The 57671-nt window shown below is 48.3% G+C and carries 33 protein-coding genes (1 of these 33 only partly in view); 13 read left to right on the forward strand and 20 right to left on the reverse strand.

Going from position 1 to position 57671, the window contains the following annotated elements:
* The first annotated feature begins 278 nt into the window (after positions 1–278).
* Positions 279–425, forward strand: coding sequence for a hypothetical protein (locus tag KWJ01_RS06070; protein ID WP_224995536.1), 147 nt, complete (start codon positions 279–281; stop codon positions 423–425).
* Positions 426–676: 251 nt separating this feature from the next.
* Here the strand turns inward: KWJ01_RS06070 and KWJ01_RS06075 are convergent, their stop codons facing one another.
* Entirely contained in the window at positions 677–1189 is a 513-nt protein-coding gene (locus KWJ01_RS06075; RefSeq protein WP_224995537.1) for a DUF4168 domain-containing protein, read from the reverse strand.
* 316 nt (positions 1190–1505) lie between these two features.
* On the opposite strand from KWJ01_RS06075, the gene KWJ01_RS06080 reads away from it, so the two are divergent.
* Both KWJ01_RS06080 and KWJ01_RS06085 read left to right on the forward strand, forming a co-directional pair.
* Entirely contained in the window at positions 1506–2144 is a 639-nt protein-coding gene (locus tag KWJ01_RS06080; RefSeq protein WP_224995538.1) for a hypothetical protein, read from the forward strand.
* Positions 2145–2369: 225 nt separating this feature from the next.
* Complete coding sequence (locus KWJ01_RS06085; RefSeq protein WP_224995539.1) at positions 2370–3260, forward strand: hypothetical protein; 891 nt, start codon at positions 2370–2372, stop codon at positions 3258–3260.
* 122 nt (positions 3261–3382) lie between these two features.
* On the opposite strand, the gene KWJ01_RS06090 is transcribed toward KWJ01_RS06085, so the two are convergent.
* Positions 3383–4627, reverse strand: coding sequence for a serine hydrolase (locus tag KWJ01_RS06090; RefSeq protein ID WP_224995540.1), 1245 nt, complete (start codon positions 4625–4627; stop codon positions 3383–3385).
* 503 nt (positions 4628–5130) lie between these two features.
* On the opposite strand from KWJ01_RS06090, the gene KWJ01_RS06095 reads away from it, so the two are divergent.
* Positions 5131–8253 (forward strand): FG-GAP-like repeat-containing protein, encoded by a 3123-nt coding sequence (locus KWJ01_RS06095; protein ID WP_224995541.1) that lies wholly within the window; start codon positions 5131–5133, stop codon positions 8251–8253.
* Positions 8254–8569: 316 nt separating this feature from the next.
* Here the strand turns inward: KWJ01_RS06095 and KWJ01_RS06100 are convergent, their stop codons facing one another.
* Together KWJ01_RS06100 and KWJ01_RS06105 are read right to left on the reverse strand one after the other, a co-directional pair.
* Positions 8570–9484 (reverse strand): type IX secretion system membrane protein PorP/SprF, encoded by a 915-nt coding sequence (locus KWJ01_RS06100; protein WP_224995542.1) that lies wholly within the window; start codon positions 9482–9484, stop codon positions 8570–8572.
* A gap of 3 nt (positions 9485–9487) precedes the next feature.
* Positions 9488–16987, reverse strand: a complete 7500-nt coding sequence (locus KWJ01_RS06105) for a gliding motility-associated C-terminal domain-containing protein (RefSeq protein ID WP_224995543.1) — start codon at positions 16985–16987, stop codon at positions 9488–9490.
* 526 nt (positions 16988–17513) lie between these two features.
* Here KWJ01_RS06105 and KWJ01_RS06110 point away from each other — a divergent pair.
* The gene (locus KWJ01_RS06110; RefSeq protein ID WP_224995544.1) at positions 17514–18305 is read left to right on the forward strand and encodes an outer membrane beta-barrel protein; all 792 of its coding nucleotides are present in this window, start codon (positions 17514–17516) and stop codon (positions 18303–18305) included.
* 185 nt (positions 18306–18490) lie between these two features.
* Here KWJ01_RS06110 and clpB read toward each other — a convergent pair whose 3' ends face one another.
* Positions 18491–21112: an ATP-dependent chaperone ClpB gene (gene clpB / locus KWJ01_RS06115; RefSeq protein ID WP_224995545.1), complete on the reverse strand. Its 2622-nt coding sequence runs from the start codon at positions 21110–21112 to the stop codon at positions 18491–18493.
* Between the two features lie 823 nt (positions 21113–21935).
* Here clpB and KWJ01_RS06120 point away from each other — a divergent pair.
* The 4 genes from KWJ01_RS06120 (at position 21936) to KWJ01_RS06135 (ending at position 29824) form a co-directional block, all read left to right on the forward strand.
* Complete coding sequence (locus tag KWJ01_RS06120; protein WP_224995546.1) at positions 21936–26129, forward strand: SprB repeat-containing protein; 4194 nt, start codon at positions 21936–21938, stop codon at positions 26127–26129.
* Positions 26130–26377: 248 nt separating this feature from the next.
* Positions 26378–26911, forward strand: a complete 534-nt coding sequence (locus tag KWJ01_RS06125) for a 3-hydroxyanthranilate 3,4-dioxygenase (protein WP_224995547.1) — start codon at positions 26378–26380, stop codon at positions 26909–26911.
* Positions 26912–27099: 188 nt separating this feature from the next.
* The gene (gene kynU, locus KWJ01_RS06130) at positions 27100–28401 is read left to right on the forward strand and encodes a kynureninase (protein WP_224995548.1); all 1302 of its coding nucleotides are present in this window, start codon (positions 27100–27102) and stop codon (positions 28399–28401) included.
* 43 nt (positions 28402–28444) lie between these two features.
* Positions 28445–29824 carry an NAD(P)/FAD-dependent oxidoreductase gene (locus KWJ01_RS06135; protein ID WP_224995549.1) on the forward strand — a complete coding sequence of 460 codons (1380 nt, stop codon included), beginning with the start codon at positions 28445–28447 and terminating at the stop codon, positions 29822–29824.
* Positions 29825–29858: 34 nt separating this feature from the next.
* Here the strand turns inward: KWJ01_RS06135 and KWJ01_RS06140 are convergent, their stop codons facing one another.
* Entirely contained in the window at positions 29859–30338 is a 480-nt protein-coding gene (locus tag KWJ01_RS06140; RefSeq protein WP_224995550.1) for a hypothetical protein, read from the reverse strand.
* 117 nt (positions 30339–30455) lie between these two features.
* Here KWJ01_RS06140 and crtD point away from each other — a divergent pair, with 117 nt between their 5' ends.
* Positions 30456–31928: a 1-hydroxycarotenoid 3,4-desaturase CrtD gene (crtD, locus tag KWJ01_RS06145; protein ID WP_224995551.1), complete on the forward strand. Its 1473-nt coding sequence runs from the start codon at positions 30456–30458 to the stop codon at positions 31926–31928.
* A gap of 42 nt (positions 31929–31970) precedes the next feature.
* Here crtD and KWJ01_RS06150 read toward each other — a convergent pair whose 3' ends face one another.
* From KWJ01_RS06150 to KWJ01_RS06185, 8 genes are all read right to left on the reverse strand, one after another.
* Positions 31971–32462 (reverse strand): GNAT family N-acetyltransferase, encoded by a 492-nt coding sequence (locus KWJ01_RS06150; protein ID WP_224995552.1) that lies wholly within the window; start codon positions 32460–32462, stop codon positions 31971–31973.
* A gap of 41 nt (positions 32463–32503) precedes the next feature.
* On the reverse strand, positions 32504–33019 hold the full coding sequence (locus KWJ01_RS06155; RefSeq protein ID WP_224995553.1) for a YdeI/OmpD-associated family protein: 516 nt from the start codon (positions 33017–33019) through the stop codon (positions 32504–32506).
* 173 nt (positions 33020–33192) lie between these two features.
* Positions 33193–34677 carry a transporter substrate-binding domain-containing protein gene (locus KWJ01_RS06160; protein WP_224995605.1) on the reverse strand — a complete coding sequence of 495 codons (1485 nt, stop codon included), beginning with the start codon at positions 34675–34677 and terminating at the stop codon, positions 33193–33195.
* 751 nt (positions 34678–35428) lie between these two features.
* Complete coding sequence (locus tag KWJ01_RS06165) at positions 35429–36748, reverse strand: TolC family protein (RefSeq protein ID WP_224995554.1); 1320 nt, start codon at positions 36746–36748, stop codon at positions 35429–35431.
* Between the two features lie 18 nt (positions 36749–36766).
* A complete protein-coding gene (locus KWJ01_RS06170; protein WP_224995555.1) occupies positions 36767–39865 on the reverse strand; it encodes an efflux RND transporter permease subunit in 3099 nt (1032 codons plus the stop codon).
* 14 nt (positions 39866–39879) lie between these two features.
* Positions 39880–40953, reverse strand: a complete 1074-nt coding sequence (locus KWJ01_RS06175; protein WP_224995556.1) for an efflux RND transporter periplasmic adaptor subunit — start codon at positions 40951–40953, stop codon at positions 39880–39882.
* 299 nt (positions 40954–41252) lie between these two features.
* Positions 41253–44447: a carboxypeptidase regulatory-like domain-containing protein gene (locus KWJ01_RS06180; RefSeq protein WP_224995557.1), complete on the reverse strand. Its 3195-nt coding sequence runs from the start codon at positions 44445–44447 to the stop codon at positions 41253–41255.
* 443 nt (positions 44448–44890) lie between these two features.
* Positions 44891–46006, reverse strand: coding sequence for an AI-2E family transporter (locus tag KWJ01_RS06185; protein WP_224995558.1), 1116 nt, complete (start codon positions 46004–46006; stop codon positions 44891–44893).
* A gap of 56 nt (positions 46007–46062) precedes the next feature.
* Here KWJ01_RS06185 and KWJ01_RS06190 point away from each other — a divergent pair, with 56 nt between their 5' ends.
* Positions 46063–48642 (forward strand): M14 metallopeptidase family protein, encoded by a 2580-nt coding sequence (locus tag KWJ01_RS06190; protein WP_224995559.1) that lies wholly within the window; start codon positions 46063–46065, stop codon positions 48640–48642.
* Between the two features lie 116 nt (positions 48643–48758).
* On the opposite strand, the gene KWJ01_RS06195 is transcribed toward KWJ01_RS06190, so the two are convergent.
* Both KWJ01_RS06195 and KWJ01_RS06200 read right to left on the reverse strand, forming a co-directional pair.
* Entirely contained in the window at positions 48759–49355 is a 597-nt protein-coding gene (locus KWJ01_RS06195; protein ID WP_224995560.1) for a porin family protein, read from the reverse strand.
* A 55-nt stretch (positions 49356–49410) separates the two neighbouring features.
* On the reverse strand, positions 49411–50208 hold the full coding sequence (locus tag KWJ01_RS06200) for an RNA methyltransferase (RefSeq protein WP_224995561.1): 798 nt from the start codon (positions 50206–50208) through the stop codon (positions 49411–49413).
* Between the two features lie 244 nt (positions 50209–50452).
* Here KWJ01_RS06200 and KWJ01_RS06205 point away from each other — a divergent pair, with 244 nt between their 5' ends.
* Both KWJ01_RS06205 and KWJ01_RS06210 read left to right on the forward strand, forming a co-directional pair.
* The gene (locus tag KWJ01_RS06205) at positions 50453–51367 is read left to right on the forward strand and encodes a class I SAM-dependent methyltransferase (RefSeq protein WP_224995562.1); all 915 of its coding nucleotides are present in this window, start codon (positions 50453–50455) and stop codon (positions 51365–51367) included.
* 3 nt (positions 51368–51370) lie between these two features.
* On the forward strand, positions 51371–52237 hold the full coding sequence (locus KWJ01_RS06210; protein ID WP_224995563.1) for an RluA family pseudouridine synthase: 867 nt from the start codon (positions 51371–51373) through the stop codon (positions 52235–52237).
* 64 nt (positions 52238–52301) lie between these two features.
* On the opposite strand, the gene KWJ01_RS06215 is transcribed toward KWJ01_RS06210, so the two are convergent.
* The 4 genes in view from KWJ01_RS06215 to KWJ01_RS06230 are tightly spaced (at most 56 nt apart) and all read right to left on the reverse strand, a layout consistent with a single transcriptional unit that may run on beyond the window.
* Positions 52302–53450, reverse strand: a complete 1149-nt coding sequence (locus KWJ01_RS06215; RefSeq protein WP_224995564.1) for a Gfo/Idh/MocA family oxidoreductase — start codon at positions 53448–53450, stop codon at positions 52302–52304.
* A 44-nt stretch (positions 53451–53494) separates the two neighbouring features.
* Complete coding sequence (locus KWJ01_RS06220; protein WP_224995565.1) at positions 53495–54382, reverse strand: sugar phosphate isomerase/epimerase; 888 nt, start codon at positions 54380–54382, stop codon at positions 53495–53497.
* A 44-nt stretch (positions 54383–54426) separates the two neighbouring features.
* The gene (locus KWJ01_RS06225) at positions 54427–56016 is read right to left on the reverse strand and encodes a sugar MFS transporter (protein WP_224995566.1); all 1590 of its coding nucleotides are present in this window, start codon (positions 56014–56016) and stop codon (positions 54427–54429) included.
* Between the two features lie 56 nt (positions 56017–56072).
* Positions 56073–57671: the final stretch of a PVC-type heme-binding CxxCH protein gene (locus KWJ01_RS06230; protein ID WP_224995567.1), read on the reverse strand. 1941 nt of this gene lie beyond the right edge of the window; the window shows 1599 of its 3540 coding nt (coding positions 1942–3540); its start codon lies off the right edge, out of view — the gene reads right to left on this strand; it ends in the stop codon at positions 56073–56075.

Consider the following 57671-nt stretch of genomic DNA (forward strand, 5'->3'; position numbering starts at 1 on the left):
GCTACATGTTGTATAAATCTCATTTATTCCCGCTGGCAAGGCTGAGCCGTTTTTTACTGCACCGCAATCTGCAACTCTCTTTTTCCGGGCAATTCATGATAGCATAGATATCTTTTACAGCTTTCCTTTATATTATTACTGACCAGCCTTCTGCCCCATAGCATAGGCATTGACTTGTGTCTGACCGGTTTGAAATTTCTTTTGGCTCCTGTAAAGGCAACTGGTGCAATAAGCCAAAACAGAATACCCATACCTGTAACCACTAAGTAATCCACACAGTGTATAAAATTGCTCAACTGTTCTTTTGGTTGGTGCTATGTGCACTTACGGCTTTTGCCCAAAAAGCCAGCACCCTGCAAAAGGCTTTTGAAGTACCGGAGAAGGACCTTATTCCCGAAGGCATTGCCTGTGATGAGATATCATAAAAATAAAGACCTGATTGTAATGTTTTGCAACGTTAAGGCTGCCATGTTTAAGCATGTACACAGCCCCTGCCAGCGCTGTTGGTACAGCACGCAGTAAAAACTGCCCTTCCTTCAGGTTGAAATCTGCCCGCAACACCCAAAGTTTAGGTGGAGCCTGTCCAGCATGCCGCGATTAGCAACTGCATTTTATTAGTAACACAAAAAAAGGAGACCACTAAGGCCTCCTTTATCTGGTAAACAGGGTAAATGGTCTATTCTACCCTATTCTGGAGTAGTTCGTTCACTTTCTGCTGTACATCCGGGCTTTGCTGGTAAGCAACAATAATCTGCTGATAGGTATCAACACCTAAATCCTGCTCGATTACCTGCTTCATCTCAGTTTCAGTTTCCTGCTGAACCCCCATTATTTTCTGGGCTGCATTGTTGAAAGAAGCCATTTCATCTGCGGTTGCATCTATTTCGCCAGCATCCTGTCTTTGTTGCTGCGCCTGCAGTATTTCGTTGAAACGATTAATATCCAGGTTTTCATCTTCAATTGCTTTGAGCATTTCTGCCTCACTCTGCTGCTGAATTTCTACCACCTGCACATACACATCTGCAAACTTTTCTAATTCAGCATCGCTAAAGTCTTCACGAACAGGCTGCTGCTGCTGTGGTTGTGTCTGCGGCACTTGTGCCAGGGCAGCACCGGCCATCAATAAGAGTAAGCATAAAACTGATATAAACTTCCTCCCTGCAAAACTTCCCATTACTTGATAATTCATAAAAAAAAAATTTGAATAAAAAATAGGCAATCCACCTAGCAAAAGGTGTTAGTTGCTTTTACTCAAGTATTTAAAAAAGGTTTGGTTATGGTAAAGCCGGCTTATGCCACATAAAGGAGCAGCAAAAGAAGAAGTTGTTCACAGATATCTGTCTATACCAATGCCACTGGTGCATACTGCGGCTGTTCCTGATAGCGCTCAACCAGCCAGCTGGGGCCGCAAAATGTAAATGAACGGGGATAATCTGCAACACTATTCAAGAGAAACGTATATATAATTATATTAAAGCAATATTGTTGAAAATAAAGGAACAACCATGAAAACAACTAATAAAGCCACTTCACTTAAGCTGATAGGAAGTTTCCTGACAGCCTCTTTTATTATGTTTGGCGCAGCATCCTGTGGCTCAGATTCGGCACAGACAGAAGAAACAGCCCTTGAAGAGGATTATGCCGCTACAGAAACGGTAACTAATCGCGACACTGACTATTTTTCTGAATTTGACGGAGATGCAGATGACAGATGGGACAGAGATGAATTTAATAACAGCCTGGCAAATTCTGGTTACCATGAAGAATGGGATGCAGATGGCGACAGCTATTTTAACAGTAATGAGCTGAACACCGGATACTTCAATGAGTTTGATGAAGACCGCGATGGCTTTTTGAGTGAAGATGAATACAATGAGCTAAATGGTGACTGGGAAAGAGAGTATGGCAATAACTTTCAGGCCTGGGACATGAACAAGGATAACGTACTGGACACCAATGAGTTCACCACAGGAACAGATCAGGAAGGCATTTTTAACAACTGGGATACCGATGGTGACGCCCGCTTTAGCAGAGACGAAGTAAACAATGGCATGTTTGATCGCTGGGATGCAGACAGCGATGGCTACCTAAGCAATAATGAGTACAATGCCATTGGCATGAACAGAGAGACTGTTGACGAATAGAAAACTCGCCTTAAGAAGGAGAAAGCATTTTGAGCGAAAGCTTGGGATGCTTTTTTTATTTGTCCCTAAACTAAACTCCTTATAGAACTGCCCGGGGCATAGGCTCTGCAGCGGGAACTATTTAATTTCAGCATACCACTAAAAATATAACATAAAACTGTAACACATTCTGTTACAGCCGTATACTTAGTGAAACATAAATGTTGAATAAAACATAACACAACTATGAAATCGATAAATAATAATATAAAGAAGAACAACTTACAGACTCCTAAAAATTTATTAGGTAGCGTAATGGCTGCTTCTCTGCTGGTATTTGGCGCAGCATCCTGTGCAGAAAGACCTATGGCTGATACCTCAGGCACCACTCCTACTACAGGCACCACTACTGGCACAGTTGGTACAACTGGTACTACAGGCACAGTTGGAACAACAGGTACTGTTGAAACTACGGGTACCACTGGAACTACAGGTACGACCGGAACTACGGGTACCACTGGGACTACAGGTACGGCCGGAACCACCGGAACTACGGGTACAGTTGGCACAACCGGCACAGCCAATGATGGATACAATACTACCACCACAGACCGCATATCTAATACAGATATGGGATACGAGAGCTGGGATGCCAACGCCGACAGCAGAATTGACCGTAATGAGTTTGATACCCGCATGAGGGATGATGCAACCTACCAGAACTGGCAAAACAGCCAGGGACAGTTAACCCAAAACGAATTTAACCAGGGTATCTATGATCGCTGGGATACTGACCGTGATGGTTATATAAGCAGCGATGAGTACAACACTGGCAATGCCTACTGGGAAACCCAGTACGGTAACAACTTTTCTACCTGGGATCAGAACCGCGACAACAGGTTAGACACAAACGAATTTAACAGCGGCATTAGCGAAACAGGTGTTTACAATGAATGGGACCGCGACAGGGATGGTACGATCAATGATACCGAATTCAATGAAGGTACCTTTAATACCTGGGATACGAACCGCGATGGTTACCTCGATAACAACGAGTATGACAATGCCGGTTACGACAACTGGTCAGGTAACGGAATAAACAATAACACCGGTACTGGAATAAATAATGAGTACTAGAAAGTAATCTGATTATCATTGATACTCAGACAGGACAATACAGAGGCCCCGGCACTTTACGAGCCGGGGCCTCTGTTTTATTTAAATGTAAATAATGGATACAGGCACTGTACGAAACCAGTCTACTTGGCTATGCTTTCCAGCACTCGTGCAACCAGGCCATCAAGTGCTTTATTTTCTATCCAGCGGGCTACAATGATCAGGTCATGCTCACTATCTACATACACCATGTTGGTACCCGCACCAAGATGGGCAAAGGCAGTTTCAGGAGCACTTGGAAAAAGCTTTTTATCTGTATTCAGAAAGTAATTCATAAAGCCATAGCCGGTGTTTGCAGCAGTAGGTGTAAGTGCCTGCCTGATCCAGTCTTCTGACAGGATCTGCTTATCCTTCCACCTACCGCTGCGCAGGGTAAGGTAGCCAAAACGTGCCTGATCCAACGCACTGATGAACATGCCACCGCCCCAGTGTGCTCCGCCACTTACCACCTGCACAGGCTGGCCATCCAGAATGATCCAGGAATTTTCATAGCCCAGCCAGCGCCAGCTGCGGGAGGCGCCAATAGGATCCATCACCTGCTCTTTTAACACCAGTGGCAGGGGCCTGCGCCAGAGATTGGTAGCAGCAAGCGCCAGCACATTTACCCGCACATCGTTGTACTTGTAAACACTACCGGGCTCATGCCGCTCCCGGCTACGCCAGGTGCTGGCTTCACCTTCCGGCCGGTCGGCCCAGTCGGGCTTGCCCCAGAGGGTTCCTTCCCAGTCGCTCGTCTGGCGCAGCAGGTGATTCCAGCTAATTTTTCTGTTATGTGCTGTGGCAAAAAGCTCCAGCACCTCTGATTGCTCCAGCTGATCGGCTTTGTTACCGTTATAAACCGGAGTGTAGGGAATAATGGGTGCCATGTAGGGATGCACAGCATCATTAAGCTGCCGGATAAGCCCCTGGTCCCAGGCCAGCCCAACAACTGTAGACAAAAAGCTTTTACTCACACTGTAGGTCATGTTTACCTCTTCGGGATTACCCCACTGCGCTACAATGTACCCGCCTTTGATAACAAGCCCTGCCGGCTCTCCCCTTTCTTTAAATGGGCCAATGGCATCGCCAAAGGGCTCCTTACCAAAGCTCTGGTAATGCGCATCCTTGAGATTTCGGGGAGCCTTTGCTTCATTTTCTTTGGCAAACTGTATAGCAGACTGCAGCCTGGCCTCATCCATACCCATGGCTGCGGGGGTTCTTACCTCCCAATTGCCCGGCTCGGGGTAGTAAATCTTATCCCTCTTTCGCTGCGCGTAGCTCTCACTCTGAAAAAGCAGGCTAACAAGCAGGAACAGCCCTAGCAGGGTCTTGTATTCTCTTAAATCCATCCTTGGTACAATTAATCAGCCAACAAGATAAAAAGTTTAGACACGTATGTTTCATCACCTTGTTTACATTTACCAAGCTTAAGTATTATTAATTCTATAGTATGGTAGTATGGCGGGTATCAAACTAACCCTTGCTGCATTTGTGCCTTCACTTTATTCAGGTTTGAAAAAACATAAATACTGCTTTTCAAGATGTTTGGTGAGAAGAATGAAGCTAAACTCATGCTTTAGAGTAAGCATTGTTGCATTGGCTTCTTAGTAAAAGAAACAAACTAAAACAGCGATCATCAAGAGGTAAGGTTTAAAATTAAAACTCATGCTTATTTTCTGTTTTAAGCTATTTAAGACGTCCAAGCTATGTAACATATAATTTTTTATTACTTTATTAACATGTAACAATTTGAGATTATTCCTCCTAAAAATTATAATTTTATTACTGTACTTTACATCTACGCTTCTCCCCATCCAGTTTAGGAGGGTTAGAACTCCGCAGCAGCCAATTTATGCGAAGCACGTATCTAAAAATTACTTTCAGTACTGTCTGTTATTTTACTGTTATTTGGTGCTGGGCACAAAAACCAACTGTTCTGTCTTTCTCACCTTCTTCTGCATCTTATGGTGAGACCGTTACTATTCAGGGCAGTAATTTTGCTCCACAGGCAAATCTTCAGGTAAGGTTTGGTGCTGTAAATGCCCCTGTGATTTTTGCTACAGAATCTAGTATACAGGTAAGTGTTCCTGCCGCAGCTACATACGCACCGATCTCTGTCACAAACTTGAATGTTGGTCTTACCGCCTACTCAAGTAATAAGTTTATTGTTTCCTATCAGGGGCAAAGCTTTGATCCGGCCCGTCTGATTGCCCAGCCGCCCATGGCAGGTAAATCAGGTTTAAAACAATTAGTAGTTGCTGATCTGGATAACGATGGGAAAAGCGATATTGCCTACAGTGCAACTGCCTCGCCAGGCATTACAGTTTATCGCAGCACCAGTGCAGAGGGCTCCTACACTTTCAGTCCATCTAATATTAATCTTGCAGCCGCATCAAGAGGACTAGCTGCAGCAGATTTGAATGGTGATGGCCGCCCTGAGCTTATTTATACCGGTGTTGAGGGTGGAGGCAACCTGCTGTTTATACTAAAAAATAATAGCACCCCCGGATCCTTTTCCTTTAGCGCTCCCGCTTTCGTTACTACTCCGACTAATGGTGCAACACGACTGGAGGTTTTAGACTTAAATGGAGATGGCAAGCCAGAAATTGTAGTGTCTGACGAGACTACAGCCAAATTATATGTATTTATCAATCAAAGTGTCAGCACCAATGTATCGTTTGGGGCCACCCCGGTACAACTAAGCATGCCCGGTGCAAACCTTTATGGACTTCAGATACAGGATCTCAACCAGGATAGCAAACCAGACCTGATTGCAGCAAATTATTTGATTGGTAAGGTCTTTTATCTGATAAATGAAAGTACTCCAGGAAATGTTTTGTTTACGGAGCCAATGGCAATAGTGAATGGAATAACAGGGGTTCTGGAAATGAAAGTCGGCGATTTCAATAAAGATAACAGGCCAGACATAGCACTAACAGATAATTTTTCAAATCAGCTTGTCGTAAGTCTTAACAAAAGTAACGGAACTGATATACAGTTTTCTGCCCCCCACAAGGTTAACCTGCAAAATACAGGAGCCTGGGATCTTGCACTTGGAGATATAGACGGAGACGGGCTGCTTGATATTACTGTTAGCCACCAAAACACCTCAAAATGTACCATTCTGCGAAACCTGGGTTTTAATGAAACACCCTCTTTTCAGGAAATAAGCATTGGCACAAGCGGTAACAGCACCGCCATAAAGATTGGAGATTTAAATGGTGATTCCCGGCCAGATATTATTTACAACAACATAGAGAATAATAATATTTACATTCTGGGCAACACCAACTGCCCCTTAGCCACCATCAGGCAGAAATGCACAGAGGCAGGCATACGACTTTCAACTTCTAAGTTTCCTTTTGCCACTTATGCCTGGTACAGAAACGGTACTTTAATAAACAACAGCAACAGCGAATCTCTGGCCATTACACAAACTGGTGATTATACCGTTGCGCTCAATACATCGGGCTGCGTTGATTTATCATCTACTTTTGCAGTTAACGCCACCACCGGTTTTCCAGGCACACCCGCACTTGCCTCAATAAATTCTATTTGTGCCGGCGATGATATGGTGTTACTGGTAAACAACCCGGTAAGTGGTGCCACTTATACCTGGTATCATTCCAATGGCTACAGCACCACCACTACTACCAACACCCTAACCATTCCAGCTGCCGACCTAAGTTTTAATGGTAATGTTTGGGTAAACATCAGCATTGGCGACTGCGAAACAACGGTTTATTCTCCCGGGCCTGCCAGTGTGGTTTCTCCTACAGTTCCTACTATAAGCTTTTCAGGAGCCGGCACTGTTTGTACCGGAGATGGGGTTACCCTAAGCATCCCCAACAGCTACGCTTCTTATCAGTGGAAAAAAGATGGCAAAGTGCTGCCAGGTAAAACCAACAATACAATCACTGTTTCAGAAGCAGGTTCTTACACTGCAGTAGCAGGCATAACCGGCAGTTGCACCAGCGAAAGCCTGCCCTTTATCTTTCAGCCTGCAGCTCTACCGGAACCATCATTTACCTCGGCTGCCGTTGCATGTTTAGGGCAGGCAGTAGCTTTTTCCAATACATCAACCTATGCAGCAGATCAGGATGTTCGATTTTTGTGGGATTTTGGTGATGGTACTACCTCTACTGAAATAAACCCGCAGCATACCTACAATGGCACCCCCGGTACTGTATATACAGTAAACCTGCAGATTGGCTATGGCAGTGCATTTAGCTGCCCTAAAAGCTTTAACCGTAGCATTAAATTAGTTGAAGCAGAGCCTGTAAGCCTGGAGGCTTCCTTAACAGAATTCTGCGAGGGAGAAGAAGTAAGTGTAAGGGTGCTGGGAGATGTGCTGGCTGTGCAGTGGTCTGACGGGCAGCAGGGAAATAACATTAGGGTGCGCGAAGGTGGTAATCTCCAGGCAAATATAGTCACTGTATCAGGCTGTACAGTAAGCAGCTCAATTAATCTGCAACGTTTACCGCTTCCGGAACTGCAGCTTGCCACAGACAGACCTGTATTGAACATGGGTGAATCGGCCACTCTTAGTGCAAGCGGTGGCACTAATTACCTGTGGTCGCCAGCCGAGAGCCTTGATGATCCAGCAAGCAGCTCCCCGGTTGCAAGCCCCAAAACCACTACCACTTATACTGTAACTAGCACTAGTAGTGGGGGCTGCACAGCTACTGCAGAAATCACCATTGAGGTGTCTTCAGAATTCAGGGTAAATATTCCTAAAATATTTGTACCCCAGGCAGATGGCGTTTGGTATATACCGAACATCGAAGCATATCCTGATCTAAACCTCCAGATCGTGAATAGCCTGGGGCAATCCGTTCTGGAAGCAAAGCCTTATCTCAACAACTGGGATGGCAATGTGCGCGGAATGGTCCTACCTGCCGGAGTATATTATTATATCTTTAAAGATCAGTACAAAAAAGTTGTGCGTACCGGCAGCATTACATTACTTAGATAACAAGCCTGTGTAGTTACTCTGCCTTGTTCCTCCCTTATATGTGCATCATCAGGCAAAGCGGCCTATAGTGTGCTTTACTGCTAAAGCCTGCAATAATAACGCCCATCATCTTACTTAGAACTGCCAGGTATGCCTGCGCTAAATTGTGAGCAGAAGATTGCAGCAGGTGCCACGCGGCCGCAGCCTGCATTGAACCATTTTGGCAGAAGATAAAATCATCTCACAACAGATCTAGTAAGCATACTATAAATAGAAAAGCAGCTCCGGAATATCTTCCAGAGCTGCTTTTTCTGTATAGCCATCCTCGCCTATCTTCTTAGAAGTAAGAGTGGCAGGGCTGCGGGCTTAATTGAATGCGGTAATTTAAGATTAACTCGTGTGAGCCGCGGGTATAGCGGTGCAGACTGGAGGTAACCATGTCGTAGGAGTACCCAAAGCTGAAATTCTCATTCAGGTGAAGCTCGAACAGAAAGATTACTGCATCTCCTGTGCGCCAGGAGGTGCCCACATTGATCAGGTTATGCAAAAAGAAGTTAACGTTAAGGTCGGCACCAAGGGGTGCCCCTTCCTGCATACGCACAAGTACAGAAGGCTTCACCTTTACGTCAGGATGCACATCAAATACCTTCCCCATGTTAAAGAAGTAATACCTTGCTTCTCTTCCGTCGGTGGTAAGGCTCTCCTGAATGGCATCCTGCAATTTATTATTGATCATATAAGGCACTGATAAACCCGCATAAAAGCTGGGAGTACTATAATATACACCGGTTCCGAAATTGGGATTGAAGTTGCGGATGTGCTGGAGCAAAGGGTCGTCCAGATGCTTGCTATTCAACTTACCAAAATCTGAAATCAGGTTATTGAAACCTGCCTGCAAGCCCAGGGCCAGCTGCCTGCCACGCTTAAATTTAATCTGGTAGGCATAGCTGGCATAGAGGCCCATATCGGCGTGTACACCAATCTGCTCCCGGTACAGCATTAGCCCAAGGCCAATATTTTTTTTATCAATACTGCTGTGGGCACTAAGGGTTTGTGTTTTGGGCGCTCCTTCCATATTTACCCATTGATTGCGGATAAGCATGGTAGCATTAAACTGCTTCTGGCTACCTGCGTAAGCAGGATTTATTGCCAGCCCGTTAAACATATATTGCGAAAACACCGGCCTTTGCTGGGCATAAACCGACATGCTTAACAGTAAACAAGCGAATATATATACTGATCTTATTTTCATGTGTTAGCGAATAAGCTCCAGGTATCCTGATGATGGTTTATGTCCGGGTACATTCTTATTAACAATGTAGAAGTAAGTACCAACCGGCAGCTCATTTCCGGTTACATAGATACCCCTGTTACCAAGGCCTGTGAATGTATTTTCAAAGTTGTTATAGCCATTCATTTCAAAAACCAGGGTACCGGCACGATTAAATATCTTCACATTATTGGTAGGAAAATCTTCTATACAATCAATAATAAAGTAATCATTGCGTCCGTCACCATTCGGGGTTACTGAGTTGAAAATATTAATATCCGTCTGTATGCTAAAGTCTTGGGAGCTTGAGCAATCATCCATGTTGTAGGCTACAACAGTATAGTTTCCTGGCTGCAACTCAACGATACTGCCACCATCCTGTACCAGCCCACCTCTTTCATTGTACCACTCCACCCGGGCTACTGTTGGGCCAGAGAGTAGTACTGATCCTGGTCTGCTGCCATCGCAAAGGCCGGGGGTAATATCCAGCACAAATTCAGGGTAGGTAAACTGCGTGGTAACCTCAATAGCCACTGGCTCAGATTCACAACCTGTTTCGATGTTCCTGGCCTGCACCTGGTACCTGCCCGAAGCCAGCCCGCCAAGTACAGGGCCTGTTACCGATGCATATTCGGTGCCTGAGCTACCTGGAAGCAGAGATTTCCAGATAAAGCTATAGCCAGCTGTTTCGCCACCAACCGATGCCATTAGCATACCATTTCCCACTCCACAATTGGTTTGCGGAAGCATTTGTACATCTGTAGGCAGTAGCACAAGCGGCGCTACCTCCCGTGGCACACGATGAATACTGCTTGTGCTGCAGCCTGATTGTATGTTGGTTACAACTAATCTATAATCCACATCTGCCAGCAGGTAACTGGCTACATTACCATTGCTGATCAGCTGACCGCTGGAGCTCTCAAACCAGGCAAAGCTATAACCGGCAATGCCTCCGTTTACAAATGCTGCCAGCTGACCATTAGGCCTGTTATCGTCGCAACGTGACATGACGGCCTGCACCTGCACTTCTGCAGTTGGGACTACACTCTTATCGTCGAGCATCAGCAATACAGGAGCTGGCGTACAGCCTAAGCTCGGAGAGAAAGCCTCTACAGCAAACAGCGTATATTTCACATTGGCTTCCAGGCCATCTAAGATTTGCCCTGGCTGTGTATTAGCTACAAAATCCTGATGATTCAGGCCTGCGATAGGATAGACAGTATGCTCACCACGGAACCAGTGGAAACGATATGGTCTGCTGGCATCGGGGTTTTCAATACGGGCCAGGGCCTGGCCGTTTGGTAAAAATCCACGGGCAGGATCTGGGCACACAGTTACATCGCTTTTTGATACTGATACTACCGGAAAGTAAGGATCTGCTGTTACATTATATGTTTCAGTAGCTGTACAGCCCGTTGCAGGGTTGAACACTGAAACAGTATAAGTGCCTGCATCAAGCCCAGACAGGCTGGCAAGGTTGCCGATTGATGTTCCTGTTGCTGTACGGCCCGTATACCAGGCAAAGGTATAGCCCGATGTAGCACCATCTGCAGTTACTGAAAGTACTCCATTATTAGCAACACAGCTGGTTTTCATGCTGTGGTTTTGTAGTACTATGAATGGATCTGTAGCTGTGTATTCAACCCTGGCACCCGTGGCTGCACTGAAGCAGCCTATGCCTCCTCCTGTAGCTGTAGAAATACGTGTTGCTACAACAAAATATTCGCCGGCTACTAAGTTATCCTGGCGGTAGGTATTGCCGGGCATTATATTCCCCAGGGCTGGATCTCCCTGGTACCAGGTAAAGGTGTAGTTACTGAAGTCGGTACCATCTGGATCGACTTGTGTTACCCATACAGCACCTACGGGATTACATTCATCCTGTGGTGAGCTGGCCAGCTGCAGTTGTGGCGCTACAGGAGCATCCATTAACACCACTTCCTCTACAGACTTACAGCCGGTATCGTTGTTGGTAATATAAATCCTGTAAGTACCGGCTCCCAAACCGGAAAGTTCTTCGGTTTGTGCATCAATAGTATTTACAGTTCCGCCGGCTGCCACTTCTGCACCGCTTGCATCCAGCTTAAACCAACTGAAGCTATAGCCAGCAGCAGGTACAGTAGCAGGTGCAGGCATACTTACCTTCGCTGTTACTTTACCGTCAGGAGTAGCCTGATTGCAGCTGGTATTGGCTACAGCGGTTGTTGTTATTTCGGGTATGCTGGTATCATCAATAATGGTAGCAGTGGCTGGGTTAGAATCACAACCCAGGCCCTGGCCTATATTATTAATAAGTGTGGCAACCACATAGTAGGTACCAGGTGCAAGGTCGCTGATTACAGCAGCGGTTTGTCCGCTGATTGGGGTTCCGCTGGCATAGCCTGCTTCGGTATACCAGGCAAAGGTGTAGTCGGTAATAGCGCCAAGTGTTACTGCCGTTACCTCCAGCTTGCCGTTTTGCGGTATGCATTGGCTATTGGAAGTTGTAGAAACTGTTATATCCGCAAGTGTTGGTGTAAATAGCAGTTCTATCTGCTCCTGGGTGGTTGCGGAACAACCAGTGGCATCTGCAATTACCTCCAGCGTATATTTATCAGCAGGTAGGTTTGGAATAGTTACACTTACACCCTGGGCATTCAGGCGTGCCTGTTCTCCATTATCTGATACCCTTCTCAATATATAAGTATAAGTAGATGCAATGGGGGTAATCTCTTTGGGTGTAACCGTTACCTGTAGCTCGCCATTGGCAGCTCCTGAACAATGCTGATTAGCCTTCACTATAATAGATTTAAATTCAGGTGCCTGAGCCTCCTGTTCAATCTCAAAGGTCTTAGCAGAAAAACACTTGGTACCGGTAATATTCTCAATTACCAGCACGCTATAAGTACCTGCTGCAAGATTGGTGAATTCAGCAGGACCAGTAATACTTGTAGGAACCAGTTTTGGCGTTGAAGATGTAATATCAGACACCTCAGGGCTCCTCTGCATATTTTCAAACAGGTAGAACTCGTAGTTTGTGTAGTCATAACCACTTGCCGGATTGATGATAATTTCAACTTTGCCATTAGCATTAGCAGCAATACAACTGGTAACATTTGCTGTTTGGGTATCAATAATCATAGGGGCATTTACAGCATTTAGTGTCACCACCATATATTCTCTACAACCACTGACATTTTCGGCCACTAGTGTATAATTACCAGGATCTGATGAATGTAGCTGCGGACCGCTTGCTACCGGTGAGCCAGGAAATGCTATTTCTGGACTGCTATAAAAATCTGCTGGTAAGTTAGTGGGCTCTCCTTTGTACCAGGTAAAGGTATAACCACTGGTTACATGGGTACCATTCTGATCTACCCAAACATCAATTATACCATCGGTACCACTGCAGCCCGAAGCCGGCGTTACATGTTTATCCAGTACAAATGCCGGTGCCGGACTTTGCAGGCGTTCAGTTTTTGGCAGTGCTGTACAGTGGGTAAGGTTATTCGTTACCGATACCGTGTACTCGCCCGCAGGCAGCGGATCTGTTCCATTGATGGTACTTAAAACAGATGCTCCTGTGCCGCTTAAAATTGGCGTACCTGTTACCGCATTACCCTTATACCAGCTAAAGGTATAGTTAGCCGGGCTTGCACCACCATCAACACTGGCAGTTAGCTTACCTCTGTTCTGACAATCTGTAATTGGTGTAACCACTAAGCTTGCAACAGGTTGACTAAGCTGTTGCTGTACGTTAGCCGTATGTGTGGCAGTACAACCTGTGGTAGTATTAGTTATTACCACTGTATAGCTGCTGTTTCCCGGCAGCTTAACGGCTTCCAGTCCATTTTGCTGGCTGCCAGGCAGCTCATTTGCAGGAACTGCCTGAGTGCCCGTATACCATTTTGCTGTGTATTCAGTACCCAGCGCGGTACCATTGGCAAGAGTAGGCACAATACGACCGTTAGGTTGGGCAGCATCGCAGGAGGTTTGTTGGGTAACCTGTGAGGCCAGTGAAAAAGTAGGAAGATTCTCTCCTAGCGTAATAACCTTTTTGGCAGAACTACAAGCGGTTTGGGTATTTGTTGCTACCACTGTGTAGGTACCGCCATCCAGATTAGCCAGGGTAGCTGACGCGTTATTCTGCAACAGCGCAGATGCACTAGTGGTATTGCCACTGTACCAGGCAAAGGTATAGCCTGTAAAGTTGGTGATGCTGGCACTGCCAACGGTAAGGCTTTTTATTTCGATAGAGCCGTTGTATTGACCACCTGTTGCCAGATCTTTATCGCAGATACTATTATCAACAGTCTGCACATTGGCAATAGCCGGAGTAGCAGGTGTATTAGGCACCGTATAATAGCGGGTGGTGGCACAGCCATTATCCGTATTGCTTACCCGCAGGGTGTAATCACCGCCACTTACATTTACCAGAGAACCTGAAGCATTGATTTTTGCTGCTGGTACTGCAGGAGCAGTAGTACTGTTGCCAGCAAACCATTCGTATTTATAATTACCTGCAGGGCTTACTGTTATTTGCACCCCACCGTTGGCCAGGGCGGCCGAGCAGGCAGTATTGGCTGTGGTAACAGCATTTACAGTTGGATAACTGATTTGGTTATCTATGCTGAACCTTAATTCAGGAGAAGAACATTTTGAATTCGGTTCTATTGCAACAACTGTATAATTTCCGGCAGCCAGTCCGGTTACAGTAGTTTTATTTAAATGGGCAGCTATCTCGGTTGCGCTGTTAGCAGTTAAACCGGTATACCACTTAACCTGCAAAGAAGATGAACCTCCGGCAGCCACAGTTACGGAGCTGGTGCTGTTGTTACTACAAAGTATATGCTCAAGGGAGGTGAGCGAAAGTGTTATGGCAGGAGTTTTATTTTCCACCCCACCTGCATTTTCAAAACCGGTACAAGCCGTGGCTTTACTTACTGCCTTTACAATATATGCCGTACCAGCCACCAAGTCGGTAGCCTGGGGCCCAACAGCAACAGCTGTACCTGGGTCTGATGTTTTATACCAGGAAATATTATAATTGGCGGCATCATCGGCAATGCCATTCAAAAAGACTTTTGCCTCCAGCACCCCATTAGATTTATCGCAACGGGTAACATCACTTACTTTTGAAACCTGAACAGTTACCTCTGCAGTAGTAGTGCCAACTATCCCCTGCTCGGCAGCAGAACTACAGCCAGCATCCACATGCGTGGCAAAAACGGTGTAAGTACCAGACTGAAGGTTAGCCGCCAGGGGCCCTGTGGCAATTGGTGTTCCGGTGGTGCTGGTTCCGGCATACCAGGTAAATGAATACCCGGTAGTTATTTCGCTGCCATCTTTCTTTACATATGCCCTAAGCTGGCCAGAACCCTGTGATGAGCTTGCACCACAACTGATGTTATCCTGCACCTTTACAATTTCTACCGTCATGGGCAGTGGGGTTACCAGCCCGTTTAAGATGTTATTTCCGGCATCACATTCTGGTATGCCTCCATTGGGTAGTTTGATAGGAGGCAGTGTGGTACCAGCATCATTGAAAGCAACATACAGATGAAACTCAGATCCAGGACCGGTGATGGGTGCATCGGTTACCGTTAGCGTATCGCCCGGCGCCATGTCGGTTACCGAGGTGGTGGTGGTGCCCAGCTTTACAGCTCCTGCCTGCAGCGGATTACCATTGTAAAAACTAAAAGGAACATCGCCAGATACTGTTATGTCACCATCGTTGCGTACCTGAAAAGAAACCGTAAAGGTTTTATCAGGACATGTTGGTGCTTTTATCTTAAAGGTAGCCGGCAGCACCACAAAGTCTGCAGCTCCGTAGCTAGGGCAGCCATTGGCTTTCAGGTACGGCGACTGATTTAGAAACGTATTAAGCGGCCTGCCAGCGCCAACAGCACAATCTGCCGATGAAAACACCAGGTGGTGTTTCTGCACCACTTGGGGTATGGTAAGGTTGTCGTTTATGTTTACGTTAAAATAAGAATGCTGATTCCACACCTTACGGGCAGGCACCCAGCTTTCGCCCTTCGATTTATAAATCCTTACTTCTCCTTCGTTTATTTTTGGGTCTACGTTTACATCTACACCATCATCAGTATTACAAACCACACAAATTTCGGTTGCACCATCGCCGTTCACGTCTGCAACAACAGGATAGTCTGATGAAGTACGAGAGTTACAGCGAATGGGTGTACCGTAGTTGTTGCCATTAGTACCGTTTATTATATACAGAAACTTTTCATCCCGATACACTGTCTCGTAGGCTCCATCGCCATTAAAGTCAAATACGGTACAGCCAGTAAAACCCGAGGTAACTTCATTAATGGCTTTTTGCCATTTCAGGCTAAAATCTTCGTTCAGCGCAAATAGCTTTATGCCGGAAACAAAGGTGACGTTCAGTTTGCCATCACCGTCAATATCAGCAATGTTCAGGCGACCGGCTCCTCGCAGGTTATTACCCGGGTCAGCAAAAGTTCTAACTACATTATTTTTAACATCCCAGAAAAACACTGTTGTAGGCCCGTATTTATTACCGGTAGCACCTGTTGCCAGTACATCCAGGTATCCATCCAGGTTATAATCTGCAACACTGCTGGAGCTGTAATTTTCATTCCAGCCAGACTCTTTGATAAAATAGCCTGGCATTTTCTGCACAGCGGTTAGGTTGCCGGCATCCTGTGCACCTCCACCTAAGCTCACTGCATAAATTACTCCTCCGGAAACCAGCTCCAGCCCCTTGCAGTCTGCACAATCTGAATCAGGTAAAATATCTACAGCCACAGGTCCAAAGCTCACTTCGTGCTCCCAGTTTCCTATTCCGTTTACCAGGCGTGTACTGCTGATGGCATCCCTTATTTCGTTCTTATAATATAACTCTACCTTACCATCTTCATTAAAGTCGGCAAGACCCAAAACAACAGGTCTTCCTTTCTCATGACCGCCAGAAGCGTTGGTGTTTGTATTCCACAACCTGTAAAACTGCTTGGTTGAAGGGTTATATTTATATGCCTCCAGTGCTCTGTTTCTACCGGAAATAAAAAACTCACCATACCCGTCCCGATCTACATCGCCCATGGCAACCCCTTCTTCAGGTTCGTACGACAGGCTGATCTTCTGTTTTAAGGAACCATCTTTACCGTTAATAATAGAGACAGTTTTTTCCGGACGGTTAGTTACAATTACATCAGGATACCCATCTGCATCCATATCTCCAATGGAAGGCCTTGCCCATGTTGCTGCAGTTTTTGTTGCAGACTTCCAGGCCAGTTCAATTGAGAAGGTAGGAAACTGGGTGGGTTGTGCTTCGCAGGCAGCACCTGCACCAATAAAGAAATCCTTACAGTTAACAGAACCCGCGCACTCAGAATCATAGCAGTCTATAAATCCATCTCCATCATCGTCGATTCCATTTGCACAAGCTTCCTGAGCTGCTAGATCACCAGCACTCATCATCAAGGTAAATAAGAGTAGTAGCGAGAGGTAAAAATACTTCATAGGGTATGTGCCTAATTGAAGTCACAAGGTACAGCCTCCTGCAGATCTAAGCCCTCGCCTAAATAACAAAACCCTACGCCACCAAGATTACATCTATAAAACGAAAGTTTTCAAAAAACTTTAAAAACACGTTCCAACTTTATAGATCGCTTATCCGTCAAGATTCATCAAATGCTTTTAAAATTTGATCTGATCCCACTGATTTACAGCCTTTGTCCTCTAAGTCCAGAAAAAGCATACATACAAAAATCAATGTTCAAACACATACATAGAAGAATTCAGAACTGGACTTTTTTTCCAGTTATCAACTTGTATGTCTTCAAAAATTGAAACAAAAGCTGGATTAACATTACATCTAAAACCTTTCAGACAGGTACTAAACAGGCATTTATGAGTGCATCTATGCCATGATTTTATACTATTTGAGCTAATTATACCCAAATAGCACTGTAAGTTCCTGAATGAAACTAACTTATTTTCTAACGGTCTGCCTACTAAATTGCCATCTGTATCATTAAGAATAACCATGATCAGATTTCTGCTCTTAACTTTTATTTCTATATATGGACTACACCCGGTTCATGCTCAGTTAAGTATAGGCCCTAAGGCAGGCACCCACGTGAGTCTTACCCGCTTTGCAGAATCAGACTACAGAGCCAGCCATACTTCTTATATAGTACCAGGCTATCATGGAGGAATTGCCGCTAATTATAAAGCAAACAAGTTATACTCTATCCAATTTGAATTTTTGTACAGCAGAATAGGGCGCCATGTGGTTCGAACAGACCCTTATCGAAGCCGGGTTACCAACAGATCGTCCTACCATTATATTAATATGCCAATTATGCTGCGCCTAAGCAAGCATAAGGCAATTAGGGGAAATCACCTGGAAGTATATATGAATGTAGGCCCTAGCTTTAATTACTGGCTGGGCGGAAGTGGCCGTATAGCCTCCAGCGAAATTGAAGAAAACACTAGCATGAATCCTATGCCTTATGATATTCATTTCAATGAATCACAAGGCTCCTATATTAACAGTATGTATGTAGCTCACCCAAACAGACTACAGATGTCGCTTGATTTTGGCGGAGGCGTACTCTTTGACCTTGGCTTTTCCAACCATATATTTGTTGATCTGCGCACAAGTCTGGGTATAGGCAAAACCTATATGGGAGAAAAGAATGGAGGTGATTTTGGATTGTTTGATTACACAGAAAATCTGGAAGCTGTGAATCATATATTTGCCGTATCCGCTGGTTACTCAAGAGATTTTGACCTTAGAGCAATTTTTGTGAAAGGTAAAATCAAAAGACGTTAGATACTCAAGACAAGCGTATAACACCCTGCCTGCTGATTCATCCACTACAGAAGATACCTTTAAGTCTACTCCTTCTTTCTATAGTGTTACTTTTTGTGTATCGCTATGTCAGGACGGGACAATGTATAAAACAAAAAACCCGGCTCAACAGAGCACGGGTTTTCTGTTATCTAACCTTCTCACTATTACTCCTCTTCAATCTGAACCTCGTTGAGGTTCAGGAACTCGACGTGGCGCTGGTCGTTCAGGGTTACGCCAATTACATCTTCCTTATTCACGCGGCCGGCCAGAATTTCCTTACTCAATGGGTTCAGGATCTCACGCTGCATTACGCGCTTCAGCGGACGGGCACCAAAGGTTGGATCGAAACCTACCTCACCCAGGTAGTCCAGCACATCGTCGGTGGCTTCCAGCTTCACCCCGTTTTCTTCCAGGCGCTGCTTAATCAGGCGGAACTGGATGTCCACAATCTGGCGGATCACGCTCTTATCCAGCGGGCGGAACATGATTACCTCGTCGATCCTGTTCAGGAACTCCGGACGTACCTGCTTGCGCAGCCCTTCCATCACCTCATTCTTGGTGCTTTCCACCACCTCATCCTCGTTGTAAGGATTCAGCTCCCTGAAGCGCTCCTGGATCAGGTGCGAACCAATGTTGGTAGTCATGATGATGATGGTGTTCTTAAAGTTTGCCACACGGCCTTTGTTGTCCGTTAGGCGGCCATCATCCAGCACCTGCAGCAGGATGTTGAACACATCGGGGTGTGCCTTTTCGATCTCATCCAGCAATACTACTGAATAAGGCTTGCGGCGCACCGCCTCAGTTAACTGTCCGCCTTCATCGTAACCTACATAGCCGGGAGGCGCTCCCACCAGGCGGCTTACCGCATGGCGCTCCTGGTATTCACTCATATCGATGCGCACCATGGCATTATCATCATTGAAGAGATAATCAGCCAGGGCTTTGGCCAGCTCGGTTTTACCCACACCGGTTGTACCCAGGAAAATGAACGACCCAATAGGGCGCTTAGGATCCTGCAGACCGGCACGGCTGCGGCGCACAGCATCAGAAAGGGCTTCGATGGCTTCTTTCTGTCCGGCTACGCGCTTGCCCAGCTCTTCTTCCAGGTGCAGCAGCTTTTCGCGCTCGCTCTGCAGCATTTTACTTACCGGAATGCCGGTCCAGCGGGCTACTACTTCTGCAATATCCTCGGCATCTACCTCTTCTTTAATAAGAGAGTTGCCCTGGTTCAGCTCCTTAACTTTCTGCTGCAGTACCTTAAGCTTTTCTTCGGCTTCGCGGATGTGACCATAACGGATCTCGGCTACACGTCCGTAGTCGCCCGAACGTTCGGCCTGCTCGGCCTCCAGCTTAAAGCGTTCAATATCTTCCTTGGTCTGGCGGATGCCCTGCACCACCTCTTTTTCGCTTTCCCACTTGGCTTTCAGGCCACTGCGCTTCTCGTTCAGATCGGCTATTTCGCGGGTCAGCTGTGTTTCTTTATCGATGTCTTTTTCGCGGCGAATGGCCTCGCGCTCAATTTCCAGCTGCATAATACGGCGGTTCAGCTCATCGAGCTCTTCGGGCATGGAGTCGATCTCCAGGCGCAGCTTGGCAGCGGCCTCGTCCATTAGGTCAATGGCCTTGTCTGGCAGAAAACGCTCTGTAATGTAGCGCTGGCTAAGCTCTACAGAGGCAATCACGGCATCGTCTTTAATCCGCACACCGTGGTGCAGCTCGTACTTATCTTTAATACCCCGCAGGATAGAGATAGCATCTGGCACGCTTGGCTCATCTACAGTCACTGACTGGAATCGACGCTCCAGGGCTTTGTCTTTCTCCACATACTTCTGGTACTCCTTAAGCGTGGTAGCACCGATAGTGTGCAGCTCGCCACGGGCCAGGGCTGGTTTCAACAGGTTGGCCGCATCCATGGCACCCTCGCCACCGCCGCCTGCACCAATCAGCGTGTGCATTTCGTCGATGAAGAGGATAATCTCCCCTGCGCTGTCCTGCACCTCCTTGATCACTGCTTTCAGGCGCTCCTCAAATTCACCTTTGTACTTGGCACCTGCTACCAGCAGACCCATATCCAGGGCCACAATCTGCTTGCTCTTCAGGTTTTCGGGCACGTCGCCCTGCACAATACGCTGGGCCAGGCCTTCTACAATGGCGGTTTTACCCACACCAGGCTCACCCAGCAGAATTGGGTTGTTTTTGGTACGGCGGCTCAGGATCTGCAGCACGCGGCGAATCTCTTCGTCGCGGCCAATCACAGGGTCTATCTTGCCCTGCTTGGCCATCTCGTTCAGGTTATTAGAGTAACGCTCCAGCGACTTATACTTAGCCTCAGCGTTTGCATCTGTTACCTTGCTGCCACCCCGCAGTTCTTTGATGGCGGCTTTCAGGTCTTTTTCGCTTACACCCTGATCTTTCAGAATTTTACCGGCACGGTCGCCTGAATTCAGAATACCCAGGATAATATGTTCAATGGCTATGAATTCATCGCCAAAATCTTTCAGGTAATCCTCTGCCTTGCGCAGGGCAGCAGCAGAAGCATTGGAAAGGTAGGGCTGTGAGCCACTTACCTTTGGATAGCCCTTGATGAGCTCATCCAGCTTATTATCGAGCTGAAGGCGGTGAACGTTCAGCTTTTTCAACAGGTAAGGCACTACGTTTTCGTCAACCGTCAGCAGTGCCTTTAGCAGGTGGCCCGGCTCAATTGCCTGCTGCTGATTGCCAACGGCAACCTCACCAGACTTTTGAATGGCCTCCTGTGCCTTGATTGTATATTTTTCGAAGTTCATAGGTTCTATCTTATTTTCATCAGCATAATATCAAATGCTGCACCAAGCTAAATGTTCTGCTATTTTCAAGACATAATGTCATTTTTTAAAGAAAATATAATGACAAATCAGACATAATGGCTACTTATTGGCACATTAGTCAAAAAAGAAAAGCTCCCGGACAGGCATGCTGTACTGCCAGAAGCTGCCCCAGGGCTGGGGTAGCTTTTGGGACTATTTATGGCCTTTACAGCTTTCAGACTTACACCTGCTTTTAACGAGCCGGAACCGAACTAAGCTTGCACAATGCCGGGAACTGTGCCGGATCTATCTCCATGTTGGTACATCGGCATGATTTTTAGACCCAATTGCATTGCCAGGAATGGTCATAACGAACGGAAATCCTACTTACGTAAGCACATCACCCCTATTCAACAATAATTTTCAGGTCTATCAACAGCACATATGGGCTCTATTGGGCAGAAATAGACTTTTCCAACCTGCAAGTCCTGCTCAATACTGGATTATTACAAAATATATGGATAGTACAGATCAGTAACTCACTAACAAATACCGCCTTTTATTCTAGTTAGATAAGGCAAAAGTATAAAATTGAGAGAGCTGCTGATTTAATGACCTCCCCGCCTGTAGCAAAACTTACACACACCGTTCAAGCAAGCACCCAGCCCTGCCCATCCTTTATTTCGGGGTCTCCGTCTTTTTATAAAACTTGTGAACGGATAAATACGCTTGCTACATTGCGAACTTCTTAATGCCGCAGCACGATTTTCGTAATGCCATTGCTTTGCAGCGATTTAGCCCCTTTCAACTAAACTATTCCTTTATGAAAAAACTGCTACTTACGACGCTCTGGCCATGCCTGCTGCTGTTGTTTGCGCCTGGTGCAGTATTTGCCCAGCCTGGTGCGGCCCGACAGGCTTCTGCCAGTTTGGAATGCTGCGCCGATCAGCCCATCTGTGCAGGAGAAACAGCAAATCTAACTGTGTCACTGGAAGGTCAGGCCCCATATACCTTCCGATACAGCGATGAAACTTGTGTACACACCGTTAGCACTTCCAATAAAATTTATAAACTGAAGGTTTCGCCCACTACTACCCGCAGCTACAGCCTGGTGAGCATGCAGGATGCCAGTGGCGCAGGCCAGGTTTGTGGCACAGCCACTGTGGCAGTAAACCAGTGCACACCACCTGCCAGCGGAAAAGACTGTTCTGACAACTGTTTCGACAGCCAGATCGTGAAGCAGGAAACGGTGGGCTCCTGCACCACCTACACCATTAAGGTAACGAATGACGGCAGCTGCAGCTCTGCGCTCTCTCACTACAGCATTTCCATACCCTGCGGCCGCGTTACCGAAGCCAGCAACTCAAAAGGCTGGCCTATGGAAATTGGCACCACCGACCCCACCACCGGCATAACCGGCATTAAGGTAGATAACATCAAGGGATTTGGCGAAGACCGCAAGGCCGGCAGCTTTACCGTTACTTATACATTATGCGCCACTGCATGCGGCGGCAGCGACCCCTACTGCGGCTTCCTGGTAGCATACAAGGCCGGCACCTGCGTAAACTACAGCACTGCAGCCCCTCCATACCAGCCCATGAGCGGCAGTCTGGCAGCCACCAACATAAAGTGCTTTGGCCAGAACACCGGCAGCGTACAGCTTAGCTTAACAGGTGGTAAAGCACCTTACACCTACAGCTGGAGCAACGGTGCCACTACTGCCAACCTGAGTAACGTAGCCGCTGGCAATTACAGCCTCACGGTTACAGATGCCGCCAGTAAAAAACTGGTATTAAACACTAAAGTGCTACAGCCACAGGCGCTGCTGGCACAGGCTACTACCAGCCACACAAGCTGCGGCAACAACAATGGCAGCTTAACCTTAGCGGTGAGTGGTGGTACTGCTCCCTACACCTACACCTGGAGCAATGGTGCCACGACTAAAAATATCAATAACCTTGCTGCCGGCACTTATTCGGTTACCATCACCGATGCCAACAAATGCACTTTAACAGGCAGCTACACCATACAGGGCTCCAGCGCACTGCAGCTTAGCCTAAGCGGCGGCAACAGCGGCTGTACTGCCTCTGCCATTAATGCTGCCGTTAGTGGCGGCACTGCCCCTTACACCTACAGCTGGAGCAACGGCGCAACCACTGATTCAATTACGCCCGAAGCCGCCGGCACCTATACCCTTACCGTAACAGATGCCGCCGGTTGCACCACCACTGCCAGTACCACTACCAGCGGTACAAGCATGCCTGTGATAATAACCTATGAGTACTCCAGCCCCAGCTGCGCCAATGGTAAAGATGCCTGGATCGATCTGAATGTTATTGGCGGCACCGGTTCCTACACCTATCGCTGGTCTAACGGAAGCACTACAGAAGATTTACAGAACATCTCTTCCGGCAGCTACACTGTTACCGTTACAGATGCCGGTGGCTGCAGTGCTACTGCAAGAATTTCAGTACCGCTTACACAGGCAATAAGTGTGGTGGCTACTGAAATAATACAGGCCGACTGCATGGGTAACCTTGGTGGCCTCACGGTTTCTGCCTCCAACGGTACAGCTCCCTACACCTACACCTGGTTGCATGGAGCTAGCGGCGAAAGTATAGAAAACCTGGAGCCTGGCTACTATACCGTTACAGTTACCGACGATATGGGCTGCTCAAGCAGCCGCACCTTCCAGATCAAAGAGCCTAACTATCCACAGGTACAGATCAGCGGAGGCTCCTGCGGCACCAGCACCCTTACAGCAATAGGCAGCGGCGGAACAGCCCCATACAGCTATGAGTGGAGCACTGGTGCTACCACAGGCAGCATTGGCGCAGAAGCCGGCGAGTACTACACCGTAATCATCACCGATCAGAATGGCTGTACTGCCTCTGCCGATATACAGGTAGATGAAATAGGCAGCACCATAAACGCTACTACTGCTGTTACACAACCCAACTGCTACGGCGATACCAACGGCAGCATAGACCTTTCGGTAAGCGGCGGCACAGGCAGCTACACCTACAAATGGTCTAACGGCAGCAGCACAGAAGATCTTAGCAATGTTGGTGCAGGCACTTACACTGTAGTGGTTACCGACGAAAGCGGATGTACCAAAACAGTTACTGCAACCATTAGCAGCCCTGCTGCCATTACAGTAACTGCCACTGAAATTATTCAGGCTAACTGCCATGGTTTAGGAGGCATTAGCATAGAAGCTCAGAACGGAACAGCTCCTTATACATACAGCTGGACACACGGTGCAGAAGGTAACCACCTGGAAGATTTACAGGCCGGACAATACACTGTAGTGGTGACTGATGCAAAAGGCTGCTCTACCCGCAAAACCTTTACCATTCTTGAAGAGCAGGCTCCTGCCGTAAGCATTACCAATACCGGTAACTGCACCACGCAGCAGCTTAGCGCACTGGTTTATGGCACCACCGGCCCCTACACTTACCTGTGGAGCACCGGCCAAACAACCGCCTCTGTTACACCTGCCGTAAGCGGTTCTTACAATGTGGTGGTAACAGACAGCAACGGATGTACTACTACTGCCTATACAGAAGTAACCCTGGGCGAAAGTGCCCTGGTACTGCATGCAAATGTAGAGCAGGCAAGCTGTTCTGGTGCTGCAGATGGCAGTGCCACCATTGAGGTAAGCGGCGGCAGCGCTCCTTACACCTACGACTGGAGCAATGGTTTAAGCTCGGCTTCTGCCAGCAACCTTGCCGCTGGTGTATACTCTGTGCGTGTAACAGACAGCAGGGGCTGCTATGATGTAGTTGCTTTTGAAATCAGACAACCTGCTCCGATCTACATAAGCTTACTGGGTGGCGCACCAAGCACCTGCGGTATGCCTAACGGAAGCTTAACCATTGAGGTAGAAGGTGGCGTTGCTCCTTATACCTATAAGTGGAACACAGGCGCCACCGGCAGCACCATTACAGGCTTAGTTGTTGATTCCTACACCGTGGCAGTTATTGATGCCACTGGTTGCTCTAAAGAAGCAACCTTTGCCGTACCGGAAGTAACTGATAACAACGAGGTAGCCGCCATCATGGAAGATTGTATGGATACAATGATCGCCGCAGGCCAGTCTGCCGCTATCACCGTAAACTTCAGCGGAAATGCACCTTACACCTTCAGCTATACAGATGGCAAGCAAACCTACAGCCTAACTACCTCGGCAAACCCTTATGTGTTAAACGTGCAGCCGCTCAAAACCACTACTTACCAGCTGCTAAGCGTAAGTGGTAACTGTGGCGAAGGCATGGCAGTAGGCCAGGCAACTGTAACCGTAGTTACGCCTAAAACACCTGCCTGTACAGACGGCTGCTTCAGCACCGACCTTATCAGTGCAAGCACTACCGGCAGCTGCATCACCTACACACTCAAAGTAAATGCAGGTAGCGATTGCCGCTACGACCTGTCGCACTTTGAGGTAGCAGTACCATGCGGCAAAGTAAGCAGCATGAACAACTCAAGAGGCTGGCCAATGTCTGTAGGCCTCGATCCTACCACAGGGGTTTATGGTATCAAGGTTGATAACATCCAGGGCTTTGGCAACAATGAGAGCTTTACCATTACCTACAGCCTGTGCAACACCGATAGCTGTACCGACAGCCCTGCCCTTTGTGGCCAGATGGTTGCATACAAAGCTGGCCAGTGTGTGTACTACGGCAAAGCAACCCCTGCTGCTACCGGAACACCTCCGGTTAGTGAGAACCCATCTTACGATGGTGTGTTAGGACCAGGCATGTCGCTGAATCTGTACCCTAACCCGCTAACTGCCGGCCAGGTGCTTACTGCAGAAATTGAGAACCTGTTTGTTAGTACTACAGCTACCTTTACCATCAGAACCCTTACAGGCCTGAAGGTATACGAGATAGCACAGGCAGTAACCCCAGGCAGTAATAAGGTGCAGCTAAGCTTACCTAGCCTGGCTCCCGGCAGCTACCTGGTGAGCGTAAGCATCTACAATAACCAGTACACCAAACAGTTATTCATATACTAGAAATCTAAAAGTGAGATTTCCTCCTCTGATAAAAAGCCGGCCCTTCATGAGGGTCGGTTTTTTTTGTTTCTGATAATTTGCATGCCTGATAGCACCTCGGGACCTGATAACACCTGGCTGTATTCGCAAATGCACTAATCACCAGCACAATAACCCTGTGCCTATATTTTCACGTTAGCACTTATACACATTTTGCGCATTAGCACATTAACTTTTGTAACTTGAACCCGAACTAAATTTTTTGAGGCATGAGTGTAACACGCCCCCTTAATTTAAGCCAGTGGATTGAAGATCACCGGCACCTGCTGAAACCGCCTGTAGGCAACAAGCAAATCTATACCCAAACCAAAGATTTTATAGTGATGATCGTTGGCGGCCCCAACAGCCGCAAAGATTATCACCTCAATGCTACCGAAGAACTCTTTTACCAGATAGAGGGTGAAATAACCGTAAAGATCATTGAAGACGGAAAACCGGTAGACATTAAGATAGGCCCCGGAGAAATGTTCCTGCTGCCGGGCAATGTACCCCACAGCCCACGCCGCCCCGCCAACACGGTTGGCCTGGTGGTAGAAAAGATCCGCCCCGAAAAAATGGAAGATGGCTTTATGTGGTACTGCGAAAACTGCGGCCACAAACTCTACGAAGAATATGCCATGGTTACCGACATTGTAGAGCAACTTCCCATTATCATGGAGCGCTTCTGGAGCAATGATGATTTACGCAGCTGCGATAATTGCGGTACCTATATGGAAAAACCACAAGCCCCGCAGGGAAGTTAAATAGGTATGGGGCATGGGGTATGAGCTTCTGCTGTAGCTGGCATCAGGCCTTTCTGCATTTATGATTCTTTCTCATTTATGCAGTGACTTTGGCAACCTGCTAACACAGGATCTATCAACTTTGCAGCCTGGGTTCACTACTTCATACCTCATACCCGATACTACATACCCCACACCCCCTTAAACCTATGCAATACCAAAATACCGAGGCATTTGCCAGAGAACAAGACCAGCAAGACCCCCTGGCCCGGTTCAGGGAACGCTTTTTGTTTCCGATTGTAGCTGATGATTCCAGGGAAGGCATGAGAACAGCCATTTACCTTTGCGGTAATTCGCTGGGCCTTCAGCCTAAAGCTACCCGCAACTACCTGGAGCGCGAGTTGCAGAAGTGGGGACAGTATGCGGTAGATGGCCACTTTCATGCCGAAGAACCCTGGTTTACCTATCACAAGCTGCTAAGAGAGCCGCTTGCCCGCCTGGTGGGAGCACTGCCGCAGGAGGTGGTAGCCATGAATAACCTCACCAGCAACCTGCACCTGATGATGGTAAGCTTTTACCGGCCTGCCGGGCAGCGCTACAAAATCCTGATGGAGGGCGGTGCTTTTCCATCCGATCAGTATGCAGTAGAATCGCAGGTACGCTTTCATGGATACACTCCGCAGGATGCTATCATAGAGGTTAACCCTCGCGCCGGCGAGCATACCCTCCGCACCGAAGACATTCTGGCAGCCATCGACGAACATAAGGAAAGCCTGGCCCTGGTGCTATTCAGCGGCATTCAGTACTATACCGGTCAGGTGTTTGATATGCAGGCCATCAGCAGTGCTGCGCATAAAGCAGGTGCTTTTGCCGGTTTCGACCTGGCGCATGCCATTGGCAATGTGCCCATGCAATTGCACGAGTGGGAAGCCGATTTTGCCGTTTGGTGCAGTTATAAGTACCTCAATAGCGGGCCTGGCAGCACTGCAGGCGCTTTTGTGCATGAGCGGCACATCAACAATACTGATATTCCGCGCTTTGCCGGCTGGTGGGGGCATAACGAGGAGGAGCGCTTTAAAATGGAAAAAGGCTTTAAGCCTATTGCCGGCGCCGATGGGTGGATGCTAAGCAACAGCAACATATTACCCCTGGCAGCCCAGCGCGCCTCTCTGGATATGTTTGAAGAAGCAGGCATAGAACAGCTGCGCCAGAAAAGTATGCAGCTGACAGGCTACCTGGAATGGATGCTGTGCAACAGCATTGGCTGCGATAAATGGGGCATCGAGATCATTACCCCCAGCCAGCCTGAGGCCCGGGGCTGCCAGCTTTCGCTGTTTGTACACAAGGGAGGCAAGGCTGTTTTCGATAAGATCGACAGTGCCGGTGTTATTGGCGACTGGCGCGAGCCCAACGTAATCAGGGTAGCGCCGGCACCCCTCTATAACTCGTTTATGGATGTATATGTATTCTGCCGTATCTTTGAGCGCGCACTACAGGAAGTAGTAGGGTAATTTTTATGGATTAACAGGCAGCTAAGGGCTGCCTCTGTATTTTATGATTGATTTTTCTAAGAAGTATAAGGGAAAGGTTGCCGTCTTGGGTGGTGGCCTGGTAGGTGCACTTCACGCTACTTTTCTTGCCCGCAAAGGCTTTGATGTTACACTCTATGAGCAGCGAACCGACATCCGCAAGGTAAAGCTAAAAGAGAACAGATCGATTAACCTGGCCGTGAGCACCCGTGGCTGGAGTGCCATGGAGCTCCTGGGCATAGCCGACCAGGTACGTGAGCATGTAGTACCCATGAAGGGCCGCATGATGCACGACAAACAGGGCAAAACAAACTTCCAGGCATACAGCACCGACGATAAAGCCATCTTTTCCGTATCGCGCGGGCGCCTTAACCAGCTCCTGCTGGAAATTGCCGAAAAGCATGGGGTAAAGCTCCGCTTCAGCCACAAATGCACCTTTGTAGACCTGCAGCATGGCATTGCCTATTTTACCGTAGCGGCAGAAGAAATGAGCGAGGTGAACATAGAAGCCGACCTGATCATTGGTGCCGACGGTGCCTTCTCGGCCGTGCGTAAAGCCATGCAGCGCACCGATCGCTTTAACTACAGCCAGTCGTACATCGACTGGGGCTACAAAGAACTTACCATACCACCCACAGCCGGGGGTGAGTGGGCGCTTGAGCCCAATGCACTGCACATCTGGCCCCGCGGCAATTTTATGCTCATCGCCCTGCCAAACATGGACCGCTCCTTTACCTGCACCCTCTTCCTGCCTTTTGAGGGAGATGTAGCCTTTGAAAAGCTAACCGATGACCAGCAGGTTGCCGGTTTCTTTAACAGCTGGTTTCCCGATGTAGTGCCCCTGATGCCGGAACTGCAGGAAGAGTTTCAGCAGAACCCTACCTCATCACTGGTAAGTATTAGCTGCTATCCCTGGACCCGCTACAACAAAGCAGCCCTGGTAGGCGATGCCTCCCATGCCGTTGTGCCTTTTTACGGACAGGGCATGAATGCCGGTTTTGAGGATGTACGGGTATTTATGGAGCTGGTAGATGAGCATGAGGCCAACTGGGAAAAGGTACTGCCTGCCTATGAGCAGCTGCGCCGCCCCGATGCCGATGCTATTCAGGAATTAGCGATGGCAAATTTTGTGGAAATGCGCCATAGTGTTGCCGATGAAAAATTTTTGCTGCGGAAGAAGATAGAAGCCGAGCTGCACCGCCGCTATCCTAACCACTGGATGCCGCTTTACAGCATGGTTACCTTTAGCAACATTCGTTACTCCGATGCCCAGGAGCGGGGTCGCCTGCAGGATAAGATCATGGATGGTGTTATGGCGCAACCCAGGATTGAGGAGCGCTGGCAGTCACTGGATTTTGAAGAAATAGCCAGCCGGTTACCTGTATTGCAGGAGCTTAGCCAGTAGCTGCGAATGGGGTAGCGGGTAGGGAGTAGTGTGCTTACCGCAGCTCATCGAAGGGGCTCATATCTTCCTTGCTTAAGCCAAAGCGGTTGCGCAGGTACGTCATCTTGCTTTCTTCTTCGGCAGATACGCCATTGGAGGCATCGGCAAAAAGCCAGGCAGTCTGGGAAACAAACTTTTTGGCGTAGTGGTTTTCCAGGAAGTACTTCTCCAGGGTGTTCAGAAAAGGCTCCTCCCAGCTGGAGAGGTGCTTTAAGAGGTAAGCAAACTCCTGGCGGTAAAGCAGGGTTAACCTGTTGGCTTCTTCTGTGGAGAGCTCCTCCCGGTAAGAATATCCCAGGCCCTCAGCGAGCCGCTGACAGTACAGCCACTCTTCCCGGTCAACAATACCATCGGAAGCAGCAATGAGCAGGGCCGGGAAAAAGGCTAGAAAAGAAGTAAACTGATCTACGCTTAGCGAGATCTGGCGCACATCCTGGTAATGCTGGTACAGCTCTCGTATGTGTTGGTTAGGCATGAGGGGAGGTAGTTCGGAAGCGCTAATTTATAAAAGAAATTCTTTTAAATATAAGATTCTTTACAAATCGGCATATTATTTATGTAATAAAAAAAGTTGTATTGATCTAATTACAAAATGAAAAATAAGGCCGCAGCTGTAATTGGCGCAGGTATTGCTGGTTTAGCCACCGCTATTCGCCTGGCTAATAAGGGCTTTTCTGTAGATGTGTTTGAATCTAATACCTATCCCGGCGGCAAGCTTAGCCAGCTGCAATTGGGCGCTTACAGGTTTGATGCAGGCCCTTCACTGTTTACCCTGCCCCAACAGGTAGAAGATCTCTTTGAACTCTCAGGCTATAAAGCAGAAGATTACTTCCAGTACCGCCGCTTACCTTTAAGCTGCCGCTATTTTTACGAAGATGGTACCATTCTGCATGGCTATGCCGATACCGATAAGTTTGTTGAAGAGATAAGCCAAAAGACCGGGGCTAAAAAAGAGGATGTGCAGCAGCACATAAGGCATAGCGCCCGCTTGTATTCCCTGCTCGCAGACCTGTTCATGCACCGTTCCCTGCACAACTGGGGCACCTGGCTTAGCTTTAAATCTTTAAAGGCTTACCTGAACCTGCCACGCCTCAACATATTCCGCAGCATGCACAGCGCCAACGCGGCAAGGCTAAAGGCACCCAAGGCGGTACAGCTCTTTAACCGCTATGCTACCTATAATGGCTCTAACCCCTACCAGGCACCTGCTACCCTTAACATCATTCCGCACCTGGAGATGGGCATTGGCGCCTATATGCCTGTGGGCGGCATGCATGCCATTACCCAAAGCCTTTATGAGCTGGCACAACGGCTGGGGGTAACATTCCATTTCAACAGCCCGATAAGCCAGATCCTTACCGAAGGAGACCGGGTAAAAGGGCTGCTGACAAACGGCGCAGAACACCCATTTAACGTGGTGGTGAGCAATGCCGACCTGTTACACACTTACCGCAAGCTGCTCCCCAACCATAAAGCGCCGGAGCGCCTGCTACGCCAGCCCAAAAGCAGCTCTGCCCTTATTTTCTACTGGGGCATTAAAAAAGGATTTCCGGAGCTCGACCTGCACAACATCTTTTTCAGCGAAGATTATGAGCAGGAGTTCAGGCATATTTTCGAAGAAAAAACAGTGTGGCACGACCCTACAGTATACATCAACATCACCTCTAAATACGAAAAGGGCGATGCCCCGGAAGGCTGCGAAAACTGGTTTACCATGATCAATGTGCCCCACAACAGCGGGCAGGACTGGGATACTTTAATCGCTACAGCCCGGCAAAACATTCTTAAGAAGCTCAGCAGAATACTGAAGATTGATATTGAACCACTGATAGAGGAAGAGGGCATTCTGGACCCGAGAACCATTGAAAGCAAAACCTCCTCTGCCTTTGGCGCCCTGTACGGCAACAGCAGCAATAGCCGTTATGCTGCTTTTTTGCGTCATGCCAACAAGAGCAGTACCCTTAAAGGACTGTACTTCTGTGGCGGAAGCGTGCATCCCGGCGGTGGCATTCCGCTCTGCCTGCTATCTGCCAAAATTACGGCCGGAATGGTGAAATCATTTTAACCGGGACTTCTTTTGGTGTTTGAAGACTGGCTGGATTTGTAATCAGTGCCGGGCAGGCCGCAGGTATTCGCGCTGGAGCATCGACATGAAGACAAGGTTTCGGTAAATGCCATCTTGTTTGATGCACTCCCGCATAGTACCTTCTTCAATAAAGCCTTCGCTTTTGTACAACTGCCTGGCACGCCCGTTATCTTCAAATACATCGAGCCACAGGCGGTGGCACAACAAGTGTTCAAAGCAGTGCTCCTTTACCAGTGCAACAGCCTGCCGGCCATAGCCCATGCCCTTTAAGGCTACCACTATTCTGCGAAACTCCACAGACTGGTTCGGGTTGTTTAATCCGGCCAGCAGCACAAAGCCTATAGTACTACCTTCTTCGGTTGTAAGCTTCAGGTGCGCTTCATCTTCGCTTTCCAGTGCCTGCTGATGCTGGCTGAGGCTATATGGAATTATAAATTCTTTATTATCAGGATGGTGCTCCATCCTTATCACGTCCTTTAAATCAGCAGCGTTGGTGGGTATCAGGCTAAGCATCGTTTATTTATGGCTTGTTTGTCTTCGGCTTGGCTGCATACTTACTTCTTCACGCCCAAAATATCCCTGAACTCTTCTTTACCTTCTGGCAGGCGCTTCAGGTTTTCGAGCATGCTAATGGAGCGGTCTATGCGGAGCTGGCTGCTTTTTACGCTGCCAGCATGATTGATGATGTAGCGCTGCATGCCGGGAGACAGCAGGTGAAAGCGACGGTTCCCCTCATCATCCTGCCGGAGTAGTTCGGCAAACTCTTCGCATACTTCTACCCCATATTTACTCCTGTCTTTCTGCAGCATTACTGCAGCCTCATCTCCAAACTTCAGGCCCAGCTTTTTCAGGCGTGCAGCATTAATGCTGATGTACGCCCTGCCTTCTCCCAGCGCCATCAATCCGCACTGAAAAGTAAGAGATCCGTTAACTGTACACAAAAGGCGCATTTTCAGGCTGCCCAGCTGCTCTACCACTTCTTTGGGTATCTCCAGGTAGGTCATGTTGTTGAGGCGCTCCAGGCGATGGATATGCGTACGAAATTGTATGCCGTCAGTGGTAACAGTCATTACATTGATGAATTAAGCCTTACACCTGCTTAATTTATGAAATATTTAATGGCTCCACCAATAACAGCTGCGCTGCTTTTTTCTAAGAGCTCCTATAATTCCTCTACAAGCGGCGGCATATTAAAAGAGGCCAGTCCTTTACAGGCTGGCCTCCTTAAATCAGCTTTCAGATATTATTTAGCGCTGGCTAAGAGCGGTTCTTTCACGCCCTCGGGTGCTACCTCATCAGGAATAAGCTGGCGGTAGCGTGCATGGCGCTGCATGATGTTTTTTACATAACGAACCGGCTCGCTTCCGCGGCAGTAACCCAGAGAAACAACTTCGTCGTTATAAAAGGCCGGATCGGCTTTTTTCTCGATAAAATAAGCTACGTTATCTTCCCACACCTGCGGATCACGACCATGCTTACGGGCAAGCTTACGGCCGTCGAGTACATGACCCTGCCCTACGTTATAGGAAGCCAGTACAAACTTTTTCCGCTCATCCGGGTCTGGTACCTCATCTGCCCAGAACTTATCGAGCCACTGCAGGTAACTGGCACCTGCCATAATGCTCTGGCGTGGATCCATGGGATCTGCTGCGCCAAATATCTCCGCTGTTTCGGGCATGAGCTGCATGAGGCCTGATGCACCCATCCATGACTCTGCCTCCGGATTAAACTTGCTCTCCTGGTATACCACTGCTGCCAGCAGGCGCCAGTCCCAGCCAATTTTAGCGGCAGCGTCTTTTATGTGCTTGTCGTACGGCGACAGCTGGCTTCCGCTAATGCTGGAGTAGCTGCTGCTCGCAAGCATTTTCATGTTGCTGCGGTTCTTGAAATACTTATTGTAGATAACTGCGTAATCGGGGGTTTTGCGAATATCCTTTATCCAGCTGTTTACTGCTTTCAGGAGTTCCGGGGCATTCGTGCGTACGCCCCAGGCAATGCGCTGATGAAAGCTTAGAGGAGTTTTCACATCCAGGTTAGCATAATAAGCAGCATTCAGCTGTGCTATATTCTCATCAGCTACGGTATAGTCTATTTCGCCCTTGGCTACTTTCTTAATGAGCGCTTCTACCTCAACGGAAGGATCTTCCTCCCTGATCGTGATATCAGACCCGATCTCGTCGGAAAGGTTTACCAGCCGGGAGAAATGGGAGGAGTTCTTCTTCACATAAACCTCTTTGCCTGCCAGATCCAGCGGATTGCGGATCAGCTTTTTGTCGATGTTATCGAGGGTCATGTTACGCCAGGCCTTGGGCTTGCGTTGTACCAGCACCTGCCGCACCTCATTATGATGGAGCGTGAACGCAATCTTAGCCCGCCGCTCTTTGGTGATGGTAAGGTTGTGCGCAATAATATCGCCTTCTCCGCGCTGCAGCATTTCAAAGGCTTTATCCAGGCTGGTAGTAATTACGATCTCCAGGTCCACACCCAGCTTTTGCGCCAGGCGGGTGAGTAGGTCGTACTCATAGCCCATGGCCTGCCCTTTATAGATAAAATAGCTGGTTGAGCTGTTATCCACAATGGCAATAAGCCTTCCGCGCTTTTTAATCTGGGGCAAATCCAGCTCAACAGGTTCTTCTGCAGGGGCATCGGATAGTCCTCCAACCAGAGAAAGAGAAAGCAGATCTGCATGTTGGGTATCGGAATTAGTGGACTTGCATGATAACAGCACCAAAAATAGGCAAGCTGTACAAAATGATGCTCTCCACTGCTTAAGCGATACCTGCTTGTTCAGTTTTATTTCATTCATAACTCTGTTTTTGGGCTATAACCAACGCTCAAAATGAGCCAATTACAGCAGGTGAACAACAGAATTGTTGGCAACATACAAAAAAATATTAAAATAACAAAATAGCAGTCAGTACTGGCTGCTATCAGGCTGTATGTTGAGCAACAACCAGACCAAAAAATTGGGTTAGGTCTGGCTCCTGACTTCGTCAAAAAATCTTTGTATACAACGCATAATATAGCTCAGAAGTTGTAGCATTTTTCCTGGAAATCAAACAAATCCAAAAGTTGGGTGGTGTTACGATTATTGAAAGAGGTCTAAGCGAGACTAAAAAATCATCTCATATACTACCCGTTCAATGTTTTTAGCCATCGATTCCCCACCTAACTTGCATAAGCATCAGATAAGATTTTCTTTTTTATGTACAAATGTTTAAAGGTGTCTGCTGCCATTTTACAGACTCTCACAAAGGTCTAAACAACCTTTTTGTATGATGGTGTATGCCGCTTCGGAACTGTGGGGAAAGTAAGATCTGCTGATGATTTTTTTAGGAGCTGCCGGGGCAGTAACTGCCAGCCTGTAAACAATGCTTCAGTTTATGGAGAGGAGCAGGCCTGATCTTCTATAAAAGAAAAGCCTGTTCATGCTTTCAATATCAGCACGAACAGGCCATGATCAGTATTTACAATACGCGCTACAGGTCCAGATTTCCTGCAATTTCTTTAAGGGCAACTTCGCCTATTTTCGCCTGGTACAGTGCGTTGCTGTACCTTACTGTTGCATTAACATAGTTTAGTTGCGCATCTCTCACTTCCATGGTGGTGATACTGCCCAGGCGGTATTTTTCCATGGTAATATCAAGGTTTTGCCTTGCTATACGCTGATTCTTTTCCTCCAGCTTAACCAGCGTTAGGTTGGTAAGGTAGGTTTGATAGGTGGCAGCTAACTGCGATTGTATGTTCTGCTTTACCTGCTCAAGCTGTAAGGCGGCTGAATTCAGCATAATATCAGCATTCTGCTCAATCCTCCTCTGGTTTAAACCATTGAATATATTTACTGAGGCAGATACACCATAAGTAAAGCCATTACCGGTAGAAAGCGTTGAGAACCCCAGGGCAGATGCATTTCTGGTAAAGTTATAGCCTGTATTAAGGCCGATAACGGGGTATCGGGAGGCTCTGGCCTGTTTGTTTTCCAGCTCGGCAATCCGCCTGTTCAACACAGCCGCCTGCAGCGCCGGGTTTTGCTGGTTAGCCAGTGTGGAAAGATCAGCCAGGGATAAGCCCTCTTCGATCTGAATGCTGTCTGAAACCCTAAAATGAATGTTTACATCACGGGCCATGATCTCGTTCAGCAGGATCTGTGTATTACGGTAAAGCTCTTTTTGCCGCAGCAGGTTGGTGGTATCGGTATTAAAATCTACCTGGGCATTAAGTACTTCCAGGCGGGCAGCTTTTCCAATTTCAAAGCGTGTCTGTGCCAGCTCCACCCTAAAGCGGGATAGCGACACAGCGGTGTCGAAGGCCTGCAGCTGGAGCTGTTGCTGCACCAGGTCGTAGTAAACACTGATTACATCGCTCACACGGGCCAATACTGTTTGCTGTAGATTAGCCTCACCCAGCTTTTGCAGCTCCTGCAATTGTTCATAACGGGCAAACATCCCGAATCCATCAAAAATAGTCCAGCTAAGGCCTACGCCGTAGTTCAGGTTAGAGCCACGCCCCCAGTTTACTTCATTTACCTGTCCGTCGGCGCGCGTTTGTGAGCTATTCTGGATGGAGTTATTATTGATTACTGTTCCGGTAACTACCGGCAGCATTCCTGCATTTCCGCGGCTTACGTTGTTTTCGGCAATTAATTCATCGTTGGCCGATAGCTTAATGTCGTAGTTACGCTCCAGCGCTATTTTAACAGCCTCTTCTAAGGTTAAAAGCTCCTGCGCCTTTGCCTCCCCCACGCTTAAAACCAGCAGGAGGAAGAAGAGGCGCAGCAGGCCTTTTTTATTTTTTAGCATAATAACAATTGATCTTTATTAATGAGCAACGGCTTTTTCGTACTCTTCAATGTGGTCGAACTCCGGATGGTGTTTCCGTTCTCTGGACCACATAGAGTAAATGGCCGGAATCACAAAGAGGGTAAGAATAAGCGAGAAGATTGTTCCACCCACAATTACCACACCCATACCCATTCGGCTTTGTGCAGCAGCACCCAGGGCAAGTGCAATAGGCAACGCACCCAGGGCAATCGTTAAGCTCGTCATCAGAATTGGCCGTAAGCGGGCTTCTGAGGCTTCCATAATGGCATCCATTTTAGATTTGCCCTCTTCGCGTAACTGGTTAGCAAACTCCACAATGAGGATACCGTTTTTGGTTACCAGGCCAATGAGCATGATAGTACCAATCTGGCTGAAGATATTCCAGGTTTGGCCGAATAGCCACAGCGAGAGCATGGCACCGGCTACCGCCATGGGTACCGTTAAAATAATGATGAACGGATCAACAAAGCTTTCGAACTGTGCTGCCAGAATCAGGTAAATGAGCAGCAGCGCAAGGCCAAATGCAAAGGCTGTGTTGGAGTTACTTTCCACAAAGTCGCGCGACTCGCCACCAAGGTCTGTAGAGAAAGACTCATCCAGCACCTGGTCTCTGATCCGGTCCATGGCTTCAATACCATCACTAATGCTTTTACCTGGTGCCAGACCAGCCGATACTGTGGCAGATAAATAGCGGTTGTTGTGGTACAGCTGCGGCGGACTGCTGCGCTCCTCCAGGGTTACAAGGTTATCGAGCTGAATCAGCTGCCCTGTAGAACTGCGTACAAAGAGTGAGGTCAGGTCCATGGGGTCATCGCGGTCCAGGCGGTCAAACTGGCCCATTACCTGGTACTGGCGACCGTTCATGAGGAAGTACCCGAAACGCTGCCCGCTAAGCGAAAGCTGCAGTGTTTGGGCCACATCTATCACAGACACACCTAAGCTCTGGGCTTTTTCGCGGTCAATGGTAATGTTGATTTCCGGCTTGTTGAACTTAAGGTCTACATCGGCCATGGTAAAGGTTGGGTCCTGGCTTACCGCCTCCATAAACTCCGGTACTTTTTCCTCCAGCTGCGCAAAATTAGGCGCCTGAATGATGTACTGGATGGGCAGGCCTCCCCTGCGGTTAACCGATATGGTAGGCTGCTGAATAACATTGGTGCGGGCTTCGGGATAGCGGCGCAGCAAGCCAGCCAGGTCATCTGCTATTTCATCCTGTGTGCGTTCGCGCTCTTCTGGTGGCGATAAGGCCATACGCATAATACCCCTGTTGATAGAGGATGCGCCCCAGCCCGGAGAAGTAATCACCAGGTTCACCTGCTTTTCGGGAACGGTGTCATTTACAAGCGTATTCAGTTCCTCCATAAAGCGCTCCATGTATTCATAAGAGGCGCCTTCGGGGCCGGTTGCATAAATGCGTATCAGGCTTCGGTCATCATAGGGAGCGGTTTCTTTTTCCAGCGTAATGTAGAAAAATGCAGTCAGGCCCAGGCAGGCAAAGATAATGGGGAAGCTAAGCCACTTTTTCTTCATAAAGCTTCGCAGCGATGATGCATAGCTGCTGTTCATTTTCTGGAACATAGGCTCTGTCCACTCATAGAACCTGGAGCGTTTGTGTGTGCCGCCTTTCATTAAGTAGGCGTTCAGCATTGGCGTTAAAGTGAGGGAAACAAAGGCTGAAATCAATACAGCTGCGCCAATCACCACACCAAACTCACGGAAGAGCCTGCCCACAAATCCCTCCAGGAATATTACTGGTAAGAACACTGCTGCCAGGGTAATTGAAATAGAAATTACCGCCAGGAAAATCTCGTTAGAGCCTTTGATAGCCGCCTCAATGGGCGACATACCTTCTTCTACTTTCTTGTAAATATTCTCTGTTACCACAATACCATCGTCTACCACCAGGCCCGTAGCCAGTACAATAGCCAGCAGGGTAAGCACATTGATGGAGAAGCCAAACAGGTACATGACAAAGAAGGTGGCGATCAGGGAAACCGGAATGTCTATCAGCGGACGGAAGGCAATGCCCCAATCCCGGAAGAAGAGGTATATAATGGCGATAACCAGTATCAGCGCAATAAGAATGGTTTCGGCGACCTCTACAACAGATTTTTTGATGAACACGGTATTGTCCATCGCAATATCCAGCTGTATATCTGAGGGCAGCTCTGTTTTCAGCTTTTCATACTGGTCATAGAAGTTACCGGCAATTTCCAGGTAGTTGGTGCCTGGCTGCGGAATAATGGCCATGCCTACCATGGGTGTGCCAGATTCCGTCATTTTAGTTTCCAGGTTCTCCGCGCTAAGCTCAGCCCGGCCTATATCACTAAAACGTGTTATGGTTTCGCCCTTAGAGGCAATGATCAGGTTGTTAAACTGCTCCTCGGTAGAGAGGTTTCCTAAGGTTCTGATGGTTAGCTCTGTGTTGCTGCCACTTACTTTTCCGGTAGGCAGCTCCACGTTCTGCTTGTTAAGGGCTGTGCGAACATCTCCAACCGTTAAGCCGTAGGAGGCGAGCTTCATGGGGTCCAGCCACAGGCGCATGGCATAGCGCTTCTGCCCCCAGATCTGAACACTACTCACGCCCGGAATGGTCTGGAGGCGCTGTGAGATCGTATTCTCTGCATAATCGGAAATCTCCAGCTGACTACGGGTATTACTCCGTACCGTCATGGTGATGATAGGTTCGGAGTCGGCATCGGCCTTGGAAACAACCGGTGGGGCATCCAGGTCTTCGGGTAAGCTTCTTACCGCCTGCGATACTTTATCGCGCACGTCGTTCGCAGCCACCTCCAGGTCTTTATCCAGGTTAAACTCTATGTTAATGCTGCTGGAGCCCTGGTTACTGGTAGAGGATATATTCCGGATACCGTCAATAGAATTGATGGCCTTTTCCAGGGGCTCGGTAATTTGTGATTCAATAATATCGGAGTTGGCACCAGAATAGCTGGTACGCACCGACACAATGGCCGGATCTATAGACGGATATTCACGAACGCCCAGGAAGGTGTACCCAATTACCCCAAACAGCATCAGGAGCAGGTTGAGCACGATCGTGAAGACCGGCCGTTTTATACTAGTTGTTGATAAACTCATGCTATTTTAGATATTTATGGCTTTGCCAGGGCTACACGCACAGGGCTTCCTGCCTTTAGGGTCATTACACCGGTGGTCAAAACCGTATCGCCGGCGCTTAAGCCGGAGGTAACCAGCAGATCTTTTTCTGTACGGGTGCTGGTTTCGATCATTACTTCTTTGGCTTTGCCATTTTCTGCGATGAATACCTTCTTACCATTTTGCACAGGCACTACTGCCTGGGTAGGTATCAGGAGTGCATCTGAAATAACTGTGAGTGGCAGCTGTATATTCGCAAAAGAACCAGGGCGCAGGGCTCCATCTGAATTATCGGCGCGGGCGCGCAGTTGCAGGCTTCTGGTAGAGGCTTCAATAGCCGGCTCTATGGCGTAAACAGTAGCATTGAACTTATTAGGTGAGCCAGCCACTGTAAAGGTTAATTCTGTGTTTTCCTTCACCTGGGCTGCATATTTCTCCGGCACTGCAAATGTTAACTTTACCGGATTTACACTTACCAGGTTAGTGATTATCATATCAGGAGACAGGTAGCTGCCTTCAGAGATGGATCTTAAGCCTACTTTACCGGCAAAGGGAGCGGTAACAGAGGTTTTAGCCAGTTGTGCCTGCACAAGCTGTATCTGTGCCTTTGCAGTTTTTAGTTCGGCGCTGGCCACATCATATTCTTCGCGGCTGATGGCTTCTTTTTCAAGCAGCAGGCGGGCACGTCTTTCATTTTCTTCGGCCAGGGCCTGCCGTGTCTGGGCCTGGGCCAGTTGTGCTCTAAGCTCCGAGTCATCAATTTTCACCAGCACCTGGCCTTTTCGCACCTCGCTACCTTCCTGAAAGTTAATGCTGCGCACCAGACCCGATACCTGCCCTCTGACCTGCACCTGCTCATTAGCCTCGATAGAGCCGGTTACAGCAAGTGAATTAGCAAATCTCTGCGGAGTGGCAACTATGCCATTCACCTGCATGGCCGGCGCACCGCCCGGGCCTTTTCCGCCACCGGGGCCTGCTTCGGCCTGCGCTTTGTTGCTGGAGATCCGGTAATATACCAAAGCACCCAGGCCGACAATAAGAATGGCGTAAACAATATGTTTGATTTTCATAGAGGCAATTAGTAATAAAATAAGGTTTGAAAAAAGCTCAGAAAACAGGCAAAAACCAGTTAGTGAAGAATTTTTCCACAATAATAACAACTGAATCAGCAGAGGCCAAAGTTCCTCACTAACAGAATAGGTTCGGGCTCTTCTTTAGCCGCGCAGAAGGGCCCGAGATAAAAGGTAAGGCTGTGCATCATAAACAGTATTCTATGTGTTGGTTAATCAAAAAAAGCCGGCTTTATCAGCCGGCTTTTTTTAGATGTATATTCTTTCAGAAGGTTTAATCCTTACTGTAGATTTTTTATTTAGTCTCCACCAAAAATATAACGGATACCAAACTGACCTCTCCAACGAGACAGGAAGTCGCTTACAAAGTAAGGATTACCATCGTTTAATCCCTCACCTGTATAAGTATACACCGGCACACGGCTATCTGGATCAACAGACACATCAATCAATGAGAATGAGTTGTTTGTGATAGAGTACTGACGGCCCCAATCAGCATTGATCAGGTTACCCAGGTTGAATACGTCGAAGGTTAACTGAATGCGGTGATCTGTTTCACCCACAATGTTCAGCTTAATTTCGTGCATCAGGCGAAGGTCAACTTGGTTGGTCCATGGCAGACGGGCACCATTTCTTTCGGCATACTGGCCGCGTCTTTCGCTCAGGTAATCATCTGCTTCGATATAAGCATTCAGAGCGTTCCACTGAGCAATTTGCTCCTGCTCAGAACCAGAGAACTGTACTTCTGAAGAGCTGGCTGGCACATAAATCAGGTCGTTACCTGCAGTATTATCGTTGTTGATGTCATCACCATAAACATACGAGAATGGTATGCCAGACTGGCCATTGTAGAACAGGCTAAGGGTTGTAGCACTACCGCTTTCATAACGAAGCTTATAGCTAAGGGCAGCCACTACGCGTGAGCGTACATCAAAGTCGGAGTATCCCAGTTCAGGAGTATTCGGACCGTATACGTTCTCTACATATCTCCAGTTAGAGTAAGCCTGGCTGGAAGTACCTGCGTTAACATCCTTTGCAACACCATAGTTGTAAGAAACTGATGTTCTCAGGCCGTTATTGAAGAACTTTTGTAAAGTTGCAGAAGCATTGTAGGCATAACCTTCACTGGTGTTGGTAAGCAACAGAACGTTGTTAAAGTTATTATTACGGAATTCATCCGAGAAATATGGTCTGTTATCAGCACCAGCCAGTGTACCATCCTGCTGAACGTTCAGGTTTCTGTAGTCGATATTGCGCAGGTTTTTAGTGAAGATACCTTCAAGAGTACCAACAATACCACCAGGTAATTCCTGATCTACCGCTAAGTTAGCACGGAATACTTTAGGGAATTTAAAATCAGGATCTGTTACGTTGATCTCTGCAGCGCTTTCAGATCTGCCAAGATCAGCAGAAGTAGGCTGGCTGAAAGGATCTGGATTGAACCTGAAGTCTTCAGGAGTGCTCCGGAGGTTTACAAATGCGCTACCAATTACCAGACCAGTGTTGGTATATTGGTTAGACAGCCACACAAAAGGCAGCCTGCCTGTAAACATACCTACACCACCACGTACCTGAGTCGTGCCACTTTCTGTTGCTTTCCAGTTAAATCCTAAACGGGGAGAGAACATTACCTGTGCACCTGGCAGTTCGTTGGTTGCCACACCATATTCTTCGCCAAAAGCAGCGTTGAAGGCTTCGTTAACGCCAGGCGTTTCGCTGAATGTAGGAACGTCAATCCTAACACCTGCAGTCAGCATCAGGTTACGGGCAGCCTCAAACTCATCCTGCAGGTAGAAGCCAAGCTGATAAGCATTGAACTCTGCTCCCTGCATTGGATTATTGGTGCGAGAGTAAGAACGGCTGTATTGAGTAGGAACCACCTCATTTTCTGTGCCTACTAACTCAAAAAGGTCAAGGCCAGAATATTGAACACCATCGATCACCCTGTTGTCATAACGGTAAGCACCGTAGTTTTCACGAATGAAGAGGTTATAAGTAGAGTAAAACTCATTGTGCGTTCCCAGTGTAATGGCGTGCTTACCCATATAATAGGTAAAGTTGTTTGTGATGGTGAACACGTCCTGGTCAAGCTGGTTAGCTACAGAAAATGCCTCAGATCCTAAGTTGATCTGGCGACCACCACTCAGACGAATGTTTACAGCAGGAAACGGAGAGCCTAATGCTTCACGGTCGTCGCGTACTGTAGTGTAGCCCAGGCGGAAAGTATTCGACATGTTGGCTCCAATACGGCTATTCAGCTCAAGTACGGTAGAGTTGGTAGTAGTAGGGAAGAAAACACCTGCATTAGAGAAGTTTACCTGGTTTGGATTACGGGTAAAATCAAGTTCTTGACCATATACATACGAGTGACGCAGGGTCAGGCGGTGGTTATCGTTGATGTTCCAGTCAAGACGGCCAAATATTTTTTCGCTGCTGCGCTCATCGCTCAGAGACGCATACTGACCTGGATCATATCCCAAACGCTCAGCTACATCCACAACTCTTTCCAGCTCGTCGATAGTTATGTTGGAAGAAGAGGTACCAGGAGCAAACAGCAATGGACTTGTTCTGTTGGTAACCTCACCGTTTACAAAGAAGAAAAGCTTGTTTGGCACAATAGGACCTCCCAGGCGGAAACCAGTCTGATAGTCAGTGTAGTCGTCCAGGCGGGTTCTGGCTTCGTCCGGGCTTTTGCCCACCAGCTTTTCGTTGTTACCGAAATAGTAAGCAGATCCGGTAAAGTTATTAGTACCAGAACGTGTTACGGCATTGATACCTGCACCGGTAAAACCACCCTGCAGTACACTATAAGGAGCAATTACAACCTGTACTTCCTGGATCGCATCCAGAGAGATAGGCTGAACACCTGTCTGGCCACCGTTAGTACCAGTAGCAGAAAGACCAAATACGTCGTTGTTTACAGTACCATCAATGGCAAACTGGTTGTAACGGTTGTTTTGGCCGGCAAATGAAATACCACTACCACCGGCAGTGCTAGCCTGTGGGGTAAGGCGGGTAAAGTCGTTCAAACCACGTGAAATGGTTGGCAGTGACTCCAGTTGTTCTTCAGTAACGTTAGTAGCAGCACCTGTTCTTTCGCTGTTCATTACCGGGTTGGTATTCGCGGTAATTTCAACTTCCTCAAGAACACCACCTTCTTCAGTTAATGAAGTATTCAGCACATACTCCTGGCCTAACTTCAGGTTAATACCATTGTATACTTTAGGCTCATACCCTACAAAAGATACGGTTACATTATAAGGACCACCTACCTGCATGGCTGGTATTGTGAAACGGCCATCAGCACGTGTTGCTGCACCATAGCGAGTACCTGTAGGTTCGTGTACGGCAATTACATTTGCCCCTGGCAATGTACTTCCGTCTGCAGCACTCACTACACCACTCATGCTAGCTGTAGTAATACCCTGTGCCCAACTGAAGTTAGGCAGCAAGCATGCAGCAGTAAATAAAACACTAAGTAGAAATTGCTTCATTATATGTGTGATTAATAAAACTTTGCAATGCAAAATTACACGCCGTCTTCTATTGTGGCAGCGAAATTATGTTATAAATATGAGAACATCAAGCACACATTTTTCACATTAGCTTAACATTGGAATCCAGACAACGTTTGCGCTTCAGCCACAATACAACGCATATCAATATATTGAATATCAGACCATTAACTCACCCACATTGTTTATACCATCTGCACTTTTTTTGTAACCGGCAAATCTTACAATTCAGAATTTTATTCTAAAAACAAAGCTTAAATCGATATTTAAAAGCATTTCAACAGTTAAAAACATCCGGAATCAGGCTTATTCTGGCATGGTGTTAAATAATTTTCATATCCAAAATTACCTGCCAAAGCAGGGGCTAAAAGCAGCGTTTTTTTGATCCTTAACAAGCCTTAAAACAGGTATATTTTTTTTTGCTATCGGAATATTTTTTTAAATCCGGCACTCAGGCGCACCTTCCAGTCCCGGTAAGTTTTAGTCTCATTTTTAACTTCTGCAGGTACGCCAAGCAGAAAACCATAGGGTTTCAGTACATCTACAGCATCAAAAACCACCTTTAACATGGCTATGAAGGGAATAAAGAGAATCATGCCGGCGGGGCCCCATACCGCACCGCCTACAAGTAAGGCCAGAATAGCTGCAAAAGGATTTAACTGTACTTTGTTGCCCACAATATTAGGTGTAATGAAGTTTCCCTCCAGCACCTGTACCAGCCAGAATATAATGGCAATGGAAACCGGGTAGAGCAGGGAGTCTGTTGTAAAAAGGGCATACAGAATTGGCAGCAAGGAGCCAATGAAGATTCCGATGTATGGAATAATGGTGAGCAGCGCTGCCAGAAAGCCAAAGAAAATGGCATACCTGATTCCCACCACCGACAATCCTATAATATTAAGTACGGCTACAATACATATTACCATAAACAGCCCCAGGATGTAATCCTGCATTACCTGCTGTATTTGCTCCAGTACCCGCTGAAGCCGATCGTGCTGCTGCCGTGGCATTAAGCGGTAAAGAAACTCCTTGAAAAAACTGCGGTAGTAGAGCATAAAGAACAGCCCGATGGGCACAATCACCAGGTAATTAAGTATACCCGCCGTTATACTGAAGGTGGTACTGTAAATAGCACTACTGTTCTGCAGAAAATTGTTAACCGATCTTCTGAAATATTCTGACTGTACCGACTGATCAATTCCAAACTGGCTTTCAAAATAGTTCTGAACCTGGCTTAGCTTCTGATCAACCTTAACACTTAGCTCGGGCAGTTCTCTGCTGATGCTGTCGATCTGCAGTCCAAGCATATAACCAACGCCGGCAATAATACCCAGCATCAGTAGTATGCAAAGAACGGCTGAAATACTGCGAGGTATAAGCGCACGCTCAAACCGCTGGCAAAGCGGAAAAAGCAATAGCGAGAACACCATTGCCAGAGACAGAGGTATGAGTATACCTTTAGCTACAATAACGGCGTAAAACGTAAGAATCGCACCCAATAAAATAGTTGTATATTTAAAATAGCCGGGAAATTCCATGTATAGGTTTATCTTTAACGGCAGTAGAATATGCTATTAACTCTTAAACGGATAAAATGCTTAAAAGAACTTTACTATATCTTTTCCTATTCTGCACTTCTGCCCTACTCCCTTACCAGACCACCGCACAAAAGCAGGACCTTTCCTATTACCTACCGGATAATGTACAGCTTAACCCCGCCATTCCAACACCAGATTCTGTACTGGGCTGGGGCGTTGGTGAGTGGCATGTAAGCCACGATAAACTGGTTGAATACATGCAGGTGCTGGCCCGGGCCTCTGACCGTATACAGATCCAGACAACCGGCTACACCCACGAAAGGCGCCCGCTCTTACTGCTTACCATTACGCACCCCAACAACCAGCCGCGCCTGCAGGAGATTAAGCAAAAAAGGCAGCAGCTGGTAAACAACCCGCAAAGTATATCCGATGCTGAGCTTGCCCGGCTCCCTGCGGTATCCTACATGGGCTTTAGTATACACGGCAACGAAGCCAGCGGCAGCAATGCAGCCCTGCTCACTGCCTACTATCTGGCAGCAGCCCAGGGCCCCGAGATTGAACAAATGCTGCAGGATGTGGTGGTCTTGCTCGATCCGGCCTTTAACCCCGATGGCCTGCAGCGCTTCAGCAGCTGGGTAAATGCACATAAAAGTAAAAATGAGGTATCTGACCCACAGAACAGGGAGCTGAATGAAGCCTGGCCCCGCGGCCGCACCAACCACTACTGGTTTGACCTGAACCGCGACTGGCTGCCGGTGCAGCAGCCAGAATCGCAGGCACGCCTGAAGATATTCCACGACTGGAAGCCCAATGTACTGACCGACCACCACGAGATGGGGGCGGGCAGCACCTTTTTTTTCCAGCCGGGTGTGCCCTCCCGCAACAATCCTATTACACCGGAAGCTACCTATAAGCTTACCAAAGCCATTGCCCAGTACCATGTAGAGGCGCTGGATGCTATTGGCTCGCTCTACTATTCAGAAGAAGATTATGATGATTTTTTCTACGGCAAGGGCTCTACCTACCCGGATGTAAACGGGGCTGTAGGCATCCTTTTTGAGCAGGCAAGCTCCCGTGGCCATGCTCAGGAAAGCAGCCATGGTATTCTGCGCTTTCCGTTTACCATCCGCAACCAGTTTACCACCACTCTTTCTACGCTTAAAGCTACCCATGCGCTTAAGCAGCGGCTGCTGGAACATCAGCGCTGGTTTTACCAGTCGGCGCAAAAAGAGGCCGCTGCCGATCCGGAAAAAGGATATGTGTTTGGCGCCGCCGGAGATGCCGCCCGCCCACTGGAACTGGTAGAGATGCTAAAGCGACACCAGATTGAGGTACATAAAGCAGCCGAAGCGCCCACTGTACAGGGCAACAAGATCAGCAGGGAAAACAGCTATGTAGTACCGCTTAACCAGCCGCAGTACCGCCTTATTAAGGCTATTTTTGAAACCAGGAAATCTTTTACCGACAGCCTCTTCTATGATATCTCTGCCTGGACCCTGCCCCTGGCCTATAACCTGCCCTATAAGGCACTCGACAGAAGGGAGCTCAGCAGGCTGATGGGAGAAAAAGTAGAAAATGCGCAATTGCCCCCCGGCACGGTAAGCGGCGGCATGAGCAATTACGGATATTTGCTGCCCTGGCAACCCCTCTATGCTCCAAGAGCGCTAAACCAGCTTTTACAGGAAAACCTGCGCCTGCGGGTAATTACAGAGCCTGTACAACATGCGGGTACCACCTTTGGCCGTGGCTCAGTATGGATACCCCTGCAATCGCAGGACATTGGGGCTGATAGTTTATACAGCCTGGTAAACAGGGTGGCAGCACAGAATAACCTGCAGATACAATCTGTAACCAGTGGCAGCACCGGGGGTGTGAACCTGGGCAGTCCCAGCCTGCTTTCGGTAACACAACCAAAGGTAATGATTGCGGTGGGAGATGGTGTTACCTCTTACGATGCCGGGGAGATATGGCACCTGCTCGACCAGCGCTACGACATTCAGCATAGCCTGGTACCTATGGAAAGGGTACGCTCTGCTGACCTGACCCGTTACAATGTTATTATTTTGCCCGACGGCTACTATGGTTCTGCTGTAGATGCAATACCGGCCCTACGTGAATGGCTGCGGGAAGGCGGCACCCTTATTGGCCTGCAGGGCGGTGCCCGCTGGATGGCACAAAACGGATTGAGCAATGCCAAATACAAAAAAACGCAAAACCAGGATAGCCTCCGAGGTCCGCAGCCTTACGCCTCACTAAGCCAGCGCAGAGGCGCACGCGAAATGGGCGGTGCTATTTTCCAGGCAGCGGCAGATACTACCCATCCCCTGCTATGGGGGTACACCACTCCAAACGTAAGTCTGTTTAGAACCAACACCCATGTGCTGGAAGCCACCAACAGCCTGTACGCCCACCCGCTGCGCTATACCCAGAATCCGGTACAGGCTGGCTATGTCTGGCCCGGGCACCTGGAGAGCCTAAGAGGCACTCCTGCTGTGCAGATATCATCCATTGGCAGAGGCAGGGCCATTGTTATTCCCGACAATCCTGCATTCAGGGCATTCTGGCGTGGATCGGAACGGATCCTGATCAACGCTATTTTCTTTGGACCGCTGATAGATTCGCGGTCAACCAGATGATGTAGCTTTATATAGAATGAGCCCCGGCAAGTTATCTGCCGGGGCTCATTCTATATAAAGCTTGTGTGAAAAAGAGTAAAGATGTTATGTATTACCCTGTACAACCATGTTCCGGACTAGCGCCCACCACCTAACAGGTAGCCGACCGATAGCTGCAGCACCCGGTTACCACCCTCATCATCCCTGATGGCTTCCGGCACATTAACACTGGCAGGCAGCTCATCTTCATACACCTGTGTTAGGCCATACATATAGCGCAAGTCAAGCGTAATACGCTGCGCAAAGCTGTAGCCCAGGCCCAAACCAACGCCTCCATCAAAATTATTCAGAATATCTTCCCAGGTATCATTTCCCTTTTTTGAATTGATCAAAACACCAACATAAGGCCCAAACTGCAGGCTAAAGGCATCTCCCAGCATTACCTTTGCCATTACCGGCAGCTCCAGGTACATCAAGGTAAGATTATCTTCAGTGCCTGTATCACCTGTACCTTTAAGGGTAAACAGCAGCTCCGGTTGCAGGCTCACGCCCGGTGCTATTGGTGCATTTAACATTCCACCTACTGCATAACCCAGAATGAACTCACTATCATCAACATTTTTACCATCGATGGTAGCCAGGTTAACACCCGCCTTGAGCCCAACCCTGGCTTGAGCCAGGGCACCTCCTGCAAACAAAGCCAGAAGAGTAAGTGTAAAAAATATCTTTCTCATGTCTTAATATTATCCTGTTACAACTGCAACACTAACAGGATAGCGCTGTAAAAGGTTATGAGAAACTACGCTGCCGCGCTGCCTCGAAAACTACCACTGCTGCCGCTGCAGATACATTCATGGAATCAATTACTCCACGCATGGGAATGATGATGTTCTGATCTGAAGCCCTGAGCCACACATTGGTAAGGCCGGTTGCTTCTGTACCCATTACCAGGGCAGCCGGCTCGCTAAGATCTACAGTATCGTAGCGAACAGAAGCTGTAAGCGCGGTGGCATATATCTTTATCTTATGCTGCCTTAGCCAGGCGATGGTTTCTTCTGATGTGGCAGCAGCTATTGGCTGGGTGAACACACAGCCAACACTGGAGCGGATTACATTAGGATTATAAAAATCAGCTTTAGGGTCACAGATGATCAGCGCATCAAGTTTGGCTGCATCGGCCGTACGAAGCAGCGCCCCCAGGTTACCTGGCTTTTCCACGCCCTCACAAACCAGTATCAGCGGGTTATCGCTCAGCTCCAGGTTGTGGAGGCCATGCTCTTTCATAAGGGCCACAGCCAGTAAGCCACCCGTTGTTTTCCGGTAGGCAACCTTTTCGAACACCTGCAGGCTCAGCTCTATCTGCTCGGCGTTGCCTGCTTCATAAATAGCATCTCTAGCTTCCTGTGTATTGATAAGCTGCGGACAGAAGTAAAGGCTCTCAATACGATAACCTCCGGCAATGGCAAGCCTGATCTCCCGCGGGCCTTCTATCACAAACATATTATCGTTGCGGCGGGTGCGGCTTTTCTCCTGAAGTTCGAGCAGCTTTTTTATGCGGGGGTTTTGGGGCGAGGTAATAACGAGCATTACAAAAAGGTTGTTATTATTAATGAACGACTGTGAAGGCTGTTAGTTAAATATTATCAAAGCTGGTCCGGATTATGCAAATTTGCGAAAATGATCGCTGCTGCAGTTCCGCTAAACAAATAAAGCGGGTTTTATTTTTCAGATAGAAAACCCGTACCACACAAATGCTGCAAATGCGTGCTGAATTTACATTGGGTTTCCGGACGAACCTACAAAACAGAAACCTTTTGGAAGAGGAGAACACATGCCTGACAACTATACATTAAACCTGCTAAGCCCAACAGACTGGCAAGACTATGAGCTGCTGGATTGCGGCGATTTTGAAAAGCTCGAACGCTTTGGCCGTTTTGTGCTGGCCCGCCCCGAACCACAGGCCGTGTGGCCAAAAAAGCTCCCGGAGCAGGAGTGGGAAAAGCAGGCACATGCCCGCTACGTTCGTGAAAAAGGCCGCCAGGAGCAACCCGTGCTAAATGCCGATAAGGGCAACTGGCAGCTAAACAGCAAAATGCCAGAAGAATGGCTCATGCGCTACCAGCGCGGCGAGATGAACATACAGTTCAGGCTGGCGCTTACGGCTTTTGGCCATATTGGTATTTTTCCGGAGCAGGCTGTAAACTGGAACTGGATTTACGATACCATCCGGGAGATGCCCCTGAAGCGCCCCCGGGTGCTTAACCTTTTTGCCTATACCGGCGGGGCCTCCCTGGCTGCGGCGGCGGCCGGTGCAGAGGTTACCCACCTCGACAGCGTTCGCCAGACCATTACCTGGACCAACGAAAACCGTGAGGCCAGTAAATTACCTGAAATACGCTGGGTGGTAGAAGATGCCCTGAAGTTTGTAAGGCGCGAAGCAAAACGTGGTAACCGCTATCACGGCATTATCATGGACCCTCCCTCCTATGGCCGCGGGCCCAAAGGCGAAAAATGGGTGCTGGAGCAAAATATCAACGAATTAGTAGCCCTGGGCGCAGAGCTGCTGGAGCCCCGCGATAGCTTCTTTATCCTCAACCTCTATTCCATGGGCTTATCGGCCCTGGTAATGGCCAACCTTGTGCGGCAGCACATGGGCGTGCAAAGCCCCGAGCTGGGAGAGTTGTACCTGCAGGCAAAATCCGGACCCCAGCTACCACTTGGTACTTATTTAAGATTAAAACGCTAACCCATGCAATTTACCGCAAGCCGTACTGCTTCCCTGTTTGAACTACTGCAGGATCAGCTGCCTGATTCTCCCAGGCAGCGCATTAAAAATATGCTGCGCCATGCTATCCTGCTGGTAGATGGCAAACCGCTGGCGAACCCAAGCCTGGAGGTAAAAGAGGGGAGCAAGGTAGAGATCCGCAAAGGCAGTGCACCCCAGAAGCAACAACAATCGCCTTTTCCGGTACATTACGAAGACGACCACCTCCTGATTGTAGAAAAGCCTGCCGGGCTGCTAACGGTTAACCAGAGCAAAACCCCTGAAACCAGCCTTTATAAAGAGATTTTTGACTGGGTAAGGGCTAAATCAGGTGGAAAGCAGCGCCCCTTCATTGTGCACCGGCTGGATCGTGAGGTTAGCGGGCTGCTGATCTTTGCCAAGAGCGAAGAAGTGCAGGAGCTGCTGAAAGATAACTGGCAGGAGGTAGAAAAACGCTACTATGCCCTGGTACATGGCGCCCCCGAAAGGCGCGAAGGCACCATTCACACCTGGCTGCAGGAAGACGAACGGCAGCGGGTACACGTGGTACAGGATGAAGCACCAGGAGCCAAAGAAGCCATTACCCATTTCCGGGAGGTGGAGCACTACCGCAACCACAGCCTGCTGGAAATTGAGCTGGAGACCGGCCGTAAAAACCAGATCAGGGTACACCTGGCTCACATTGGCTGCCCCATTGCCGGCGACTGGCGCTATGGAGCTCCCAAAGTAGACAACAGGCCCATTCACCTGCTGGCCTACCAGCTACGCCTGCCCCACCCCCTTTCAGGGAAAATAATAGAAGCTGAGCTTAAACTACCCAAGGACTTTCTAAAACTGGCGGAGGGGAAATAAACATTTCCCCTCCGCTCAAAGCACTATCCGGCTTTGATACTTAGTTGTGTAAACTTCCTCTAACTTAAACAAGCACTTTCTCTGGCTGCAATAGGGTAAACTCCGGCAGGCGTATGATCTCACCCCCTTTTTTGGCCGACTCATGTGCTAAAATGCCTACACAGGTGATGTTTGCCGACTGTCTTGCATTTGGGTAGGGATCTTTGCCTTCTGCCAGTGCAGTTAAAAAAGCATGTACCAGGTGCGGATGTGAACCTCCATGCCCGGCACCCTGGGTAAAAGAAAGATGCTGGTGCTCATCAGAATCATACACGCCCCTGGTGGTAAAGGCCTGGATGGGTTCAGGTAGCAGGTGTGCAAAATCGGGGCTTTCGATCTCATGCGGAATCTCCGGTTCGGGCAGTTTTGCTGTATGCACCACCAGCGGGCGGCCTTCGATCAGGGGCCATTCTACAGATTTTTGAGAACCATACACCTCAAAGCTTTCGCGATACTGCCTGGCCACATCAAAGAGTGAACGGTACACCTGCGCACTCAGGTCGGAATTCCGGAATTTAATATGCGTGGTTTCCACGGCATAAGGCGAGTTGTAATGCTGCTGCAGCTCTTCCCGGATGGTACCTGAGCCAAAGCAGGAAACATATTCGGCTTCATCGCGGGTGAGGCCCAGTACCGGTCCTACACAGTGTGTGGCATAGTACATAGGCGGCAGCCCAGGCCAGTAGTTGGGCCAGCCATCCATATCCTGCTGGTGGCTTGCTTTCAGGAACTGTATTTTTCCCAGTTCTCCCTTTTCATACAGTTCCTTCATGAACAGGAATTCACGGGCATACACCACTGTTTCCATCATCATGTAGGTAAGGCCTTTTTCCTGCGTCAGTTCCACAATTTCCTTGCACTCCTCCAGGGTGGTGGCCATGGGTACCGTACAGGCCACATGCTTGCCGGCCTTCAGAGCCATAATTGACTGCCGCCCATGATCCGGGATAGGCGTGTTGATGTGAACAGCATCTACTTCAGGGTCCTGCAGAAGCTCCTCATAGGAGGTGTACCTTTTTTCTATACCAAAGGCATCGCCAATCTCATCAAGCTTAGCCTGGGTTCTCTGGCAGATAGCATACATATTGGCATTGGGGTGCCGCTGGTAAATAGGAATAAATTCAGCACCAAAGCCTAATCCAACTATCGCTATGTTTATTTTCTTCTGGTTCATGGATATAGATATTTTTTAGCATTCAATGGTTGAAAAGGAAAAGATCAGGCTTTTACCTGCACCTTGTCTGTTACAGCGGGCACATCAGCCCATTCCTTCAAAAAACGGAGCCCATCCGATGCAAAAGCATCCTGGCTGGGCACCAGCGGACGCCAGATGCAGACTGCCCCGGCAAGCTCTTTCACCTCTGGCGTAAAGCTTTCAATAGATACAATTCCATTGTAGTTGATTGCTTCAAGGCCGCGTTTGTAAGCATCCCAGCGGGTTTGTCCTGTACCCGGAGTTCCGCGGTAGTTTTCAGAAACCTGCAGGTGCAGCAGCTTATCTCCAGCCAGAACAATTGCTTTTTCCACATCGGGCTCCTCTATGTTCATGTGAAAACCATCCAGTAAAACTTTGGCTGCCGGATGATCTATTTCATAGATCAGTCGCATCACATCTTCTGCAGTATTCACCAGGTCGGATTCGAAACGGTTGAGCGGCTCCAGGGCAATTTCAAGTCCCTTATCTTCTGCCATGTGGCAAACCTTCCGAAGATTTGTTACTGCCCGCTCCCACTCCAGCTTCTTTTGGTCTGGCGATACCAGCCGCGCCTTTCCTACGGCAGAATACATAGGGCCTCCTAAAAATTTAGCACCAAGCCCTTCGCATATTTCCAGGCAGCGCCTGATATAGTCGAAACTGTTTTTGTGGTAAGCGGGGTCGTCGTGGGTAAGGTCGCGGCTGGTGCCAAAAGCACCGCAAACTGCTGCCTCCAGCTCATTGGCCACCAGTGCAGCTTTTACCTTTTCCACATCAATCAGGTCTGGATCTTCTACCGGAATCTCCACCACATCGTAACCCATTTCCCTGATCTTCGGAAAAAGATGCACAGTTTCGGTAGTGAAAGGAGAGGTCCACAACCAGGTACTAACCCCAAAGCGTACATTCATAAACTAATATTTAAGATTGAAATTATGCCGGTGCTCAAAGAGCACTAGGCTACTACGGCAGGATCTTCGTCGAGTAAGTCTTTCCTGGCCTCCTCCTGCTCCTGTGCTCCCTGCTTCAGCACCACCACTTTGTAGCCACCTTTGGATCTGAAATAGAAGATCAGCCCCAGGTATACCGCCAGCATAAAAGCAGGGAAAATAGCGATGGTTTGCAGGGCCTCTTTTTTGGCCAGCTCGGAAATAGACTGAATGGTGAACTGCGTCTCCTCATCTGCTCCCGCTACTTTTACCTGGTCTACGGCACGGTAATCTCCAAAAATGCTGGTCTTTTCTTCTGTAGCGAAGCTCTCATGCAGGGTAGTGCTGTTTTCAACATCATAGGCTGCCAGCCTGGTATCAATGGTTTTATCCTGTACAAAGCCCAGGATTACAGCACCCACCACACCAGCAGCAATCATGCCCACACCACCGGTGATGTTAAGCGTTAAAGCACCGCCTTTGGGAAAGCGTTCTGCTACCACACCCAGCATGGTTGGCCAGAAGAAGGTTTTGCCCAGGCCGAATACGGTGGCGGCTACCAGCACCATCACTCCGGTTGATACAGATAAAAGCAGCAGCCCGATGCCGGCTACAGCTGAGCAGACAGCCAACAGACCCAGGGGAGAAATTCTGTGGATGATAGAGCCTGCAAAAAAGCGAAGAATGGCCATGATAGCAGAGGTGTACACCAGGATCCAGCCTGCCTGAATACCTATGTTGCGCATTTCAGGAGCCATCAGGTCAGAGATCCAGCTGTCGGTGCCCAGCTCTGTGGTAGCCAGCGGAATCATCAGCAGGATGAGAATGATAAAGATGGGCTGGCCAAAGCTGCGAACAAAGTAACCATAAAGAGCAACCAGGGCCAGGGTAATGAGGATGTTCGTCATCAGGCTCCATTCAAAGATAGAGCCGATCTGAAACACAATAAGGGCAGAAACCACCAGGGCACCACCGATGCCCACTTCCTTGAGCATCTCCAGGTAAGATACCCCTGCCTTAACCCTTTCATTGATGGGGAAGCGCCGGGGGAACATCATCAAACCATAGGCAATGGTAGGCAGGAGGATCAGGATCATCTTAAGCTTCCAGCTTGCTTCGGCGCCCATCAGCAGGGCCATTACACCTCCTAATACCAAACCGGCAGGCCAGCCTGCATGCAGCATGTTGAGCCATTTGGCCTTATCGCGCGGAAACATGGTAGCCACCACAGGATTTACCACTGCCTCTACTGTACCATTGCCCAATGCCACAATAAATGTAGCAATGTAGAGCGACCAGTAGCCGGTGGCAAAAAAGGTGAGCACTGCCGAGCCAAGGTGGCAGACAAAGGCAAAGATCATGGCATTTTTATAGCCTATTTTGTCGATGATAAGGCTGAAGAGCACAATGCTGATGGCAAAGGGCCAGAGGCCTACACCGGCAATCTCCCCTATCTGGGTGTTGGTGAGGTTAAACTCTTCGCCCCATTGCGGCAGGGTGAGCGCCCGCAGAATAAAGCCGAAAGAAGTGGTAACCAGGGCTACAAAGCAGGCCCAGAACAGTTTGATATCTGGTTTTTCCAGGGCTGCGCCCGAAAGATTGTTTTTATGCTCCATACATCAAGGATTAGATAAAAATCAGTATAAGGGTAAGAGTTTCAGTACCTGAAAAATCAAAGGGTGGCTTTGCCCTTTACTACCTTCATCTCCCCGTTCATGATGCGCCAGTGGCCCGGGAAGGTGCAAACGAAGGGATAGGTGCCTGCTTCTGCAGGCGCTGTAAACGTAAGCTTTACGGTTTCTTCCGGATTTACCAGCTTAGTATTGAAGAGCACCTCTGGCATATCCGGCACGTACTGCATCTCCGCTCCATTAGGATCACTTGCCAGCTTATCGGCAGCGGCACCAACTTTTTGCAGGGCTCCCTGCGCTGTAATCACCAGGTTGTGCTGCATAAAATCGGGGTTCTCAAAAATGATCTCTACTGGCTTACCGGCTTCTACGGTAAAGTTTTTCAGGTCGTACTTCATTTCATTTTTAATTACCCTGATCCGGATTTGCTGTGGAGCCCCGGCTGTTTCCGCCATTCCTGTACCAGCTGTTAGCTCGCCGGATTTATCCCAGTCAGACTTTGCAAATACTTCCGCAATGGGGGTACCATTGAATACATCCTTCCGGCCCACGTTTTTCATCCTGGTAACTTCGTACTTCCAGCTCCCTGCCAGCATTATTTTATTGCCTCCGGACTGGAGGTACAACTCATCTTCCTTTCCTCTGAAACCGCCCTCGCCTCCATTATCCTCCAACCGTACAGCCAGTACATTTTTACCTGGCTTTAATACACCAGCAGGAATCTCGTACTGGCGCTTTTTATTCCAGCCGCCTTCCTTCACGCCTCCTACTTTTACACCGTTTACCCAGGTTTCGTCGGCATCATCGACAACACCCAGTGAAAGCATTGCCTTGCGGCCAGTAGCATTTGCAGGAACATCAACGGTTCTTCTAAACCAAACCTCACCATCCATATCAAGGCCGGCAGCTTCTATAGTGCCTGGCAATTCCATTTCTTTCCAGCCAGCATCATTTGCAGAAGGGGTTTCGCGGGCAGGCTCTTTTGTATTGGCCTGGCTGCTTAGCTTTTCCTTTAAATCAGGCTGCTCCTGCAGCATAGCCGCCATAAAGCCATCGGAATGTTTTTTGGCAGCCACATAAACTGCTTTGGCAAGCCAGGTATCTTTTACCACGCGCTCCTCCTTGCTTAGGCTGTAGAGCATGGCTCCTGCCTCCGCTGTGGGTTCCATTTCTGCCACTGCCAGCACAGCTGCCATCAGTGTGTTCGGATCAGAGTCCTGTAAAATGCCAGACTGCAGCACTGCCTCCCTGGCCCAGTCTGCTTTAGGCAATACCTGCACAGCAGCCTTTCTCACGGCAGGCACTTTACTTTTCAGGGCTTCTCTCACAGCAGCTACTGCCTCTTTCTGCCCTCCATCCAGCGCTCCCAGGCCTTTGATGGTCCAGAGGGCATGAACGGCCGCCGGGTTAAACACCTGCTTTCCTGCTTCCCTGCTATTTACAAGTTCATAAAGCTCAGGTAGTACATCGGTTTTTCCCCGCTCTACCAGCAGGCGCTGCGCAGTAAGGCGCCAGAACATATTGTCATGATCAAGGGCTTCCAGCAGCTGTTCCGGATTTTCTTTATCCAGCTGCATGGGCTCATAAGGTTCTGCCTCCTTGTACACTACCCGCCATACACGGCCGTGTGATTTATCGCG

Source organism: Cesiribacter sp. SM1, from assembly GCF_020178975.1.
Lineage (GTDB): Bacteria > Bacteroidota > Bacteroidia > Cytophagales > Cyclobacteriaceae > Cesiribacter.

What these genes read in the sequence shown, in the direction of transcription:
- KWJ01_RS06075 (WP_224995537.1), bottom strand. Translation starts at nt 1,189, where the DNA reads ATGAATTATCAAGTAATGGGAAGTTTTGCAGGGAGGAAGTTTATATCA.
- KWJ01_RS06080 (WP_224995538.1), top strand. Translation starts at nt 1,506, where the DNA reads ATGAAAACAACTAATAAAGCCACTTCACTTAAGCTGATAGGAAGTTTC.
- KWJ01_RS06085 (WP_224995539.1), top strand. Translation starts at nt 2,370, where the DNA reads ATGAAATCGATAAATAATAATATAAAGAAGAACAACTTACAGACTCCT.
- KWJ01_RS06090 (WP_224995540.1), bottom strand. Translation starts at nt 4,627, where the DNA reads ATGGATTTAAGAGAATACAAGACCCTGCTAGGGCTGTTCCTGCTTGTT.
- KWJ01_RS06095 (WP_224995541.1), top strand. Translation starts at nt 5,131, where the DNA reads ATGCGAAGCACGTATCTAAAAATTACTTTCAGTACTGTCTGTTATTTT.
- KWJ01_RS06100 (WP_224995542.1), bottom strand. Translation starts at nt 9,484, where the DNA reads ATGAAAATAAGATCAGTATATATATTCGCTTGTTTACTGTTAAGCATG.
- KWJ01_RS06105 (WP_224995543.1), bottom strand. Translation starts at nt 16,987, where the DNA reads ATGAAGTATTTTTACCTCTCGCTACTACTCTTATTTACCTTGATGATG.
- KWJ01_RS06110 (WP_224995544.1), top strand. Translation starts at nt 17,514, where the DNA reads ATGATCAGATTTCTGCTCTTAACTTTTATTTCTATATATGGACTACAC.
- clpB (WP_224995545.1), bottom strand. Translation starts at nt 21,112, where the DNA reads ATGAACTTCGAAAAATATACAATCAAGGCACAGGAGGCCATTCAAAAG.
- KWJ01_RS06120 (WP_224995546.1), top strand. Translation starts at nt 21,936, where the DNA reads ATGAAAAAACTGCTACTTACGACGCTCTGGCCATGCCTGCTGCTGTTG.
- KWJ01_RS06125 (WP_224995547.1), top strand. Translation starts at nt 26,378, where the DNA reads ATGAGTGTAACACGCCCCCTTAATTTAAGCCAGTGGATTGAAGATCAC.
- kynU (WP_224995548.1), top strand. Translation starts at nt 27,100, where the DNA reads ATGCAATACCAAAATACCGAGGCATTTGCCAGAGAACAAGACCAGCAA.
- KWJ01_RS06135 (WP_224995549.1), top strand. Translation starts at nt 28,445, where the DNA reads ATGATTGATTTTTCTAAGAAGTATAAGGGAAAGGTTGCCGTCTTGGGT.
- KWJ01_RS06140 (WP_224995550.1), bottom strand. Translation starts at nt 30,338, where the DNA reads ATGCCTAACCAACACATACGAGAGCTGTACCAGCATTACCAGGATGTG.
- crtD (WP_224995551.1), top strand. Translation starts at nt 30,456, where the DNA reads ATGAAAAATAAGGCCGCAGCTGTAATTGGCGCAGGTATTGCTGGTTTA.
- KWJ01_RS06150 (WP_224995552.1), bottom strand. Translation starts at nt 32,462, where the DNA reads ATGCTTAGCCTGATACCCACCAACGCTGCTGATTTAAAGGACGTGATA.
- KWJ01_RS06155 (WP_224995553.1), bottom strand. Translation starts at nt 33,019, where the DNA reads ATGACTGTTACCACTGACGGCATACAATTTCGTACGCATATCCATCGC.
- KWJ01_RS06165 (WP_224995554.1), bottom strand. Translation starts at nt 36,748, where the DNA reads ATGCTAAAAAATAAAAAAGGCCTGCTGCGCCTCTTCTTCCTCCTGCTG.
- KWJ01_RS06170 (WP_224995555.1), bottom strand. Translation starts at nt 39,865, where the DNA reads ATGAGTTTATCAACAACTAGTATAAAACGGCCGGTCTTCACGATCGTG.
- KWJ01_RS06175 (WP_224995556.1), bottom strand. Translation starts at nt 40,953, where the DNA reads ATGAAAATCAAACATATTGTTTACGCCATTCTTATTGTCGGCCTGGGT.
- KWJ01_RS06180 (WP_224995557.1), bottom strand. Translation starts at nt 44,447, where the DNA reads ATGAAGCAATTTCTACTTAGTGTTTTATTTACTGCTGCATGCTTGCTG.
- KWJ01_RS06185 (WP_224995558.1), bottom strand. Translation starts at nt 46,006, where the DNA reads ATGGAATTTCCCGGCTATTTTAAATATACAACTATTTTATTGGGTGCG.
- KWJ01_RS06190 (WP_224995559.1), top strand. Translation starts at nt 46,063, where the DNA reads ATGCTTAAAAGAACTTTACTATATCTTTTCCTATTCTGCACTTCTGCC.
- KWJ01_RS06195 (WP_224995560.1), bottom strand. Translation starts at nt 49,355, where the DNA reads ATGAGAAAGATATTTTTTACACTTACTCTTCTGGCTTTGTTTGCAGGA.
- KWJ01_RS06200 (WP_224995561.1), bottom strand. Translation starts at nt 50,208, where the DNA reads ATGCTCGTTATTACCTCGCCCCAAAACCCCCGCATAAAAAAGCTGCTC.
- KWJ01_RS06205 (WP_224995562.1), top strand. Translation starts at nt 50,453, where the DNA reads ATGCCTGACAACTATACATTAAACCTGCTAAGCCCAACAGACTGGCAA.
- KWJ01_RS06210 (WP_224995563.1), top strand. Translation starts at nt 51,371, where the DNA reads ATGCAATTTACCGCAAGCCGTACTGCTTCCCTGTTTGAACTACTGCAG.
- KWJ01_RS06215 (WP_224995564.1), bottom strand. Translation starts at nt 53,450, where the DNA reads ATGAACCAGAAGAAAATAAACATAGCGATAGTTGGATTAGGCTTTGGT.
- KWJ01_RS06220 (WP_224995565.1), bottom strand. Translation starts at nt 54,382, where the DNA reads ATGAATGTACGCTTTGGGGTTAGTACCTGGTTGTGGACCTCTCCTTTC.
- KWJ01_RS06225 (WP_224995566.1), bottom strand. Translation starts at nt 56,016, where the DNA reads ATGGAGCATAAAAACAATCTTTCGGGCGCAGCCCTGGAAAAACCAGAT.